Here is a 54282-nt window from a genome sequence, read left to right on the forward strand (position 1 = left end):
GCTGCCGCCCGGCGCGCGCCGACCCGTAACGTGGGCTGGTGCGGCAGTCCTCGCTATGTCCGCGATCGTGCTGGCCGTGCTCGGGATCCGCTGGCAGCTCATACCCGTCCTGACGGGCGGGGCCATCGCGGTGACGTTCGCCGCTCGTCCCCTGCTGAGGCGGCGTGCCGGGCGGCCCGCACGGCGGGCCCGGTGGTGGCCGGCCCTGGCGGGGTCGGCGGCATGCCTGGCGCTGATCCTCGCGGGCGCGGTGGCGGCGTGGGCGCTGCCCCGGCCCGTGTTCCCCGAGCCGGCGGGCGCCTACGCCGTCGGCACCACCGTCGTGCAGTGGACCGATCCCGATCGAGCGGAAACCGCCACGTCCCGGACCGATGACAAGCGGACGGTCGTCGTCCAGCTCTGGTATCCCGCACAGCCCGATCCTGCCGCCCGGCGGGCGTGGTACCTGGGACGTACGGCACAGGAGGCACGGCTCGTGGCCCGCGGCGAGGCCGACTACCTCGGCCTGCCGAGCTTCATCCTGGACGAGGCGGCACGCGCCCACACGCGCTCCGTGCCTGACAGCCCGGTGGCGACGGCAAGCGGCCGTTTCCCCGTGGTCCTGTTCTCGCCCGGGCTCGGAGGCGTGCGCACCCAGAGCACCGCCTGGGCTCAGGAACTGGCCAGCCGCGGCTACGTCGTGGCGGCCCTCGACCACCCGTACGACTCGGCCGTCGTCACCCTCACCGACGGCCGGACGATCCGTACCCGCGTCGCGTCCACCGGCGACCAGGCGGAGGACGACAGGCGCGCGGCCGGATGGACAGCGGTCAGGGCCGCCGACCTCAGCTTCGCGCTCACCCAGCTCGGCCGCCTGGACCGCGGCGAGATCCCGGGCCTCCTGACCGGGCGGCTCGACCTCGGCCGGGCCGCGGCGACCGGCCACTCCCTCGGGGGCGCCGCCGCCCTGCAGACCGCCCGCCAGGACCCCCGGTTCGCAGCCGTCATCGACATCGACGGCTTCCCGCGAGATCCCGCACCGCAACCGTTCGACCAGCCCGTGCTCGCGCTCACCCACGACGTCAAGCCGGGCGAGGAGCCGGACTACATTTCTCGCCTCACGCGGGTGCTCCAGCTCAGCACAGCGACGAGCTACCGGCTCACCGTCCCCGATTCCGCGCACCTCACCTTCACCGACGCTCCGCTCTTCCTGCCGCCGCTGCCCACGCTCGTCGGCTCCCTAGGCCGGACCGCCGGGCCCCGGATCACCGCGGCGGCAACCGTCGCCTTCCTCGACGCCGCACTTCGCGGCGAATCCAGCGACCTGGCCGCAGACCTGTCCAGGTACGGCCACCTGACTGTCCTGTAGGGGGTCGTGGCCGCTCGGTGTCGGGCTCGGGCCTTGCGTCCGGATGGCGGCTCCGAGCCGCCCGTGCCGGTATCGGGGCGAGCGGCCTCTTTCGTTTGCCAGCTCATGCGATGCGGCCCGCGACGAGTGGGTCCGCGACAGGATGAGCGGACGGCGTCAGAGGCCGAACATCGGACGACACGATGCCATCCCGTCGACCCTTACGGGGTGCCGGTCCTGCTGAGCACACTTCTGCCTGGTGAGCTGTAGACGATCGGACATGAGGGCCTCGTCACCGCGGGCGTCCACCGAGACGCCGTCGTGCTCGTAGCCGAGCTTGCGGGACACGCCCTGAGAGGCGTGGTTGTCCTGGAACACCTCGGTACGCGCAGCGCGTGCGTCGAGGTGGTCGAAGGCCAGGGTGAGCAGGCCGACCCGAGCCTCGGTTCCGTAGCCCTTGCCTTGGTGTTCGATGCCCAGCCACGAGGACGTGGTGACCTCCCGGACGACGAGGAAATCGCGTGCTCGAAGCGTGACCATGCCAAGCGGTTGGCCATGGTCGAAGACCCCGAGGCCGAGTTGCCACGCTGCCACGCTGCCACGCTCCATCCTGCGAGCCGGCTCCAGTGTCCTTGGAGCACAGACCGTGCGCGTTCTTCAGGACCGCCGTCGGTCCACGGGGTCAAGAACGGGCGCTCGTCTGCCCGGTGCACGTCTTCGGCTGCCAGATGTGCGAGTGCCGCCAGTTCTTCCTCCCGTGGCAGGCGGAGTTCAAGTCGTGGGGTGAAGATGGTCAGGCCGTATTGCGGCCACAGGTCAGAAAGCACGGGCCGGATCATGACGACTGAGTCGGTGCCAGGCAACTGAATTACGGCCGATACCAGGATGGTCATCGGCATGTCAGTGCCTTGCAGTTGAGCGCGCCCATGCTCCCTTTGAGCCGCAGTGCTGCGAGCTGCGGCCCACCAGGTCGGACGCAGTTGCCAGAAGCTCTGCGAGACACGCTCCGACGGGCTGCCTCAGTCGAGCGTCGCACAAGGTCGGGAGTTCGGCTCGGCAGCGACGGCGTCTCCTTGGGCGCGGGTGTGGACGGACAGGCCGGTGTCCTCGGGGAAGTGCTGGCGCAGCAGGCCGTGGGCGTTCTCGCCGGAGCCGCGCTGCCAGGGCCTGGCCGGGGAGACGGAGAACTCATGGTGTACAACCTGTACCACACGCGGCTGACCGAGCAGGCCGGGCTGCGGGGCGGGCGCGTCGTCTTCGGCCGGGACGGGACGATCGCCCTGGATGAGGCCGGGTTCGGGCCCGGGGTGGCGGTGAGCGGGCGGATCGGGCTCACGTCCGAGGGCGTGGCCGCGGCGGCGCTGACCGTCGCAGCCGGTGGCTCGCCGCAGCGGCTCGCCGCATCGGGTGGAGGTGGCGTGGGAGGCGTTCGGCGGGCGGAACGGCCCGCGTTGTCCGGCACGTTCGACGGAACACCTTTCAAGGACCTCGCGCCCGATGAGCTGGGAAGTTCTCTGGCGGAAGCACCCGCTTTGAACGTGTTCAGTCCGCCGCGCTACGCTCGATCCAGACCTTGGGGGTAGCCGGATGAAAATCGTGATACCCGGAGGAACCGGGCAGGTTGGCACCATCCTCGATCGCACCCTGACAGCCGCGGGCCATGACGTCGTCATCCTGACCAGGCGGCCCGCGCGTGAGGGCCACGTCCACTGGGACGCCGCGACCCTGGGCCCGTGGGTCAAGGAGATCGACGGCTGCGACGTCGTGATCAACCTCGCGGGCCGCAGCGTCAACTGCCGCTACACGCCGGCGAACCTGCGCGCCATGATGGACTCACGGGTTCGCTCCACCCGCGTGGTCGGCCAGGCCGTCGCGGCGGCTGCGTGCCCTCCCCGCGTCTGGCTGCAGATGAGCACGGCCACCGTCTACGCGCACCGTTTCGACGTCCCCCATGACGAGGCGACGGGCGTGATCGGCGGTGGCGAGCCCGGCGTGCCGGGTTACTGGGCCTGCAGCGTGGAGATCGCGCAGGCGTGGGAGCAGGCGCTGGAGGAGGCCGATACGCCGCACACGCGCAAGGTGAGCCTGCGGGCCGCCATGGTGATGAGCCCGGATCGGGGCGGCGTGTTCGAGGTGTTGCTGCGGCTGGTGCGCCTGGGGCTGGGCGGCGCGGTCGGTGGTGGTGCGCAGTACGTGTCGTGGATCCACGATCAGGACTTCGTCCGGGCGGTGGAGTTCCTCATCGGGCGGGAGGACCTCGACGGGCCGGTCAATCTCGCCGCGCCGGCTCCCTTGCCGCAGCGTGTGTTCATGCGGGCGCTGCGGCGCGCGCGGGGAGTTCCGGTCGGGTTGCCCGCCACGAGGTGGATGGCCGAGGTGGGGGCGTTCGTGCTGCGCTCGGACACGGAGCTGCTGCTGAAAAGCCGCAGGGTCGTGCCCGGCCGGCTGCTCGGCGCGGGTTTCACCTTCGGCCACCCGGAGTGGCCAGGGGCGGCCGCCGACCTTGTCCGGCGGTCAGGTCGTGAACAGGAGACGCGGGGCCTGTAGGGCGATGAGGACGCTCAGCGCCCAGCCGCCGTGGAAGATCAGCTGGCTCAGGTCGAGCACCAGCGGCTCGTCCGGCCGGCGGCGCGCCTGGGTGAGGCGGACCTGCAACGGGACCGCGTTGAGCGCGCCGGCCAGGCGCACCAGCGTGACGCCGGGCAAAGCTCACAAGTCAACGTGAGTGGAATCAGGATGCCTCCCCGTCCGGTGCGCTGCCCGTCGTGGGCTCCCGCACAGGAGAGGTGCTCGGCGCCGGGAGAGGGCTTGTGCCCGCGTCGGCTGAGCCATCGGCTCGGAGCCGGTGCCGGACCTGTGCCAGCCGTTCGGCGATGAGGGGAGCGCGGTCCCTGGCCTGCCGGGCACGCTCGGCGGCGGCCCGCGCGTGTTCAGCGGCAACGCCGGCCCGCAGGGCGGCCAGCCGGGCGATCTCTCGGGAGAGCGAAAGCAGCACCGAGGCCGGTTCTGCGGGCTCATCAGCGCTGACAGGGGGCGGATATGGGGCGGTCATGGGGACCACACTCCCGATGCGGGAGTTTCCTCTCGGAGCGATGGCTTGTCGCCACGGCGACATGTCCGGCGAATCGGACCGCCATCACCGGGAGCGTCCCTCTGGCAGTGACCGGGCGCTCACCTCGTTGAGCATCCAGTTCGCCGGAGGCACCGACATGGAACATGCCGTGCCGCCGGCCAGATCGACTAAACACGCAGTCAAAGCGTTGTCGTCTTCACGCTACGCGCTTTTCGGCGGGCGGACGACCCCGCAAGCGTGCTCTTCCGCTCGCCGCAAGGTGTTGATCTTCTGCGGGCATGCCGGCCGCACAAGGAGCGGCTCCCCGCAGTGCTGCGAGGAGCCGTAGGTGGCCTTGATCCGAAAGCGGGTCGCCTGCATGGCCGCTACGGCCGGGCTCGGCGAGGAGATCTCCGCCCGCATCACCGCTGAGCACGACCCCGCCGCACGACGCAGGCCTCGTCGAGATTCGCGCTTCCCGTGTGGGGCCGTCGTCGTGGCACGGCGTCCGCTGCCGAGGAGAGTCCGCTGATCAATGGGCCGCCGCATTCCCTTCGCCACGGGCGCGGCAGGTATCGGTCCCGGAGGGCCTGGGGCCTTCGGACACCTCGGGGTAAAGTCGAGGGCGTAGGCCGGTCGTGACCGGCTGTTCGACCATTTGGGACGGTTCCGGCCGGGAAACCGGACTCCGCCGGTCCGTCGGGTGATGCGCCGGAAAGGCGACGTGTCGCCGGGCCGCACAGAGAAGCCCTTCTCGAAGGGCGGCCCCGGATGCGACCGGGTGCCGCACGGGCGGCGCTAGAGCCCCGAGCACGGGGGCGGCAGCCTGGCTCGCGCCCCCCGTTGAGGAGGCCCCGCTATGGGTCCGACCGACGACCCCGTCCCGAGCTGCGAGCCGGCCCGGACCGGCATCGGCGCCGGCGCCGGGCTGGATGACGGCTTCCTGCAGGAACTCACGGCGGCGCTGCTGGCCACCAGCGGCATCGAGGCGGCCTTGAACGAGATGGCCAACGCCGCGGCGCGCATCACTCCCGGCGCGCCGATGGCCGGGGTGACGCTGCGGCTGGGCGGCCGGGTCCGCACGGTCGCCTCCTCCGAGGTGACCGCGTTGCTGGTCGATGAGCTCCAGTACGACAACGGCACCGACGGCGGCCCGTGCCTGGAGGCCATCGACACCGGCCTGGTGGTACAGGTGGACGATCTGGCCACCGAACACCGCTGGGGCGAGTACTCCGCCCTGCTGCTGGCCCACGGGCTGCGCAGCATCTACTCCCACCCGCTGCGGGCCGGTGAGCAGGTGATCGGGGCGCTGAACATGTACGCCCCCACCACGGCCGAGACCGCGTTCGGCCCGGCCGCCCGCCGGGCCATCGCCCGCGCGGCCGAGCACACCGGGCTGCTGCTGCACGCGGTGCTGCAGGCGGCCCGGCACGCGGAGATCACCGCCCAGCTGCGCGAGGCACTGGCCCAGCGTGCGCTCATCGATCAGGCCATCGGCATCCTCATGGGCCAGCGCCGCTGCACCGCCGATCAGGCGTTCGCCCTCCTGCGGCGCGCCGGCCAGAGCGGCAATCGCTCCCTGCGGGAGGTCGCCGCCGACATCATCGCCGCCTTCACCGGTGGGCGGTCGGAGCCGCCCCCTTTCACCGATCCACCCTGACCGGCCCAGGGCCGGGGTCGGGGGCGGGGTACGGGCCGGTCGCGCAGGCCGCCGGGAACGGGAAGGACACGCCAGGCACCGCTGCCATGAACGGGGCCGGGGATCGGCTGGAACGCTCGCGTGAGCGGGCGGTCCGCGCGCGGGCCCGGCTGGTCGGAGCGCGGGAGCGGCTGGACGAGGCCCTCGCCCGCGGGCAGCGCGCCGACCAGCGGCTGAGAGAGATCCAAGCCGAGCTGGCGCGCCGGTGGATCGACGCCCCTCCTCCGGCCGGCGATGGCGCGCGGGCGGAGGGCCGGCCCGGTCCATGACCACGGCAGACACTTCGCTGCTTTTCGCTCCCGGGCTGCTCCCTTAGGGTGAGATTCGCCCGGCGACGGCAGCGCGAGCGACGGCGCGTCCGTCGCGTCGCGCGTGACAGACGTCACCCGGTCTGGAGGTGTCGATTGCTGCACGAACACGAGATCCGGACAGCCGCGGCGCTGCTGGCCGCGCTGGCTCCCCCTGACGGCGACCACCCGTTGAGCCGTCAGGCTCTTCAGCTGGCCGACCACCTGCGCTCTGTCGCAGCGCATGCCGCCCACCTGCCCAGCCCTCCTGCGGATGCCTCCGTCCCGGACGGCGTGCTGACCGGCCCGGCCTGCACCGACCTGGCCCGGCGAGCAGCCGCGCGGGCGGCGCTGGCCGCGCAGATGCGCGAGCGCGCCGCCGAGAACGCCCGGCGCGCCGCGAGCGCCCTGGCCACCCTGCGCGCCCGGCAGACATCCCTGGTCGCGCGGGGCTGGCTGCCCGGCACCGACGGCGCCGTCCTGGATCGATCCGAGGCGGCCCGGTGGCGGTACGACGCCCGCCAGCACACCCTCATCAACCGTGCGGTAGGCATCCTCATGGCCCAGCACCGCTGCACCACCGCGCGCGCTCTGCAGACCCTGCATGCCAGGGCGCGCCGGCAGGGCTGTGACCTGGCCCAGGCCGCAGCGGAGCTGATCAGCTCGGTCAGCGGCGAGCCGCCCCCTTCCCCGGCAGGCGCGACCGACTCCCGGACGGCTCACACCGGCTCCGGCCCCTCGGCCACCCGCGGACCGCCGGGCCGGTCGGCCGGGTCGTCCAGGACGAGGTGGTCGGCGCGGGCCTGAGCTCGGCCGATCTGCTCCTCCAGCTCACACATCCGGTCGCGGAGTGCGCGCATGGCCCCGATCAGGGCGGCGGTCTCCCGCCGTGTCTCGTTGAGCCGTCGCCGGCGATCCCGGGCCTGGTCGCGCCAGTAGCGGGCGGACATCGCGAGCAAGTCGGGATGGCGCAGGAGCTGATCATCATCCATCGGGGCTCCCTGCGAGGGTGTGACTCGATGGTCTCACGGTCTCACCGCAGTGGTACTTCCGCTGGGCGGCGGCCGGATCCCGCCGCATCGCCGAGGCCGAAGCGCGCACTTCCCGAGGGCAGGAAGTGGTCGAGGACGTCATCGACACCGCCGTGGCGGGACAGGGCATGGCCGCAGACGGCGTGGCAGGAGCAGGCGGGCTGACCTCAGGGTGAAGGAGCCGCGTGATCGCGCGCGTGCGAGCGGAACACGCCGTAACCGGTCATGGCCACGTCGATCGAGAGCCCTGCCACGACGGCGGCGCCGGCGACGGCCGGACCGGGCATGGCGGTGCTCGCCAGCGCTGCGGCACAGACGAGCAGGGCGACGCCATGGGCCAGGCTCGCCGCCGTCAGCCAGCCGGTGGCGACGGCCGCCATGACGGCGCCGCGCAGGTAGCCGCGTACCAGCCACAACGCGGGAACGGGGGCCAGCAGCCACGACCAGGCCAGGGCGAACGACGTCAGCTCGGCCGGCACGGCCAGCAGGCCGTGCAGGTAGACGCCGGCCGGCCCGGTCGCCAGCACCAGCACGAACACGCAGGTGAACGCGACGCCCAGCCGGACCGTCACCCGCCGGGGCGCGGTGCCGCGCGGCTGCCTGCGCAGGGCGCCGGCGGCCACGGACTCCCAGTCGCTGGTGGGGGAGGCGAAGAGCATCGCCAGCTCGTACAGCGCGGGCCAGACCACCAGGGAGGCCGCCGAGCGGGCCGAGTGCGCGACGGCGATCGTGGTGACGAGCATCGGGGCCATGACGAGCAGCCGCGCCGCCGACACGTCGGCGTGGCGGCGGATCAGCTCACGGTACGGGCTCGGTGCGGGTGGCGGCTCGAAGGGCAGGCTTCGGGCGGCCACGGCCAGGTAGGCGGCCTCGGTGAAGGCGCCGGCCGACAGCGCCAGCCCGGCGACCAGCGCGCCGTGGGCGGGCCAGAGCGCCGTACCCGCCCAGGCCAGGGCGAGGGTGCCGAGGAGGCGCAGGACGGTGGCCGGGGCGATCGGCCGGGTCCGCCCGGTGACGATCAACCGCCCGTGCAGGTAGCGGCGCAGGGCCACACCGAGCGCGTTGGGGGTGAGGCCGAGCAGTCCGGCGCGGATGTGGCCGAGCAGGGCGGCGTCGGCGTCGAAGGCCAGCCGCACGAGTGTGACCAGCGGCGGCACGGTGGCCAGCGCGGCCAGCACCAGGGCGGCCGCCAGTCCGGTCAGCAGCGCGTGGCGGCGCAGCCGTCGCCAGGAATGGCGGCCGTGCGCGGTGACGGCGAGCGGCGTGACGGCCAGCCCGGGGGAGTTGACCACGACCAGGATCGCGACGCAGACGCCCATCGCCGCCAGCACCAGCGGGCCACCGGCCGAGCGGGCCGCGGCGGCGTAGACGACGGGGATCTCCAGCACCAGCATCGACGCGCCCAGCGCTGTCGGCCACCAGAGGGCCAGCAACCCGCGCTCGGCCGAGGCCATCGCATCACGTCCTCTCCCTCCATCGTGGACTCCCCGTGTTCGGGCTGGATAGGCGTGCGGGCCCTGGCCGCGGCGCTCCACGACGAGCCCGCCGGCGGGCCTTCCTGTCGGACCCGGCCGCTAGGCTCACCGGCGTGAGCACGGTCGAGGACACCGACGTGGAGCAGGCCCGGCTGCCGGCCGCCGCGCGAGGCGGTGCGCACGCCGCCTTCGACGCCCTGGTCGCGCCGCACCGGCGGGCGCTGCACCTGCACTGCTACCGGATGCTCGGCTCGCTGGACCAGGCCGAGGACGCGGTGCAGGAGACGCTGCTGCGGGCCTGGCGCGGGCTGGGCGGCTACGAGGGCCGGGCGCCGCTGCACCACTGGCTGCACAGGATCGCGACCATGGCCTGCCTGCGAGCCGTCGAGCGCCGTGATCGGCTGCCCGCCGTGCACGCCCACCTGCAGCCCTACCCTGACACGCTGCTCGATCCCGCGCTGGTGGCCGAGCGGCGCGAGGAGGTGGCGCTGGCCCATGACCCCGCAGGGGGTGGCGGGGATCGTCGGATTCCCTGACCGGGAGCTGTTCGGCTGGTTCGATCTGCCAGGGGAGGGCGGAGCGTGACGAGGTTACGCGACCTGCGCAATCTGGGGCCCAGGAGCGAGGAGTGGCTCGCGCTGGTCGACGTGCGCGAGCCCGGGCGACTCGCCGAGCTCGGCGCCGTCGAGGTCTTCCGGCGGCTGCGGGACGCGGCCGTCCCCGGGCTGTCGCTGAACGCGCTGTGGGCGATGGAAGGCGCCCTCACCGACACCGACTGGCGCAACCTTCCGCCGGGCCGCAAGGAGGAACTGCTGGCCGAGCTCGCAGAGGGCTAGCCGGCTCATCGCTTCATGTCTCATTCCGCGCGCCCGATGCGGTAATCCGCCGGACGGCGATGAGCGGGCGCGTCGAGCCGGATCTGTCGGGGTGAAGGGTCGCGCCGCGACCCCGCATCAGGGAGAGCCTCATGGATCCTCGCACCGTCGTCGAGCCCTACTACCGCGCCTGGCAGGAGCAGGCGGGCGACATGAGCCGGGTGCCGCTGGCCGACGACTTCACCTTCACCGGCCCCGTCGCCGGTTTCACCGACAGCGCCGGCTACCGCGCCATGGCCCGCCAGGCCGGCGCGGCGGTCCGCGGTTTCCGGGTCCGCCACCAGTTCACTGACGGTGACCTCGTCTGCTCCGTCATCGACTGGGAGATGGACCCGCTGCCCGGCAGCCTGACCGCCGCCGAGCTGCTGCGCGTCCGCGACGGCCGGATCGTCTCCGGTGAGCTGATCTACGACGCGGAGGACCTGCGCCGCGCGATGAGCGCGACTCAGCGGCCGGACGTCACGGCCCTGCTCGAACGCAGTCACACACACGTGGCCCACGTCCTGGGCCAGGTCGGCCCGCAGGGCTGGGCGGCGGTCGGCCCGTGCGCGAAATGGACCGTCCGCCAGACGGCCGACCACCTGGCCGGCGCCCTGCTGCTGCTCGCCCGCATCGCCGAGGGCGACCAGGTGGACCCGGCCGAGCTCGACGCCCAGCGCCAGGCCGACACCGACCACCTCGGCACCGACCCCGCCGCCGCCTTCCGCGCGATCGCCGCCCGTTCGGTGGCGGCCTTCGCCGAGCCCGGCACCCTGGAAAGGCCGTACGCGTTCATGGGTGCCACCGTGCCCGGCGCCGTGCTGGCCTCCATCAGCCTGCACGAGTCGCTGGTCCACGGCTGGGACATCGCCACCGGCGCCCATCTGCCCTACCCCGCCGACGACGACCTCGTCCAGGCGGTGTGGCAGTACGCCGAGACCGGCGTCGGTGACGACCAGCGCCGCGCCGGACACTTCGCCGACGCGATCCCCGTGCTTTCCACCGCCCCGCTGCTGGTCCGGCTGCCGGCGCACCTGGGACGGCACGTCCAGCGATGAACCGGCCGATCGCCGCCCGCACTCGCGGGCGGCGATCGCGCGGCCGTCAGTACCGCGGCCGTCAGCGTCTGCGGGGCGCCGGTGCAGGAGCTGCCGAGGCCGACATGGATCGGCGGGTCGCCATCGCCGAGGAAGGCGGGACGGCCTGCCTGGCCCGGCAGTGAGGCGCCCGTCAAGGACGCGTCTGTCGTCGAGACAGGGCCCCTGTTAGGGTGGGTGCGGAGCGCCGGGAAGTCTGGTCGGCAAGATCGTGCACATTGATTCGACCGGAAGGCCGTTCCATGACGACCCCCGCGCGGCGCCCCTGATGGGCGTGCTGCTGACCGCGTTCGCGTGCGTGCTCCTGCTGGCCGTCCTGCTGTCCGGCCTGGCCCACCGCACCATCCTGTCCACCGCCGCGCTGTTCCTGGTGGCCGGGTTCGTGCTGGGCGACGGCGTGCTCGGCGTCGTCTCGCTCAAGCCCGGTGACGACCTGGTGGCCACGCTGGCGGAGCTGGCGTTGTTCACCGTGCTGTTCACCGATGGCATGCGGGTCGGCTGGGCCGAGCTGCGCAGTGCCTGGCGGCTGCCCGGCCGGGCGCTCGGCTGGGGCCTGCCGCTGACCCTGGTCATCACCGCCCTCGGGGCGCACTACCTGCTCGGGCTGGGCTGGATCGAGGCGCTGCTGATCGGCGCCATCCTCGCGCCCACCGACCCGGTGTTCGCCGCCGCGCTGGTCGGCAACGAGAAGGTGCCGCCCCGGCTGCGGCAACTGCTCAACGTCGAATCCGGCGTCAACGACGGCCTGGCGCTGCCGTTCGTCATCCTCTTCCTCGCCGTCGCGGCCGGATCCGACGACCTGCACCTGGGCGAGCTGGGCCTGGAGCTGGGGCTCGGCATCGTCATCGGGGTCGCCATCCCGTGGGTGGCGATCAAGCTGGAGCAGACCCGCTGGTTCGCCGCCTCCACCCCGTACGAGCCGCTCAACGCGCTGGCCATCGGCCTGCTCGTGCTGGCCGTCGGCAAGGCCACGCACGGCAACCTGTTCCTGGCCGCGTTCTCCGCCGGCATCACGGTGGCCACCTTCGGGCCGCGGCAGCGCGAGTCGTTCGAGCACTTCGGCGAGCTGATCGCCGAGGTGTTCAAGCTCGCGGCGCTGCTGGTGTTCGGCGCGCTCATCACCCCGGCCCTGCTCGGCTCGGTCGGCTGGCAGGGGTGGCTGTTCGCGGTGCTCGCGCTGATCGTGGCCCGGCCCGTGGCGATCTGGCTGTCGTTCCTGCGCTCGGGGCTGAGCGTGCGCGAGCAGGCGGCGGTGGCCTGGTTCGGGCCGAAGGGGTTCGCCTCGGTGGTGTACGGGCTGCTGGTGCTGGGGTCCGGGATCGCCGCCGCCGTTCCGGTGTTCCAGATCGTCGCGGTGACCATCGTGCTGTCGATCCTGCTGCACTCCTCCACCGACATCGTGGTGGCCCGCTGGTTCGACGACGAGCGGGAGGTTCCGGCCTGGTACGGCACCGTCACCCGCAAGATCCGCCGCCGGGAACGCCCCTTGCAGTGACGAGCGGAGGCGCCATGGCGTCCACTTGCCCCTGCACCCCGTGGCGAGCCTGCCGGCGGGGCCGGTGGAGTATCGCCTGGAGGGAGACGGCGTCAGGACGGTCGTGGTGGTGCCGGAAGCCGAGCTGGCGGATCTCCGCGTTGCCGCGAGAATCGTTGAGCTCCTCGCGGCAAGGTGAGGGGTGGCGACCACAGCGGCGGTGGCCTCTTCGATCCGCCGGCCACGGGCCCGGCGGCAGCTGATGCAGTGGCGAGGCTGTCCAGGTCAGGCGAGGGTGGTCGGCTCCGGCAGGCGCGGTGGCCGCCATCGCCAGGTGGCGTTGCCGTCGGCCGTGATGCCCTTGCGCCACAGTGGTGCGGGCATGAGCCGGATCATGGTGACCAGGGCTCGGTGCGCCGCCGCGGAGGTGGTGCGGTGCCCGTCCGCGCGGGCGCCGCGAGCGGTGGCCTGGGTGCGGGGCCGGCGCTCGGCGTCGTAGCGGCCCAGCGCGGCCTCGATGCCGGGCCCGGCGTGGAGGGCGGCGGCCAGCACGACCGCGTCCTCGATGGACTGGCCGGCCCCCTGGCCGCGGTCGGGGCTCATCGCGTGGGCGGCGTCGCCCAGCAGCGCCACCCGGCCACGGACGTACGTGGGCAGCGGGTCCAGGTCCCGGATGTCGATGTGGATCACGGCCTGGGCCGGGGTGGCCGCGACCAGGTCGGGGATCGGGCGGTGCCAGGCCGCCACGCGGCCGGCCACCTCGGCCTTCTCCCGCTCGTAGCGCAGGTCCGGCCGGTCGGCGGGGGTGACGAAGGCCCAGTAGGCGCGGCCGCGGCTGACCGGGTGGATGAGGAAGTAGCTGCCCGGGCCCATGGTGACGCTGCCGTCCAGCCCGCCGGGCGGCGTCGGGTGGTCGCCGGGTGAGGTCGCGGAGCCGCCGGGAACCGCGCTGACGTCCGTGACGCCGAGCCAGGCGGTGCGGCCCAGGAAGCGCGGCGGTGGCGCGTCCGGCCACAAGGCGCGACGCACGGCGCTGCGGATGCCGTCCGCGCCGATCACCAGGTCCGCGCTCGCCTCGCCGCCGTCCCAGGTGACCGTCACGCCGCGGTCGTCCTGGCGCAGGCCGGTGACCTCCGTGCCGGTGCGGACCCAGCCGGTGGGCACCGCCTGCAGCAGCAGCCCGTGCAGGTCGGCGCGGTGGAAGGCGAGCATCGGCGTCGGGTCGCCCCGGCGGGCGCGCTGCAGGTAGCGGCCGTCGGGCAGGCGCAGGTTGCCGGCCGAGTAGGAGGGCACCCCCGTGGCGCGCGCCTGCTCGCCGACGCCGAGTTCGTCCAGGGCCCGCAACGCGTTGGGGGCCTGCGACATGCCGGCGCCGATCTCACCCAGCGCGGGGGCGCGTTCCAGTACGGTGGCCCGCCAGCCGATCCGCCGCAGGGCGACGGCCGTGGCCAGGCCGCCGATGCCGGCGCCGACCACGATCGCGTGCCCGGTCATGCGTCCTGCCCGGGAAGGGGCGTGGTCTGGAACATCTTGGCCATCCATTCGAAGGTGGTGTGCGCCTGGCGGATGCGCTCGGCGCGCTCGTCGTCCGGCCCGACCAGCTCCAGGCCGTCGCGGGTGATGTCGAGGAAGGAGGTGAGGCCGGCGATCTGCTTGCGGACCACGACCACCCAGGCGTCCTCGGCCATCCGGTAGTAGACGGTGCGCTCGCCCGGCCGGGTGCGCCAGGTCAGGAACCCCATGCCGGACAGCAGCCGCAGGTTCGAGGTCAGCGAAGCGCGGCTGGCGCCGATCGCCTCGCTGATCTGCCCGGCCGACTGCTCCGGCGGGTCGCACACCATCAGCCAGCCCAGCACCCGCCCGGCGATCGGCGGCACCCCGTCTCGGGCCAGGTACATGGCCACCCGCTCGACCCATTCCAGCAGCGGATCCTGCTCGCTCACACCCACTCCTGTTGCAGTTGTTTCAGTACAAGCTGAAATAACTGTATCGCGTTCAGGGGTGAGCCGGGAAGTCCGGTCGGCCCGCGTCGCCGGTCGGCGCGGAGAGGTGGAGGACTTCAGTCAAGGAATCCGGTGACCACCACCGCCACCCAGGCAGTGACCGTCACGCGGACACCGTCCGGTCCAGCGGCGCCTGCAGCGTCACGGTGCCGAGTGGCCTGGGAAGGCGTGGACCTCGCCGCAGAGGGCCCCGCGTCAGCCGAGGATCACCTTTTCCTCCGGCAGTTCGTAGCGGCGGGTGCGCTGTTTCAGCGCGAGCGCCGAGCCCAGGGTGAGCGGGCCGATGCGGCCGATGAACATCAGCACGCTGAGCAGCACGTGCCCGGCCAGCGAGGTGTGGGCGGTGATGCCGGTGGACAGGCCGTTGGTGGCGAAGGCGGAGATGGCCTCGAACAGCACCTGGTCGAGGCTGTGCGGAGTGATGATGAGCAACAGCCAGGTGGAGATCGTGACCAGCATGACGCCGAGCAGGCCGATGGACAGCGCCTGCCGCTGCGTCGCGGAGGGCAGCCGCCGATGGCCGATGTTGACCTGATGCTCGCCGCGCAGTTCGGACCAGATGATGAAGAGCAGGAAGCCGAACGTGGTGACCTTGATGCCGCCCGCGGTGCCGGCGCTGCCTCCGCCGATGAACATCAGGACGTCCGTGACGAGCCAGGAGGAGGGGTACATCTGGCCGATGTCGAGGGTGTTGAAGCCGCCGGAGCGCGGCATGACGGCGGTGAAGAAGGCGGCCAGCAACTTGCCGGAGTCGTCCAGGGGGCCCATCGTGGCGGGATTGCGCCACTCGGTCATCAGGAACGCGAGGGTGCCGGCGCCGAGAAGCAGCGTGCTCGCGCCGACGGTGATGCGGGTCAGTACGGACCAGCGCCGCGGGTGCCGCCAGGTGCGCAGCAGTTCGAAGACGACCGGGTAGCCGAGACCGCCGACGATGACGGCCAGGGCGATGGTCAGGCAGATCCACGGGTCGGTGACGAAGCGCATCAGGTTGTCCGGCCAGAGCGCGAAGCCGGCGTTGTTGAACGCCGACACCCCATGGAAGACGCCCAGGTAGACGGCCCGGCCCAGCGGCTCGCCGTACCCGGTGACGAACCGTACGGCGAGGACGGCGGCGATGGCCGCCTCGCAGATCAGGCTGAAGGTCACCACCTTGCGCAGCACGTGCCGCAGATCCGCCGCGACCACCGACTTGGTCTCCAGCTGGGCGGACAGCCTGGCGCGCAGGCCGACCCGGCCGGAGACGATGACCATGATCAGTGTGGCGAGCGTCATGATGCCCAGCCCGCCGGCCTGGATGAGCAGGACGATCACCACCTCACCGAACACCGACCAGTGCGTCTCGGTGTCGACCACGACCAGGCCGGTCACGCAGACGGCGGAGGTGGCGGTGAACAGAGCCGTGAGCCAGTGGGAGCTGTCCCCTGCGGTCGTGGCCAGCGGGGTGCCGAGCAGAAGTGTCCCGATGAGCACTGCCGAGCCGAACCCGGCCGCGATGACCACGGCCGGATGCCGGCCGCGACCCGGCACAGCCGGGTGGCGCCGCATCATGAGATCACCCGGCGCTGCGGGTCGCCGGACACGCTGACAACGCCGTCATCCATCATCGCGGAGCCTCCGTTCGGTCGCGCGGCCATAGACATCGCCGACCAGACTTCCCGGCACTCCGGGCCATACCGTAGCGCAGCGCGGGCGCGACCAGAACAAGCCGGCCGGCGCCGGGGCCATCCAAGGAGCATGTGCTTGCGCGGCAGCGTCCGGGGATCGAGCAGAGACGTGCGTGCAACGCAGATGCGACCCGCATAATCGCGGCCTACAGGGCCCGCTTCCCTTTCCGCTGACCATTTGGTTAGTATGCTGTCCATGCGATCAGCCGAGGATGATCTGACCGCCCGAGCCCGGATCAGGAACGCGGCGCTGGAGCTGTTCGGCGCCGAAGGAGTCGGCCGGGTGAGCCTCCGTGCGGTGGCCCAGCGGGCCGGCGTCTCGCACGCCCTGGTCCTGCATCACTTCGGCACCAAGGAGGGCCTGCGCCAGGCCTGCGACGACTATGTGATGTCCCTGGTGCGCGATGCTCCGGACGCCGATCTGGGCGACGCGGCCGGGCTGGCCGCCATGCTGGAGGCGGGCACGGCGGTACGCCGCTACCTGGGACGGGCGTTCCTGGACGGCACCCCGCAGGCGGCGGCGCTGTTCGACGAGCTCGTCGCCGCCACCGGTCAATGGCTGGAGCAGGGCGTGCGCGAGGGCTGGGTGCAGCCCAGCGACGACCCGCCGGCGCGGGCCGCGATGTACGTGACCTATCTGCTGGCACCGCTGGCGTTCGGCGAGCAGCTGGCGCGCTCGCTGGGCGTGACGGACGTGCACGACCTGCGGGCGTTGCTGCGCTTCTCCCGCGCCGGCGTCGAGATCTTCACCCGCGGCGTGTTCGCCGACGAGCGCGCCCTGAAGGCGTGGGACGCCATGCGTGACGAAGGCGGGCCACAGCGCGGCTCGCGGTGAACGCCGCGCCTGCTGCCCAGGAAAGGAACATCCGTCATGAGCATCACCGCCAAGATCCTGGCACGCAGGGCGAAACTGGCCCCGGCGGAGACCAAGGACGTGATGGTCGAGCAAGATCTGCCCATCCCCATGCCGGACGGCATCGTGCTGCTGGCCGACCACTACGCCCCCCAAGGGCTCGGTGACCGGCCGACCGTGCTGATCCGCTCGGTGTACACCGACAGGACCAAGGGCGCCATGGTCAGCCGCCTGGTCGCCGAACGCGGCTTCCATGTCGTGGTCGTCAGTGGCCGCGGAACCTGCGGATCCGGCGGGACCCTCACCCCGTTCGTCTCCGAGCGCGACGACGGCCTGGCCGTCCTGGAGTGGCTGCGCAAGCAGCCGTGGTTCACCGGCGAGCTGGGCACACTGGGACAGAGCTACAACGGCTACACGCAGTGGGCGATCGCCGTCGGCGCCGGGCCCGAGCTGCGGGCCATGAGCACCTCGCTGATCGGGTCCAACGCCTACAATCTGATCTACCCGGGCGGCGCGCTGGCTCTCGAGCTCTTCCTCGGCTGGATCAGCATGGTCGCCCAGCAGGAGAAGCCGCTGCCCGTCTACCTGTCCACCGTGGCGTCAGGCGGCAGGAGGCGGGCGCGGGCCGCCCGCCACCTCCCGCTCACCGAGGCCGACACCGTCGCCATCGGCGCCGTGGCCCCGCACTGGCGGGACTGGCTCGCGCATCCCGACGCCGGCGACCCGTGGTGGTCCGCCGGTGACCACAGCCGGGACCTCCCGGCGGTGTCCGCCCCGAACCACCTGGTCAGCGGCTGGGACGACGTCGCGCTGCCCGGCCTGGTCCGCGACTACCAGGCGCTGCGCAAGGCGGGGCGCGAGCCGTACCTCACCATCGGGCCGTGGCGGCACTGGGACGCGGCGCTGTCGACGACAGCGCTGCGGGAGAGCCTCGTCTGGCTCCGCGCCCACCTGTTGCAGGACCGGAACGGTCTGCGCGCGACGCCGGTGCGCATCTACGTCAGGGGTGCGGAGGAGTGGCGCGACCTACCGGCCTACCCGCCCGCCGAGGTGCGACCGCAGCGCTTCTACCTGGGCGCGAACGGCGCTCTGGGAGGCGATCCGCCTGCTGACTCCGCGCCCGACCGTTACCGCTTCGACCCCGCCGACCCGACCCCGGCGGTGGCCGGGATGTCCCGCATGATCGGCATCTCGCGCAGGACCGGGGAGAGCGTGCTGGCCGGGCGTGCCGACGTCCTGACCTACACCGGCGAGCCGTTGCCGGCCGATCTGGAGGTCATCGGCGTCCCCGCCGCCGAGCTGCATGTGACCTCCAGCCTCGCGCACACCGACTTCTACGTACGCGTCAGCGACGTGGCCCCCTCGGGCACGATCACGCAGGTCTCCGACGCGCTGCGCCGGTTCGCCGCCGACCGTCCGCTCGACGGGATGGCCGAGATCGAGCTGGCGCCCGCGGCCTTCCGTTTCAAGCGCGGCCACCGCATCCGGGTGCAGGTGGCGAGCGCGGCCTACCCCCGCTGGGACCGCAACCCCGGCACCGGCGAGCCACCCGCCACCGCGAGCGCGATGCGCGCAGCCGACCAGCAGATCCACCACGATCCCAGCCGTCCGTCGGCCGTCGTGCTGCCGGTCACCTGACGCGGGGCACCGCGCTGCTATCATCGCTCCGGCCGGGTCAGGCCGGTGGCGACGAGGTCGATGAGCCGGTCGAGGATCTGCGGGTACAGGTCGGGGCGGGCCAGCCGGTCGCGGTGCAGCGGCATCATGAGGACGGCCTGCAACACGCCGACGATCACCTCAGGGTCGTCGCCGGAGAGGTCGTCGCTGTGCTCGGCCAGGTAGGCCGCCAGGGCGGTGACCGGGTTGTCCGGGGCGGAGGTGACTCGGTCGAGGTCCAGTTTCCTGGCCACGGCCGCCATCTCCTCGGGGTGGGTCATCAGCCTGCCGTAGAGGGGGTTGCCGTCCAGCTCGGCCAGCGTGGCGTGCAGGAAGGCGCGCAGCCCGGCGCGGGTGCCGGGCTCCTTGCGCAGCGCTCCGTCGATGACTCTGCTCTTGACCTCGGCCATCTGGGCGAGCATCAGCTCCAGGTACAGCGCTTCCTTGGAGTCGAAGAAGACGTAGAAGGTGCTCTTGGCGATCCCGGTGCCCGCGACCAGGTCCTCCAGGGAGGTCTTGCGCAGGCCCTGGGTGGTGAACAGCCGCAGGCCGTTGTCCAGGAGCAGCCGCGTGATGCGCGCCTTTTCCGCGGCCGAGAAGGCGGGAGGCATGAGGTGCACCTTCCGTAAGTGGAAACATGTTGATCAGATGTTTTCACAGCGACCGGAGTCTGGCCTGGGTCTGGTCGCCGCCGTCGGCGTCCTTGGCCTGCTCCGTGCCTTCGCGGAGGGTTCTTCTCGTCGATGAGTGCCGCCTCCTGCGTCTGCATCCAGTCCAGCGCCGCCGCACCCACCGGCGCGGTCGCCCGATGCGGGGATGGGCGCGCTTGACTTCTGGGCGTGCACCCGCTGATCAGGGCAGGCAGCGAGACTGTTGGCACGGCGTCCGGGTCGTCTGTCATGAGCGCCAGGGGTACTGGTCGTGGTACGGGTCGCCGGTGTCGCGCAGCCAGGCGTCCAGGGCGGCCCGCTGGGCGGTCAGCACCGCGGTGGTCTCCGGGCCGGTGCCGCCGGCGAGGTTGTGCAGGCAGTGCGGGTCGGCGTCCAGGTCGTAGAGCTCTTCGGGGACGCGGTGCTGGTAGAAGGTGACCCGTTCGGCGACGGCGGGGTCGGTGGCGGCGGCGGTGACCATGGCGCGCCAGGTCAGGCCGGACATGTTCTCGGCCTGGTAGCCGGCCTGGCCGTCGGACCAGGCGTTCCAGACGTAGCTCCAGCGCGGGCCGTGGAGGCCGCGCATGTCGTAGCGGGCGCCGTTGGCGGATTCGTGGAAGACCGTGGCGATCTGGCCGCGGCCGGCCTGGAGGCCGCCGTCCAGCAGGGAGGTCAGGTCGCGTCCGTCGAGACCGTCCGGCGACTGCGCGCCGGCGGCCCGGCAGAGCATCGGGAACAGGTCCATGGTGGAGACGAAGTGCCGGTGGTCGGCGTGGCCGGGGCGGGTGACGCCGGGCCAGCGGATGATCAGCGGGGTGCGGGTGCTGTGCTCGTAGCAGTTGGCCTTGGCGTACGGCACCGCGATGCCGTTGTCGGACATGAAGATCACGATCGTGGACGAGGCCAGCCCGGCGGAGTCCAGGGCGGCCAGGACGGCGGCGAGCGTGTCGTCGGAGCGGCGGGCGCTGCTGAGGTATTCGGACATCTCCTTGCGGATGTCGGGCAGGTCGGGCAGATAGCCGGGCACGGTGGCCTCGTCCGGGGTGTAGACGCGGGACGGGGCGGCCATGGTGGCGCGTTGCTCGGGGGTGTAGCCGATCTGTTCGGCGGCGCTACCGTGGTAGGGGCGGTGCGGGTCTTCGGCGTTGGCCATCAGGAAGAACGGCCGCCCTTCCGTCTTGGCCCGCTCGAACAGCGTGGTGGCCGCCTCGGCGTAGCGGGCCGGGTTGCGTCCCATGCCGAGCTGGTCCGGGTCGGCGCGCAGGTCCCAGGTGAACCGGTCGACGGGCGTGAGGTGGCCGGCCTTGCCGAGGATGCCGGTCAGGTAGCCGCGCGGGCGCAGCAGGTCGTTCAGGACCGGGACGTCGTCGCGGATCGGCTCGAAGCCCTCGGCGCCGTTGCGGTGCGGGTAGCGGCCGGTCAGCATGGCCGAGCGGCTCGGCTGGCAGATGGCGACGGGGACGTGCGCCCGGTGGAAGCTCGCGCCCTGCCGGTGGAGCCGGTCGATGGCCGGGGTGAGATCGGCCCGGCCGCCGAAGCAGCCGGGGCTGTCGCCGCCCAGGTCGTCGACCGTGAACAGCAGGATGTTCGGTGTGGCCTGCGCGGAGTCGCCGTGGGCGGAGGCCGCGGGCACGGTGAGGGGAGATACGGCGGCGACCGCGGCCGCCCTGGACAACAGGGTGCGGCGGGAGATCGCTGACGCTCGGTTCACTCCATGATCCTTTTCATCGCGTACGGGGAGATCCAGGTGTATTCGGGCAGGCGTTTCCGCGGCGTTTCCGGACGGCACCCCGGACCGAGTGGTCCCGCACTCCGTCACCGCCCACGGCTCCAGCCCTGCCTGCCGCTACTCGGCGGCTGTGGTGATCAGTTCGCGGGTGTCGTCGATCAGCTCCTGAATGGGCGGATTGGTCCTGTCGGCGTAGTTGAACAGGAAGACGACGACCCAGCCGCTGTCGATATGCACGTCGAGCAGCGTGGAGGTGCCCAGCGAGCCGCCGCCGTGCCCGATGATCTGCTGTCCGTTCCGGTTGCTGGCCAGAGCCCGGCCGAACCGCTCCAGGTCCGGCGCCGTGGTGAAGGCGTCGCCCGCCGGCGTGCCGATGTACGGGCTGCCGTACTGCTCCGGATACTCCAGGGTGTCGACCCGCTGGCCCGCGGCCGAGGTCGTGTACGGGTGGGCGATGTCGTCGTCGGACAGCTGCTGCGGGCGGGTGTAGTAGTCCGTGCGCGACATGCCGGCGACGTCGAAGACGTGCTTGCGGACGTAGTCGTAGAAGGACTGGCCGGACACTTCCTGCACGATCGCGCCGAGAGTGCAGAAGCCCGAGTTGCTGTAGCCGGACTTGGTGCCGGGTGTGAAGAGCAGCGCCGACTTACGGATGATCCCCATGATGCCGTCCAGCATCGCGGCGCCGCTGGTCCACTTGCCCGCGTTCGCGCGGAAGTCCTCCGAGGTCTGGAAGTTGGCCAGGCCGAAGGTGTGGGTGAGCAGATGGTGCACGGTGACGGCGTCGGCGACGGCGGAGGGGAAGCCGCCCAGGTAGGCGCCGATCGGCTGGCCGAGGTCGAGCTTGTCCTGTTCGGTCGGTTGCATGATCGCGATGGCGGTGAAGAGCCGACGGGCGTCTGCAGTTCGCCATCGACGTCACGACGAGCAACCCGCGTCCAGCCCAAGCTGCGCCCGGCCATGTACAAGGCCGCCGAGGACGTGCTCTGTCCCGACCGCTGACATGCGCATCGGCCTCAGCCAGGTAGGCGGCAGCGAACCCATCCCAGGATCGTCGATCAGAGACTCGGCGGAGATGGGCCAGCGACCGCACACGGAGCGACGGCGGCCGTGGCGCAGCCCGGCCGTGTGCGTACGCGCATCCGACGACGGCGACATCGATGCCGCGCCTGTCTGCCGGGGCTAGCGGGGTCGTGGTCAGCCGCTGGTAGTCGGCCTCGAAGAGGGGGCCCAGGATGCGCGCGCCGATGTAGAGCATGGGCTCGCGCATCGACGGCATCCGGCGCCTGGACGCGGTCACCAAGTGGCCCGGCTCCCCACCGAACGCCAGCGGCGGACGCGTTTTCATCGGCAACGGCGGCGGGGCGAGAAGCTGGCCAAGCGTCCCTACATCGATCTGTTCCGCACCCCGAGCTTCCCATCCAGCCGGTCGGCAGCACTGCGCTCGCCGGCGGCAACACCAACTGGACCATCTACCGCGACCGCGACCTGATGGGCATCTTCCTGAGCAACTGCGAGCTGGACACCCAGGCGATCATCGACCAGGAAGGACGGGCGGTCTTCGGCACCGCCTGACCAGGGCGACGCCGACGCGCGGGCCCGCTGCCTTCGACCGGTTGTGGTGGCAGCGGGCCGATGCGTTGTTCGAACCGGCGTCCGGCCGGAACTCGGCCAGCAGGTCGTAGGAGGCGAACGGTGGCCCGTGCTGGCCGATGGTTTGCCCGGACAGTGTCCCCGGCCGCCTGGCGAAGCCGGTAGGACCGCTCCGCGATCAGTTCGGACGTGGGGCCGCCCAGGCAGGTCGAGCCAACGATCATGAGTTCTCGGCGGTGCCTACTGCCCAGAAGGTGCCCTTGTCGCTGTGGGTGAACAAGGTGGCTTTGATCCCGGCCTGGTGCGTGCTGGGATCAGTCGACGCACATCGCTTCGTGGGTGGACTGGAAGACCCAGGTGCCGCCACCCGGAGAGGTATAGATGCCGAAATTCTGATAGGTCCCAGGGGTGCAGTCGTGGCCGACCGCGAGGACGGCCTGCCGGGCCCGCCGTTCGGCCGCCGCCACCCCTTCCGCGTAGGTGTTGCCCGCGCCCACGACAGTGGCGCTGCGGGGAGTGTCATAGCCGTCGGCGTGCGCGGCCACGGGCGTGGTTGCCAGGCCGACCGCCAACGCTGAGGCGAGGCCGAATCGGCGGAGTAAAGTGACTTTTCGCATGGTTCTCCTTACAGGGGCGGGCATTTGGTTGATCGATGCTAATTCGGCGGCAGCGTCGACCGTATGTCACAAGATTTCGGCGGTCGTTGCCTCATGGTGGAGCGCATGGCTGAGGCCACTCCAATGAATTCTCATTCAATTGGAGCGAGAGTTGTTGTGTGCTGCGCCTCGCATGCCTCCACCGTCCGCCCTCCACTGCACTACGGGGTCGGCCGGCCAGAATGCCGGCCGCTCCGGTCATGCGACTGCGCTGCCGAGTCGCCCTCGAGCGCCGCCTCGAGATCTACAAGCATGCATACTTTGATCGCTGCCGGGACCACTGTCAACGGTTGTGGCGAGGCCCTTTCTGTTGCCAACTTTCGGGCTCCGGGGGCGGCAGGTTCAATTCCGGCCATATTGTGAACTCTGCGCTGGAGTCAGCGCTGAAAGCCATTGTCGCCGTGTCTCTGCTTGGCGATCTTGTGCGTGCCGTGCTGCACATTTTCGGTCGGAGACGCAGATTGTGAGACGGTCGGTTCGGCCAGCGCGCACCGGCATTGATGAAAGTTTCATCGGCGCATGGCCGCGCCGCCCCTGGCGATTTGTCTTCGCGAGAACACGGCTTCACGTCTCTGCGACCAGATAGCCCTTCGCTTCCGGGGAAGGATGCGAAGGCGTAAATGACTAACACCTCGGGATGGTCGGCATGCTGGCCATGTTCGCCGGCACCGCCGTACCGGCCCAGGCCAGGGGCGCCGGTGAGGATGACGTTGTCGAGTGCGCCGGCACGCCAGGCGGTCAGGACGGCGGACAGGCAGGTGAGCAGCTCGCCCAGCGATGCGTGGGCGGGGCCGCCAGGTCCCGGCACGCCCGTGCCATGGGCTCCGACCGTCAGTACCCCGCTGAATGTGATGTCGCTGACGGCCGACACCGGCCATGGCGAAACGGAAATGCGTCGGCTCGTCCATGGTGACCCCGGCACCGGCCCGGACGGTGGGTGGCGTGCGGACAAGCAGCTTCACCTCGGTCAGGTGCCGGGTGGCGTCGGCCAGCACCGCCCCGCCGGTGCGCTCGCGCGACCAGCTGCGGTACCGCTCGCGCCACAGCCGTGTCTGGCCCGGAGAACCCGATAGGCGGGGCCTGGCCGGCCGGGCCAGTGGCGGGGTCGTCGGGGATGGGCAGGGCCGGGACGTCCGAAGGCTCCGATACAGATCATTCACGCAGGCCCAGGACGGCGATCAGCACGGGTGCACGCGACGGACCGCATCGAGCAGGCGCCGCAGGTGCAGGGTGTCCGGGGCGACGGCGGTGACCAGGAGGGCAGAGCCGGCGAGCGGGGTCAGCACGGCCTGCCCGTTGGCGGGGTCGTCGCCGAACAGCCGGACGCCGGGCGGATCTTCGGCGTAGGCGGGGTCGACGATGAGGAGCTGGCCGGCGGCGCGGTGACCGGCCAGGACGGCGGGGCCGTCCCAGCCGGGCGCGTCCGGCCCGTACGCGCTCTGCTGGTCCAGCAGGAGATGTCCGTCGTGCCGGACGGTGAGGCGGGTGGTCAGCCGGCCCGGCGGTTCGCCGGCCCGGCCGAGGACCTGTTCTTCGCGCAGGACGAGACGGGCGCCGGCGGCGACGTCGACGGTGCAGCTCTGGCGCAGGTTGCTGCGGGCGGCGCTGATCAGCGGCTCGGGCAGCCAGTGCAGGCTCGCCTGCTCAGCCACGCTCAGGTGCACGTCGTAGGTGGCGTGCCCGGGAGTGGCGCCGCGCAGCGCGATGGTGGCGGCGGCCGTGGTGACGTGCAGGTGGGCGCCGGGTTCGACGGCGGCTTCGATGCGCAGCCGATCGCCGCCGAGCGGGGCGCTCATCACGCCCAGGACGCACACCCGCGCCTGATTCCCCTGCGGACGGTGGCGGCGCAGGTCGAAGGGGCCGGCACCGGCCAGGACGGGAAGCGCGGTCTCGTCTCCCACGCTGATCGCCCTGATCCGGGCGGCGGCATGCACGCCACAGGCGGTGCACCCCGCCGCAGCGGACTGAGGGGCGATGCTCACCCGGCGCTCGCGGTCCAGTCGGCCAGCCGCGCGCGGACCCAGTCCGACACGGGTGTGACGCCGCCTTCGGCCTTGAGCGTGGTGAAGGCGACGGGCAGGTCGCCGCGCTGGGCCTTGGCGTCGCGGGCCATGCCCTCCAGGTCTGCGCCGACGTACGGGGCGAGGTCGGTCTTGTTGATGACGAGCAGGTCGGAGGCGGTCACGCCGGGGCCGCCCTTGCGCGGGATGTCATCGCCGCCCGCGACGTCGATGACAAAGATCTGCGCGTCGACCAGACCTCTGGAGAAGGTCGCGGTGAGGTTGTCCCCGCCCGATTCGACGAGGATCAGGTCGAGCGGGCCGAGCTGTTCCTCCAGGTCCTCGACGGCTTCGAGGTTGGCGGAGATGTCGTCGCGGATGGCGGTGTGCGGGCAGGCGCCGGTCTCGACCGCCCTGATGCGCGCCGCGGGCAGGACGGCCTCGCGCAGCAGGAACTCGGCGTCCTCGCGGGTGTAGATGTCGTTGGTGACCACCGCGATGGACAGGTGGTCGCGCAGCGCGCGGCACAGGGCGGCGACGGTGGCGGTCTTGCCGGTGCCGACCGGCCCGCCCAAGCCGATGCGCAGCGCGCGCGGCCGGCCGTCAGGGCGTAGGCCAGGGCGGCCGGGGGAGGACCCGCCGGGACCGTAGGGCTGATCCTCAGGGAAGGCGTGGCTGTGGTGCAGGTGCATGACTGCTCCAGACGTCGGGAGGCGAACAGGCCGAGAAGCGAACGGGTCAGGAGGCGAACAGGCGCATCGGGCGGGCGGCGTGCTGTTCAGCGGTGATGTCGAGTAGCGGCGCGGAGGCGGCGGGCAACACCTGCACGCCCTCGGCCTGGACGCGCTGCGCGGCTTCGGCGGCCAGCTCAGTGAGGTGGTCGATGTCGGCGGCCAGGTGGGCCAGGACGGCGGTGGCGTCGAAGGGGTCGAGGCTGAGCAGACGGACGGTGGCGGTGGCCGGGCCGCTGACACTCTCGTACGCGGCTGCGTAGGCGGCGTCCAGCGGCGTCAGACCGGCCGAGCGGGCGGCCAGGCCGAGGACGACGCTCTGGTGCGCGCCGCGAGGCAGGGCCGTGGCCAGGGCGTCGAGTTCGGGCGAGGGCCAGGCGGCGCGGGCGGCACGCAGCAGTTGCCGGCCGAGCTTGCGCGCGACCTGTCGCAGGGCGGGTGAGGGGGTGCGGGCGTCGGCGGCCTCCTCCAGCAGGAGCGGGTCGTATCCGGCGGTGGCCGCGGCGGCCAGGCCCGCCGCGGCCAGGCCCGCCGTGTGCAGCCGGCCGCGGCAGAACTCCCGCAGGCTCGCCACGTCGCGCACGCGTCGCGCGGCGACGGCCGCCTCGGCCCCGCCGGAGTGGGCGTGCCCGCCGGCGGGAAAACGGCCGTCGGCCAGGACGAGCAGCGCGGCACGGTTCATCGGGCGCGGCACACCTTTCATGCGCGGGGCGGTCGTTCGCGGGGCGCGATCAGTGGACGATCATCAGGTGGTGGTCAGAAGAGGAAGTACAGCTGCGCCATCGGCAGCTCACTGGCTCCTTCACCGTGGCCGGCGATCTCCTCGATCTCCTTGCCGAGCTGCTCGACCTCGGCGTCGATCCCCGTGATCTCCTCGGTCGTGGCGGTCTCCGTCCTGCTCACGGTCTCGTCCTCCAGGCCGCCGATCATCACCTCGAAGGTGTTGGGGTCGACGCGGATGTCGGGGCGGGCGTCGTTCTCCCGCATGTCGGCCTTGAAGACCTTGCGGGTGCCGCGGATGGGCCTGAACGGCTTGCGCACGGCGACCCGGTCGGCCAGACCGGCCTCGATGGCGGCCGCGGTGACGAAGTTGACGGAGTTGGCGGCCGGGGCCCGGCCGGTCGCTCCCCACATCGGGCGGGGCAGGATCGGCTGCGGGGTGGTGATGGAGGCGTTGGCGTCGCCGACCTGCGCGTAGGCGATCTGCCCGCCCTTGATCACCCGGTGCGGCCTGACGCCGAAGAACTTCGGCTCCCACAGCACCAGGTCGGCGAGCCGGCCCACCTCGACCGAGCCGACCTCGTGGTCGATACCGTGCGCGAGGGCCGGGTTGATGGTGTACTTCGCGACGTAGCGGCGGGCGCGATGGTTGTCGTGCCCGTCCTGGCCCGCCTGGTCGCCGTCCAGCGCGCCGCGCCGCTCCTTCATCACATGCGCGGTCTGCCACGTCCGCGTGATCATCTCGCCGATGCGGCCCATCGCCTGGGCGTCCGACGACATGATCGAAATCGCGCCGATGTCGTGCAGGATGTCCTCGGCGGCCATCGTGGCGGGCCGGATCCGCGACTCGGCGAACGCAAGGTCTTCTGGCACCAGCGGGTTGAGGTGATGGGCGATCATCACCATGTCGATGTGCTCCTTGACCGTGTTGACGGTGAAAGGCCGGGTCGGGTTGGTGGAGGCGGGCAGCACGTTCGGCAGGCTCACCATTTTGAGCATGTCGGGGGCGTGGCCGCCGCCGGCGCCCTCGACGTGGAAGACGTGGATGGGGTGGTCGCCGATGGCCGCGATGGTGTCCTCGACGTTGCCGGCCTCGTTCAACGAGTCGGCATGCAGGGCGAGCTGCACGCCGGTCGCCTGGCACACCTGCAGGCAGCGGCGCAGCACGGCCGGGGTGGCACCCCAGTCCTCGTGGATCTTGAGACCGAGAATGCCCGCTTCCACCTGGTTGTACAGCGACTCGACCGACATCGTGTTGCCCTTGCCGAGCAGCCCGATGTTGACCGGGAAGCCGTCCAGCGCCTCGAACAGCCGGGCCACATGCCAGGAGCCCGGGGTGACGGTGGTGGCGGTGCTGCCCTCGGCGGGACCGGTGCCGCCGCCGATCAGCGTGGTCACCCCGGAGGCCAGCGCCTCATGGATCTGCTCGGGGCAGATGAAGTGCACGTGAGTGTCGACGCCGCCCGCGGTGAGGATCTTGCCGTTGCCCGAGATGACCTCCGTCTCCGGGCCGATCACGAAGTCCGTGGCCGTGGGGTGCCCGTCGTGCAGCCGATCCATGGTCTCGTCGTTGTAGGCCTTGCCGAGCGCGACGATGCGGCCGTCGCGGATGGCGACGTCGGCCTTGACGATCCCCCAGTGATCCAGGACGACCGCGCCGGTGATGACGGTGTCGGGCGGCTGAGGGGCGCCGAACCGCGCCGGGTCGCGTGGCGCGCACGACTGGCCCATCGACTCCCGCACGACCTTGCCGCCGCCGAAGATGACCTCGTTGCCGCTGTGGCCGGGACCGCCGCACCAGTCCTCGGTGATCTCGATGCGCAGGTTGGTGTCGGCCAGCCGGATGCGATCTCCCACGGTGGGCCCGAACCGGTCGGCGTAGTCGACCCGGCTCAGGGGCTGATGCCTATCCTGTCGGAGTGGCTCGGGCGGCGGCGCCGACGTCGATGTCGCCGGCTCGGGTGCCGGCGGCTCAAGGGTCGGTGAGTCAGTCACGGAGCTTGCCTCCGACCTGGCCGTTCAGGCCCTCGACGACGCGCCTGCCCTCGATGGGCACCAGCTCCACCTCCAGGGGGTTAGGGGGTTCGAAGCGCACTGAGCTGCCGGCGGGGATGTTGAGCCGTTTGCCGTAGGCGGCCTCGCGGCTGGGCTCGATGGTCAGGCGGGCATTGACCTCATAGAAGTGGAAGTGCGAGCCCACCTGGATGGGACGGTCATCGGTGTTGGTGACCGTCACGGTCGTGACCTCGCGACCGGCGTTGAAGGCCACCGGGGCGGCATCGCGCGGATGGTCGATCTTTCCGGGGTGAACCGGTGTCGCCTCCTTGCTCCCTTCCGGAATGGGAAGGATGCCCAGCTTCTGTATGGGGTGGCGAAGGGTGACCATCTTGGTGCCGTCGGGGAAGGTGGCCTCGATCTGGAGGTCGCTGATCATCTCGGCCACGCCGGGCATGACCTCGTTGTACGTGGGCAGCGGCAGGTCGTCCGGTTGATGCTTCAGCTCCATGAGGTCCGCGACGGATCTGCCGTCCCGGGCCCCTTCCAGCACGTAGGCGGTCAAGATCGCGACCGTCTCGGGGTAGTTGAGCTTCCGCCCTCGCCTTTTCCTCTTGTGGGCCACGTCCGCGGCCACATGGATCATCAGACGTTCCTGCTCATGCGGAGTCAGATGCACTCCGCCACCTCGCCTTCGCTCCGCCCCGGGCTCTCCCGGGGCCCACCACGGTGCGGACACCGACCGGCCTCAGCCATGCGGCGGCCGTCGCTGGCTCCAGGCGGGACCGCAGCTCCCGCCTATGCCCACAGAACGTAACTTGATGAATACGGAGAGTGTCCTAGCGTGACGGTGAGGAGTCCATCACCAGCGTCCTTGCCTGTCACAGATACCGCATCCGGCCGACGTGCGCGCGGGTCGGCACTCGCCTGGCTGGGGCCGGACCGGTGGCGTCATCTGTCACATCCACCCCCGGGTTTGCCGATCGTCGCCTTCGCTGGGCGACCGCCACCACCCGCCTGCTGCCCCGCCTGCTGGGCGGGCGCACCGCCGGGCCGCTGACATCTGCCTGGTCGCCGGCCGGGGGACGTCTGTCCTGCCCGTGCGCGGAGTACCTGTTCAAGACCGCCTCCGCCGAGCTGGACCCGCACGGGCGAGCGTGGACGCTGCACCAGCTCCGCCATGGCGCACTGACCCACCTGCCCGCCGTCGGCGGGCGCGGTGCCGCAGGAAGTGTGGAGGAAGCAGGCGGCTGATCATCAGGTGCGAGGTGTATCTGTGGGACGGGCGCAGGAGATCGCAGCGGTTGGTGGTTGTCGGCGAGGTCGGGGAGCTCGGTGGACAGCAGCTCGCCGGCGGCGCCGTCGAGGAGCCGGGCCATCTGTGTGGAGCGGGGGAGCATGGTCTGCTCGTAGGCGTGGACGGCTTCGTCGAGGGTGTCGTGGTGAGCGATGGCCAGGGCGAGGTCGCACGCGTCCAGCAGGGCGAGGTTGACGCCGACGCCGAGCGGGGGCATGAGGTGGGCGGCGTCGCCGAGCAGGGTCACTGTGGGGTTGTGCTCCCGGGTGTGCGGGGCGGGGCAGGGCGTAGATCGGGCGGTCGACGTAGGGGCCGTCGTTGTCGGTGATCAGCCGGCGCAGGCGGGGCGACCAGTCGCGGTAGCGCTCCAGGAGGAGGGCGCGGATGCCGTCGGTGTCTCCGATGGTGAGACCGCCGGCCGTGATCCAGTCGGCCGGGACGCGCTGGATGAGGCAGACGCGGATGTGGTGGCCGCCGTTGCGCTGGGCGAACAGGCCGCGCTCGCCGTCGGCCGCGGCGGCGCTGCCCTGGCCGACGAGCTCGGCGAACCTTGGACCAGGCGCCGTCGGCGCCGATGACGGGATCGGCTTCGATGGTGGCGCCGCCCGCGAAGTGCAGCAGCCGGGGGCCTTCGGCGGGGCCGCTGATGTCCTGCAGCGTGTGGCCCCAGCGCACGGTGCCGGGCTGGAGCGAGTCGAGCAGCAGGTCGCGTAGAAGGCTGCGGTCGATCTCCGGTTTGAACCGCTCGCCCTCTTCGGGGATGTGGTGGAAGAGCATCGTGCCGGCCCGGTCCAGCTGGCGCATCTCCTGGCCCTCGGGCCGGTTCCCGTGATAGCCGACCAGGGCGGAGCTGCCTCCGGTGCCGGTCAACCAGTAGATCGTGGCGTGCGTGGCGAGTGTCGTGGCCGGCGAGCCCCAGCTGCTCGCGATCGCCGAAACCGGGGAGCGTCAGCGGATGCGCCTGGTGGCCGCGGGCGGTGAGCAGCGGTGTGACCCTTTCCCAGGCCCACGCGCCGAGGAACGAACCGCCGACGAGAACGATGGTCGACACCCGGTCGGCTCCTTTCGATCGGTCTCCTATCGGCGCAAGGCTAGGGAGGATTGTGGACGTTTTCTGCCCTCATGAGGGTCGGCGCCGTGTCCCGTCCCGCGTCCTGGCGCTGCTGGAGATCCGCAAGAGCGCGGCCTGGTGCCCGCCGACGAGCTGGCTCGGCGCCTGGATGTGGACGCCCGTGGCGGTCGCCGTCGCGGTCGCGCTGGCCGGTGGCAAGGATCGGTCGGCAGGGGAGCCAGGCCCGGCCGACCGGGCGCTGGTCAAGCTCAACCGTGTCCTGCCCGCGCCGCTGCGCCGGCTCGCCACCATGGCCCTCTACCGGCACCTGGAGGCCAAGGCCGAGCTCACCCAGCTGATCGCCGACGCGGCGTTCGCCGAGATCGACTATCCCGAGCCGCCGCCGGGATGGCGTTCCCACCTACGGGTGGCCGCTCACCTGCAGTGGACGGCCTACCAGCGCCATCCGTGGCTGCCACGGCTCGTGTCGATCACCCGGCCGGCCGCGCTGCCCGGGCAGCTCGCGTACGGGGTCTGGACCCTGCGCGCGCTCGACGGCCTTGGCCTGGACCCGGTCACCCGCATGCACGTCTACGGCACGATCGTGAACTACGTCCGGGGACGGCGATCAACATCGAGGGGGAGGCGATCGCCGAGTTGGACACGGGGATGACCAGCAAGCAGTGGGGCAAGGCCAAGCTGTCCGTCGACGGGCCGCTGATCGCCCACTCGCGGAGCCGGGTGCCGAGCTCGATCTGGAATCGCTGTTCGCCTTCGGCCTCGAACGCCTGCTGGACGGCCTGACCATCGTGATCGCGCCGCCACGCACCTGACCGGCCGGCGCCTGGCACATGGGCACAGCGCCACCACCGGCTAACCGGAACCCTGTGGCACACGTGTTCATCGGGCGTCGAAGGCCGTCCTGGAGTCCAGGATGCCGGCAGCGTTGTCCTCGGCCCATCCGGCCAGGTCGCGGACGACCTTGAGCAAGCTGAGCCCGCGCGGGGTCAGCGCGTAGTCGACCCGCGGGGGAGTGGTGTCATGGACGGTACGCGTCACCAGGCCATCCCGCTCCAGGCCGCGCAGTGTGGTGCTGAGCATGCGCTGGGTGATGGGCGCGCTCATCCGGCGCAGCTCGTTGAACCGCCGGGTGGTGTCGCTCAGCTGGCAGATGACGACCACCGACCACTTGTCGCCGATCCGCTCCAGCACGTCGCGGATCAGGTCGCGGCCCTGCTCGCACAGCTCCGCAACGGTGCCGTCCGCCTGGGTGACCCGGTGCGCCATGGCAAGCAGTATACGAGCTATACCAGGTTCCGGCAGGGAACGGTTCTCCCGGTGATACCTAGGCAGGTCGAAGTGCCTTCTTGCCGCTTCCGCCGAGGCCATGCGACGGTACTGAAGTCGTACTAGGTATAAGAAGAGAACCACTGAGGAGCTGCGATTATGCGAGCGGTCGGGCTGTATGAGTTCGGCGGGCCGGAGGTGTTGCGGGTCGTGGACCTGCCGGAGCCGCATGCCGGGCCCGGCGAGGTGCGGGTGCGGGTGCGCGCGGCCGCGGTGAATCCGGCGGACACGTTGTTGCGCTCCGGCGTGCTCGCGCAGTCGTTCGCCGGGGTGCCGGCGCCGTACGTGCCCGGGATGGACATCGCCGGCGTGATCGACGAGATCGGCCCCGGCACGGAGACCACGCTGTCCGCGGGAGAGCCGGTGATGGCGATGGTGCATCCGATCGGCCCGGCGGCGGGCGGCTACGCCGAGTACGTGGCGCTGCCGGCCGGCTGGGTCGTCCGCGCGCCGGCGGGAGCCGATCACCCGGCGGCGGCGACGCTGCCCATGAACGGGCTTACCGCGCTGCTGACGCTCGACCGGCTGGCGCTCGCGCCCGGCTCGGTCCTCGCCGTGGCCGGGGCGGCCGGGACGCTCGGCGGCTACCTGGTCGAGCTGGGCGGGCAGGCGGGACTGCGCGTGGTCGCCGATGCCGCACCCGCCGACGAGGACCTGGTCCGCCGCTTGGGCGCGGCCGACGTCGTGGCGAGAGGATCCGGCGTCGCCGAACGTCTCCGGGCCCGGTATCCGGACGGTGTGGCCGCGGTCGCCGACACGGCGCTGGTCGGAGCAGATCTGCTCCGAGCCGTACGCGACGGTGGCCAGTACGCCCGCTTCCGCACCGCCGGCGAGCCCGGCGGCCAGGAGATCGACGGCGGCGGCCGGGTCACGGTGCTGACACCGTTCGTCCCCGACTACGCGGGGCGGACGGACAAGCTGGACCGGATCCGCCTGCTCGCCGAGTCCGGCGCGCTCACCCCGCGCGTCGCGGCGGCACTGCCCGCCGAGGAGGCGGCCGAGGCGCACCGGCGGCTCGAGGCCGGCGGTCTTCGCGGCCGGCTCGTGCTCACCTTCTGACCTCACCAACCCACACATCGAAGGAGCACTCATGTCCACACGTTTCGCGGAAAAGGTCATCCTCGTCACCGGTGCCACCTCGGGCATGGGCCGAGCCGCCGCCGAGCGGATCGCGGCCGAGGGCGGACACGTCATCCTGGCCGCGCGCGGCAAGGACGCGGGCGACGCGCTGGCCGCCGAGCTCCGTGCCGCCGGAGGCGAGGCGACCTTCGTCCCCGCCGACGTCACCGTGGAGGCCGAGGCGGCGGAGCTGGTCCGGCAGGCGGTGAGCCGGTACGGCCGGCTCGACGGAGCCTTCAACAACGTCGGCGCCGCCACCGCCGCCGGCGCGGTGACGGACGTGGACGGCGACGCCTGGCACGCCGACCTGGCCCTCAACCTCAGCAGCGTCTTCTTCGGCCTGAAGTACCAGATCCCCGCGCTGCGGGCGGCCGGCGGTGGCGCGATCGTCAACAACGCCTCCGTCCTCGGCGTCACCGGGCAGGCGGGCATGGCCTCTTACAGCGCCGCCAAGCACGGGGTGGTCGGGCTGACCCGGTCGGCGGCGCTCGACGAGGCCCTGTCAGGAATACGGATCAACGCCCTGGTCACCGGCGGCGTCGACACGCCGCTGCTGCGCGGGAACCTGGGCCCGTCGCCGGAGGAGTCCCTGCGTGCTGCCGGAGCGATGCACCCGATCGGACGGATCGCGCTGCCGGAGGAGATCGCGGCGTTCGTGGCGTTCCTGCTGAGCGACGAAGCCCGGTTCGTCACCGGCGCCGCGCTCGCCATCGACGGCGGCATGACCGCCGCCTGAGCTCGGAGTCTCAGAGGGATCTGTTTGTCGGATGACGCGGATCAATCGCCGATCGTCGCGGCTGGTCGCGGGTCGGTCGGGCTGCGTCGCGGAATCCAAGCGTCGTCGGTCACCCAATCACCTCGCGGTGCGGTTCATGCATCCGCCTCGCCGGTGGCCTGCGGTGGTGCCGGTGAGTGAGGCGATGCCCGTAGGAATTGGAGGGCCTCCTGCACTGACGGCTCCACCTGGAACACGGCCCGCAGACCGGTGATCGTCAAGATGCGCTCCACGCGGGCCGGGAGCCGCGTCAACACCAGGGCGCTGCGCTGTTCGCCGCTCTGGCGCAGCAGCAGCACCAGTACGCCGACGGCTGCGGAGTCGCAGAACGTCACCCCGCCGAGATCCACCACCAGCCCGGCCGCCGGTGTCGCCTCCCATGCTGCCTTCACCCGCTGGTGCAGCACAGCGGCGCAGGCGTGGTCGAGGTCTCCGGCCGCGCGTGCGACGATGAAGCCCTCGTGCGAGGCGATCGAGACAGTGCATCGTTCAGCAGGTTCGGCTGTCTCCTGCACGTTCATGGTGTCCATCATCCGGCATACCGCCGCCGGCATTCGAACATCTCGCAGGCGCGCCTTGCCGTTTCTCGCCAGGAATGGGTCAGGCCACGGCGGGGGATGTCGCTTTGAGGGGTGCGCCATCCCGCTGCCCTGGGAGCAAGAGTTCTGGCCACGGCCGTGGTCTGTGAATCGATTCTCTGATCCGGTTTCTGCCGGATAAGCGGTGAGCCGGTGGGTGCGAGTGTTGGGTGGGTGTGCCGCCGGGATGGGCCGGACGCTGGAGGCTTGGGTGACGGGGCGGAGCGTGCCCCGTCGACGCTGTCTCGGCCAGGACACAGAAGTCGGGCGGATGTCCCTTGGCCGGCGTCGCACGTGCTGCGGCCAGCCTGGCACCAGCACATGCTCGGTCTCCTGCGCGCGACCAGGCCCGGGAAACGGCGTTGATCAGGCGGCGATGTGCTCCGGACGGACGCCCAAGCCGATGAAGCGGCCCAGGAGGTGGCGCAGTGGCGGCAGTGCCCTGAACGCCGTGAAGATCGGTGGCACGTGCTGGGTCGTGTCGTCGCTCAGGCTTCTCGGATAGAGATCGCGCAGGAGCCCGACCTGGAAGGCTTGGGTGATCCTCGCGGCGCGTTCTCTGCGTGACTGCACCCGGGCCAGGTCGGCGTCGCGGGGCCGGCCGCCCCGGGCGAGCAGCGGGCCCAGCAGGTTGGCGGTGGCCACCGCGTCCTGCACCGCCAGGTTGATGCCCACGCCGCCCGCGGGTGACATGGCGTGGGCGGCATCACCGATGCACAGCAGCCCTGGCCGGTGCCAGCGGGGCAGCCGGTCCACCCGGACGCTCAGGTGGTGTAACGCCTCCCAGCCGTTGATCGCCTCCATGCGGTCGCGCAGGGCGGGGGCCAGGTGCGCCACCCGGCTCCGGAACGCCGGGAGCCCGGCGGCCTTCAACCGGTCGAAGGCGTCCGCCGGGATCGCATAGGCGATCTGCCAGTAGTCGCCACGATCGATGGAGATCAGCGCCCCCTTGCCGCCTTGAAAGAAGGGCACTTGGTCCTGGGGGCGGCGGGGTAGGTGGAACCACAGCACGTCCATGGGGGGCGAGGCGCTGACTGGGGTGAGGCCGGCGCGGGCCCGTACGGTGGAGTGGCGGCCGTCGGCGCCGAGCACCAGGTCGGCCCGCACCTTCACGGGGCCGTCGGCGGTGTCGGCCAGGACGCCGGTCACCCGCCCCCGCTCGGTGAGGAGCTCCGTGACGTGGGCGCGCCGCAGGAGCCGGAAGGAGGGGTAGGCCGTGGCCTTGCCGGCCAGGAAGTCCAGCACGTCCCATTGCGGCATGAACGCGATGTAGGGGCAGCGCACGTTCAACCGGCTGAAGTCGGCGAAGGTGACGTCCCTGCCGCCCATGTTGACCGTCACCTGGGCCATCTCGCTGTGCGGGAGGGTGAGGAAGTCCTCGATCCAGCCCAGCTCGGCGATCAGTTCGAGAGTGGAGGGGTGGACGGTGTCGCCGCGGAAGTCGCGCAGGAAGTCGGCGTGTTTCTCCAGCACGATCACATCCACGCCCTGGCGGGCGAGCAGGAGACCAGCCATCATGCCCGCGGGGCCGCCCCCGACGACACAGCACTGTGTGCGCATCTCATCCTTCTTCCGCGAAGAGCAGCCCGACCAGGGCCGCGATGTCGATGGGGGTGCCCAGCCGCCGGTTGACGGCGACGGTGGCGAACAGGGTTCTGGCGGCTGTGACGGTGTCGTGCGGGCGCAGCTCGCCGGCATCGATGCGCTCGAGCAGGAACTCGCCGATGAGCCGCTGCCCCTCACCGACCAGCGTCGCCAGCGGGGCACGGGCCTGGGTGGCGCTGAAGAACACCGTCATCAGTTCGGCGTTCTCGGCCATCAGCCGATCGAACGCCTCAAGCAACTCGGTCAGCACCACGACAGCCGGTCGGGTGCTGTGAGCCTGTGTCCGCAGCTGCCGCAGCCGGGGGAGGAAACCCCGCTCCGACAGCAGCGTCTCCACCATCGCCTCCTTGCTGTCGAAGTAGCGGTACAGCAGGCCCGGCGTCACATCGGCGGCCTGGGCCACATCCTTGACCGTGGCTCCGTCCACACCCTTGTCGGCGAACACGCGCAGGGCCGCGTCCAGCAGTCGTTCTCGGCGCCATGCCGCCTGTTCACTTCGCGTCCGGGACATTCCCCACCTCGTTGAGTAAATGTTTATTCAATGTATCACGCCGGTGATCCTTTCGTCGGTGCCCTCTTCGGGCGCGCCTCAGGTAAGGGCCGGCCGCGCTCCAGAGCGCAGGGACGTGGACGGGGAACCGGATCGCCATGGTCACCCGTGAGATACGACGGTCGCTCGGCGGCAGTGCCTGCCACCCGTCCGATCCGGCTGCTGCGCGGCCGGGAAAGCCGCCTCGGCCACGGACGAACGGCCGGTCCCGCCGGCCGGAGCCGGGCTGCGCGCACCGATCCCGCGCCGTCACCGACCGGGTGCGGCCGTCGAGATCATCGCCGCGGCGGCGACCTGCACCGAGATGTGGCCCGAACTGCCGCCGGAGACGCCGACCGCCACCCAGGTCGTGGACCTCGGGCCCGGCGACGCCGTACTTCCGCGAGCGCTTCGGCGCCTTCGACTTCGGCGGCTGCACCCCGATCCTGTGGAGCGGCTGGATCGGTGGTCGACCTGCACCGCCGCCACCCCCGGCCCCGGCCAGCTCACGCCGCTGGCCATGATGCCCGAACGGGGTGCTGCTCGTTCCGTCACCGTACTTCGTCGGGGTCGTCGCCGGGGTACTGATGATCGTGGCGGCGCGGAGGACGTCCAGGGGCCCTGTCTGGGAGCGGACGGGACTCAACGGCGCGCCGCAGCATCGCCCCCTCCGCGTTGATCAGAAGCGGAACATCTCGGTGAATCGGCCGAGTAGCGCGGGATCGCCCTCGATGCGCATGCTGCCGTCGCGGAGTAGCTCGTCCGGGGTCTTGCCGCCGCTCATCAGCTCGCGGACGGGGTAGCCGGCCAGCCGTTCGATGACGAGGTCGGGGGAGGGATGAGGGCCGATGCCGACCGCGAGCTCTCCATCGGTGATCTGCAGGCGGAGCGTGATGTCGCTCATGCGGACCTCGTAGCCGGCAGTGACTGCGCGGGCTGCTTCCGGCCGGAAAGCAGTGCGGAAGGACATGGCGATCGACTCGGCGGTGATGAGCTCGCCGGGGCGGGGCTCGGTGAGTGTCCGGGCGCCCCAGCGGCCCAGCGCGACCAACGCAGGTTCGAGGTCGCGGCCGTAGTCGGTCAGCTCGTAGACCACGGCGCGCTCGGGGTGCGGCAGCGCGCGCCGGGTGGCCAGGCCGGCCTCTTCCAACTGTTTGAGGCGGGCCGAGAGGATGTTGGTCGGGATGGACGGCAGGCCCTTGTGCAGGTCTGTGAAGCGCTGGGCGCCGATGAGCAGGTTGCGGATGATCAGCATGCTCCACCGCTCGCCGACCATCTCCATCGCGCGGGCCAGGCCGCAGAACTGTCCGTACTCGCGAGACGCCATGATGCAAATCATAACCGATGCTTCAATTGACAAAGTCAACTTGCAAAAGACAAGCTTGCTGGCCACGGGGCCGTGGAGCGGTCCGCACAGATCGTCTGCAAGGAGTAATCACGTGACCGCCGAACGCAAGATCGTGGCCGGGCTGTTCATTTCGCTGGACGGTGTGGTGGAAGCACCGGAGAAGTGGCACTTCCCCTACCTGAACGAGGAGATGAGCGCCGCGGTCGGCCAGATGCACGCCATGGCGGACATCCTGCTGCTGGGACGGGCCACCTACGAGGCCTTCGCCGCGGTCTGGCCGCACCAGAGCGGCGAGCTGGCCGATCAGCTGAACACCATCAACAAACTGGTCGTCTCGACCACCCTGGACAAAGCGGAGTGGAACAACTCGGCTCTGATCAAGAGTGACATCGTCAACGTGCTGGCCGGCCTCAAACGGCAAACCGGCAGGAACATCCAGCTTTCGGGCAGCATCAGCCTGACCCGCACGCTGCTGCACGCCGGCCTCATCGACGAGTTGCGCCTGCTGGTCCATCCCATCGCGCTGGGCAGTGGGCGGCGGCTCTTCGCCGCGGACACCGGCCCGGTGCCCCTCGAGCTCACCCGATCCGCCGTGTTCAGCACCGGCGTCGTCGACCTGACCTACCGGCCGGCCTGAACCACCCGAACGCGGAAGAGGCCCGGCAAGGCGCGCACTGCGACTGCTGGGTTCGCACCTTCCGGCCAGACCACCATGGGGTCCCATCCCCGCTGCAGAATGGAGAGACGCATGTCGTTCCAGGCCTACCTCGACAACATCGAGGACAAGACGGGGCTGACCCCACGCCAGTTCATCGCTCTGGCGAAGGAACGCGGCTTCGACGACCCGTCCGTGAAAGCCGGAGTGGTCGTCGACTGGCTGAAACAGGACTACGAGCTCGGACGCGGACACGCGATGGCGTTGGTGCACGTCATCAAGAAGGGGCCGAAGATCGACGCCGAACACGTCGGCAGCTCGGGCTCCCACCGCGACGCGTCCGACACGCTCTGGCTGGACGGCAAGCACAACCGGCCCTGACGAACCGGACGAGCTGCATGGACGGCGGGCGCCCGCCTTTCCGGGCGGCACCGTCCCCGCAGGCGGACCTGGAAGCGGCCGGGGTCGAGCTGGTCATGCCCGGCGTGCGGCCGGTGCTGACCGACCTGCGGGCGCTGGGCCTGGTGGACGGCACACTGACCGCGCTCGCCCCGGCCACCGCGATCGACGTGCTGGTGCGGCGGCGCATCGAGCAGACCCATCGCCGGCTCACCGAGCTGACCCTCGCGTGGGACGTGCTCACCGAGCTAGGAGCCTTGGCGGGCTCGGGTCTTCGGATGCGCGAACTCTCCGGGATCGGCGCTCAGCATCGTACGGAAGCGGCGGGTGACGGCCGCCCCCTCGGGGATGTGCTCCACCATCTGGACCGGCCGGCCGCTGCGATGCTCCTCCGTCACAGGACAAGGACACGGCTGGCGGGCTGTGATGCTCGTTCCCGACCTTCCGCCGCGCGACGGGCGGACGCTCTGCCGACTGCTCCACGAGGCCCGCCATGTTCTGCTCGACCTGGGCGCCCCGGCGGTTCCCGCCCCGGTCGCCGACCACGTGCACCGCCTGGGCGGGGCCACGTACGAAGGGGATCTGGACGGTGACGTGCCGGGGGGAGTGGCGTGAGGTCGGCGCGGCCCTGATCCGGCCCGACGACCACGTTCACTGGGCCGCGGATCGCTGGGGATCTGCGCGGCGGAAGAGCGTGAGCGCGGACGCTATGGGCTCACCATGGTGCACCTCTGGGTGAGCGGGCAGCGTCCCGGTTGCTCATGACGGAGGTGGCGCTCCGGTTACTGCCCGGGATGCCGGGGCCCGCGCCCGTCGCGGCTCTCGTGGGCGGCCCGGCTGGCTTCGATGTGGGGAACGTGCTCGATGGCCCAGCCGGCGAGGGCGAGCGCGGGCGGGATGAGGCTCTTGCCGGTGGGGGTGAGGGCGTACTCGACGCGCGGCGGGACTTCGGCGTGGACGGTACGGGAGACCAGGCCGTCGCGTTCGAGATGGCGCAGAGTCAGGGTGAGCATGCGCTGGGAGATGCCGGGGATCTGCTGGTGCAGATCGGTGAAGCGCACGGTGCCCTGGTCGAGGGTGGCGACGACGAGCAGGGTCCACTTGTTGCAGATGCGGTCGAGGATGGCGCGCAGGACGCGGCCGCCGTCTCCGCGGATCAGGCAGGTGTGCTCGTAGCCCGGCATGACAACCCCCTGTGTGTTACGCACACGTGTGTGCCTTTTGTAAGGCTTTCAATAGTGACGCATGATGAGGCTCCTTACGACCGGTAACCATTGGGCCCGGTCTCCCGTTCTTCCTGATCGTGAAGGTGTCCTCATGGAGTTGTCGTACTGGGTCGTGGCGGCGCTGCTGGCCGTGCTGTACCTCTTCGCCGGCGGCAAGAAGCTCGTTCAGAGCCGGGAGCGGCTGCAGCCGATGATGGGCTGGGTCGACACCGTCCCGATGCCGCTGGTGCGGTCGATCGGCGTGCTGGAGGTGCTCGGCGTGGCGGGGCTGATCCTGCCGCCGCTGACCGGGGTCGCGGTGTGGCTGGCGGTGGCCGCGGCGGCCGGTCTGGCGTTGATCCAGGTCGGGGCCATCGTGCTGCATGTGAGCCGGGGCGAGGTGTCGGTGGTGTGGCTCAACGTGGTCGCGCTGGCGGTCGCGGCGGCGGCGGTGTGGCTGGCCACCGTGTGGCTCTAGACGAGCCGGTCCGGCGCGGCGGCCCGGCCGGGCCTCGCGCGATCCACCGGCGCGGGAGCGACGGCCTGCCTGCTTGGGGAACGGCCGCCGGCGGATCGCGCGAAGCGGTCACACCAGCCGGGTGACCTTGCCGGTGTCGAGCGAGTAGTACCCGCCCACGATCTTGAGCTTACGGTCGGCGATGCGCGGGGCGAGCAGTTTGTCGGCCTTGAGCTCGGCCACGACGTTGGTGGTGTTGATGCGGATCATCCTGTCCACGTCCCCGCGGGCCTGCTTGTAGGCGGGCCGCAGGTCGGTCACGATGCGCTGCAGGTGGCCGGGGAGCTTCGTGCCCTCCTTGAGAGCGTGGGCGGCGGCGGTGACAGCGCCGCAGCGCTGGTGGCCGAGCACCACGATCAGGGGGGTGTCCAGCTCGGCGGGGCCGTACTCGATGGCGCCGGCGACGAGGGGGTCGATGGTCTGGGCGGCGCTGCGTACGGCCAGGATGTCACCGACCCCGAGATCGAAGACGATCTCCGGGGTGACGCGGGAGTCGATGCAGGAGACGACCACCGCGTACGGCTCCTGCTTCTCGGCGACCTCCGCGCGCCGGGTGGCGTCCTGGTGGGGGTGGGTGGAGGCGCCGGCGGCCCAGCGCCGGTTGCCCTCACGCAGCTTCGCCCACGCCTCGTCCGGGGTGGTGGGGCGGCGTGTGGCGGTGCGGGTGAGGCCGTACGCCGCCCCGCCGTCTAACAGCGCCCCTCCGGCGACCAGCCCGGCGGCGAGCAGTACTGTACGTCGGCCGATGATCTTCTTAGTCATAGGATCCAGTATGCAGTACACGGAATACCATGCCTCCAAGGCGTAGCTGACTGCGGACGACCGCTGCCGCGCGCTGACGCCCGGCCAGCACGGTGACAGCCCGCAGTTCCAGGACTCGAGACCAGCGCGACAACCGGCGCCCGCGCGGCTCGGCCGGAGGGCGGCCCGCCGGTTCCGACGCCGAGCGCTACAAGGCACGTCACGTCGTCGGCCGGGGGATCAACCGGCTGAAGACTTCCGCGCCGTGGCCACCCGCTACGACGAGCGTGCCTGCATCTTCCTCGGCGCTCCGTCCGGCCGGCGACGCGTTCGTCGGACAAATTCGCTACCCGGCGGCCGCAGCGCCGTGATAGACAACCGACGTGCAGAACATCTTGGAGTTTCCCAAGGTCCTGCTGATCGAAGACCGCTCGGCCGCGTTCCGCGCCGCGATCGCGTCCGCCCCCGACCTTGACGTCCAGGTCCCGACCTGCCCGGACTGGACGCTGCGCGAACTGGCGCAGCACCTCGGCGACGGGCGCCGCCGCCAGGCCGCCATCGTCGCGGCGGGCCCGGACGCTGAGCCCCCGGCGAAGACGGGCCCGAAGGACGCCCCGACCGCGCCCCGCGACCGCGAAGCCCTGGACGCCTGGCTCGCCGAGTCAACCGAGCTCATGCTCGCCGCGATGCGCGAGGCCGGCCCGGACCGCGGCTGCTGGACCTGGTGGGGCCGCTCGCAGGCCCCGGAGACCAGCGGAGCCGTGGCCCGGCACCAGATCCAGGAGATCGCCGTCCACACCTACGACGCCCAGCTCACCCAGGGGGTCGCACAGCCGCTGCCGACGGACGTCGCGGTCGAGGGCGTCGACGAGTTCCTGACGACCGTCGCGGCGACGACCGTCCCCTGGCCGTTCAAGCCGGCGACCATCGACCTGCACGCGACCGAGGGCCGCTCCTGGCGCCTGACCCTCGACGCCGACGGCGTCCGCTGCGACGACCTCGCCGCCGACGCGGAGCCGGGCGACCTGGCGATGCGAGGCGCAGCGAGCGAACTGGTCCTCTACTTCTACGAGCGCGTCCCGCTCGGCCGCCTGGAGACCACCGGCGACACCGAGCCGATGGAGCAGCTCGCAGACTGGGACCCGAACGCGTGAAAGGCGCACTTGCGACGCATCCGTCGGTTGCCCGCGCTCCTGCGGGCGCCACTGAGCCCTGGGGATCGGCGCAGGGCCTCGCGGCGGATGCGGATGATCCGGTCGCGCGCCCCATCCCGGTGGCCGGGGCGTCCAGCAGGTAGAGCACCGCGGTCAGCGGTGGACCCCAGATCCGGGTGGCCGGTGATCCGCGGCGCGGCTCGGCCGGGAATCCGTGACGCGGCCGAGGGCGTCCACCAAGGTTCTGAGGCGGCTTTCACCTGCGGCTCCGCCGGGCGGCTGAGGCGAGCGGGAAGAACAAGACTGTTGTCCGCTGATTTTCTCGTGCACGGTTGTCGGCGTCCCCACCCCATGCCGACAGGAGTTCCAGCATGTCCGAAGCCGTGCCGCTGCACCTGGCGGGCAACAACGCACCGGTCGCCGAGGAGGTGACCCTGAAGCCGTCCAAGGTCGTCGGCGAGATCCCGGCCGAGCTGAGCGGGCAGTTCTTCCGCAACGGGCCCAACCCGCGTACCGGCTGGTCGCCGCACTCCTTCGCGGGCGACGGAATGATCCACACCATCGCGCTGGAGGGCGGCAGGGCTCGCTGGTACCGCAACCGGTACGTACGCACGCCGCTGTACGAGCACCCCGGCCAGTCCCGCCTCGCCCTCGCCTTCGACCAGGAGACCGGCCGGATCGACTACCGGGTCACCACGGCCAACACCCACCTGATCGCGCACGCGGGCCGGCTGTTCGCCCTGGAAGAGGGCGGCTTCCCGTACGAGGTGACGCCGGACCTCGCCACGATCGGGGCGTACACCTTCGACGGGGCCCTGCGGACCCCGATGACCGCGCATCCGAAGACCTGCCCGATCACCGGTGAGCTGCTGTTCTTCGGCTACCGGCTGCGCCCGCCGTACCTGACCTGCTACCGCGCCTCGCCCGCCGGCGAAGTGGTGCAGAGGAGGGTCGTGGACGTGCCGCGGGCGACGATGATGCACGACTTCGCCATCACCCGCCACCACGTGATCTTCATGGACCTGCCGGTCGTCTTCGACCCCGCCCAGGCGGCGGCGGGCGGGCCGCCGTGGCGCTGGGACGACGCGCACCGCGCCCGGTTCGGCGTGCTGGCGCGTATGGCCGGCGACGACGCGCCCGTCCGCTGGTTCGACATCGCCCCGTGCTACGTGTGGCACACCATGAACGCCTTCGAGGACCCGCGGGGCGACACGATCACCGTCACCGGCACCCGTGTCCGCACGCTGTGGCGCGGCGGCGCCGGAGACCTGGAGGGCGGGCTCCCGGTCGTGTACCGCTGGACGCTGGACCTGAGGTCCGGCGCGGTCGCCGAGGAGGCACTCGACGACACGCCCAGCGAATACCCCCGGGTGGCCGACTCGGTGCTCGGGCTGCCCCACCGTTACGGCTACACGACGAGCTTCTCCCTGGACGCCGAGCCGGAGCGGTCGGAGATCTACGCCTACGACCTCATCGGCGGCGGGCGGGCGGTGCACCGCCTCCCCGCGGGCCACACCTGCGGCGAGGCCGTCTTCGTGCCCCGGGCCGGGGGCGGCGAGAACGAGGGCTTCCTGATGACGTTCGCGCACGATCGCGCCGCCGGCACGAGTTACCTGGCCGTCCTGGACGCCGCCGACCTGGCCGCGCCCCCGCTCGCCGAGGTGCACGTACCGGTGCGTGTCCCCGCGGGCTTCCACGGCAACTGGATCCCGGCCTGAGTATCGAGGGCGCACCTTCATCGGGCCAGGCAAGGCTCAGCCTGGCCTGACCGGCGCGGTCTACCTGCACAACAGGTGACCTCACCGGTTTCCGGCGGCGTGTCCTCGAAGGTCGGCGCCCATCCGGCGGGGCCGGTCGCCTGGTTTCGGCCACCACGTCGCCGTGCCGGACGATCAGCTCTCCGCCACGCACCCGCCGGCCGGCCCGCGGATCGGCCAGGCAGCGCAGCAGGGAAGCCGCGGCGGTGGCCGGCCGGGATGGCGTCGTCCAGCACGAACAGCGGGATCACGGCGCAGGCGGCCACCAGGGCCGGGTGGTCGTGCACGCGCAGGTCCCCGTTGAACAGGACCACTGTGTCCGTAAGTTCCTCATACCGGACTCCTTCGCGACACCACAGGCCGTGGTTGCGGCTGTGGGGGTCTTCATACCTCGCGTGCCCGCGACGCGAGGCCGTACGCCGGCCGAAGACATGGCAGGCGTGCCGCGGGGAAGGGTCGTCGGCATGTCATTGTGCCTGGTCACCGGCGCGACCGGTTACATCGGCGGGCGGTTGGTGCCCGAGTTGCTCGCCGCCGGCCACGAGGTGCGGTGCATGGTGCGCTCGGCCGGGAGGCTGCGTGACCTGCCGTGGGCGGCGCGTACGCAGGTGGCCGAGGCCGACGCCACGGACGCCGGGGCGACGCGCCGGGCATTGGACGGGGTCGAGGTCGCGTACTACCTGATCCACGCGATGGGCGCGAGCGGCCGGTTCGCCGAGCGGGACCGCCTGGCGGCGCGCACGTTCGCGGCGGCGGCGGCCGAGGCGGGCGTGCGGCGGATCGTCTACCTGGGCGGCCTGACCGCTGATGAGCGGCTCTCGCCGCACCTGAGGTCGCGGGCGGAGGTGGGGGAGATCTTCCTGGAGGGGGCCGTGCCCGCGGTGGTGCTGCGCGCCGCGGTGATCATCGGTTCCGGGTCGGCCTCGTTCGAGATGCTGCGCCACCTGACCGAGCGGTTGCCGGTGATGACGACGCCGCGCTGGGTGCGCAGCCGTACCCAGCCGATCGCGGTGCGGGACGTGCTGCGCTACCTCCTCGCGTGGGCGGAGGTGTCGGGGACGGTCAACCGGGGTTTCGACCTCGGCGGGCCCGACGTGCTGACCTACGCCGACATGATGCACGCTTACGCGGCCGTGGCCGGCCTGCCGCCCCGGCTGATCATTCCGGTGCCGCTGCTCAGCCCCCGGCTCTCCAGCCTGTGGGTGGGGCTGGTCACGCCGGTCCCGGCGAGCATCGCGCGTCCGCTGGTGGAGTCGCTGCGCAACGAGGCCGTGTGCGGCGAGCACGACATCGCCCGCTACGTGCCCGATCCCGAGGGCGGGCTGACCGGCTTCCGGCGGGCGGTGGCGCTGGCGCTGATGAAGATCAAGGAGGCGGACGTGGCCACCCGCTGGTCCTCGGCGTCCACGCCGGGCGCGCCGAGCGATCCGCTGCCCACCGATCCCGGCTGGGCGGGCGGCAGCCTGTACGTCGACGAGCGCAGCCTGGCCGTACCGGCGAGCGCGGAGGCGCTGTGGCAGGTGATCGAGGGCATCGGCGGCGACAACGGCTGGTACTCCCTGCCGGTCGCCTGGAAGCTGCGGGGGCTGGCCGACCGGCTCGTCGGCGGCGTGGGCCTGCGGCGCGGCCGGCGGGACCCCGACCGGCTGCGGGTGGGCGACTCGATCGACTTCTGGCGGGTGGAGGACGTGGTCCCCGGCGAGCTGCTGCGGCTGCGCGCCGAGATGCGGCTGCCCGGTCTGGCCTGGCTGGAGCTGGGCGTCGCGCGCGACGGCGACCGGACGACCTACACGCAGCGGGCGATCTTCCATCCGCGCGGCCTGCTCGGTCACCTGTACTGGCGGGGCATCTCGCCGTTCCACGGTCTGATCTTCGGGCGGATGCCGGTCAACGTGGCGGCGGCGGCCCGGCGGCGAGAGCAGATCTTGTCCTGATTCTCGGCCGGCCGTGAGGGACGCTTGGCACGTCACGGGGCACATGCGTCCGTGACCGGGGCGGCTGCGAAAGACAAGGTGTGCAACAGACGCGGAGCGGACAGGACAGACGCGCGGCCCTGCGGCCTGCCCGCGTGCTGGGCGTGGTGTTCCTGGTGGCCATGATCGGCTGCCAGGTGGCGTCGGGGCTCGACGCGCGGCCGGAGCGGTTCACGACGGTGATCGTGGCCCTGCTGGCGGCGTGCGCGGTGGCGTTCGCCGCGGCCGTGTGGGGCGCGGGCGGAGCGGTGGCCGCGTTCGGCGCGGCGGTGCTGATCGGGTACACGGCCGAGCTGGTCGGGGTGTCGACCGGGTTCCCGTTCGGCGAGTACCGCTACAGCGGCGTGCTGTGGCCGCAGGTGGGCGGCGTTCCGGTGGTGGTGGCGCTGGCCTGGGGCGGGATGGGGCTGGCGGCGTACGCGGTGGCGGCCGCCATCGCACCGGCCGGTTGGGCACGGACGTGCGTGGGCGCGGGCGCGCTGACGGCGTGGGATCTGTTCCTCGACCCGCAGATGGTCCGCCTCGGGCTGTGGACGTGGGCGCAGGACGGCTTCTACCGCGGCATCCCGCTGAGCAACTTCGCCGGCTGGCTGCTGGTGTCGGCCCTGGTCATGCTGGCCGTCGGAGGCATCTGCGGCGCGGCGAGGGCAGGGCGGGGGCTGCTGGTGCTGTACACGGTCATGGCGGTGATGGAGACGGTCGCCTTCGCGGCGGTGTTCGACCCGCCCGACGCGCTGGTGGCGGTGGCCGGAGGGATCACGATGGGCGCGTTCGCCGCGCCGGCCTGGAGGCGGTCATGGCAGAGGTGACGGTGGTCGGCGGCGGCGTGGGCGGCATGGTGTGCGCGCTGCTGCTCGCCAGGCAGGGGCACGACGTGCGGCTGTACGAGCAGTCGCCGCGGCTCGGCGGCAAGCTGGCCGAGCATCGCCGGGACGGGTTCACCTTCTCCCTGGGGCCGTCGCTGCTCACCATGCCCGAGCTGTTCCGCGAGCTCGGCCTGGGACGCGAACTGATCGAGCCGGAGCTGCTGTGCCGCTACCGGTTCGCCGACGGCAGCGTGCTGGACGCCCGGCGCGATCCGCACCGGATGGCCGCCGCGGTGGATCTGCTCGCCCCCGGCGAGGGACGGGCCTGGCGCGCCTTCCACCGCTGGGCCCAGGGCTGCCTGGAGGCGGCGAGCCGGACGGTGTTCGCCGGGCCGCTGATCCGGCCGCCGCACGAAGCCCGGCTGCCGGACCTGCTGGCCGTGGCCCCCGCACACACCCTGGACGGGCTGGCCCGCCGCTACTTCACGGACACCCGGCTGCGGCAGTACGTCGGCCGCTATGCCACCTACGCCGGGTCGAGCCCCTACCGGGCACCCGCCGCGCTCGGCTGCGTCCCGGCGCTGGAGCACGGGCAGGGCGTCTGGTACGTGCCCGGCGGCCTGGCCCGGCTCGCTGACGACCTGGCGCTGCTGCTGAAGGCCGCGAACGTCCAGGTGCTGCTGTCCGAGCCGGTCGCCGCCGTCGAGGCCGACGGCTCCCGGGTGACGGGGGTGCGGCTGGCCGGTGGCGAACGCGTGCGGGCCGACGTGGTGGTGGCCAACACCGACGCCGCCGCCCTGTACGGCCGCCTGCTGCCCGACCGCCGCCGGCTGCGCCGCATCGCCAGGCTCGGCCGTTCGTCGTCGGCGCTGCTGATCCTGGCCGGGGTCGAGGGGCGCACACCCGGGCTGCCGCATCACTCGGTGCTGTTCTCGTCCGACTACGAACGGGAGTTCGGCGACATCTTCGACCGCGGGAGCCCGCCGCTCGACCCCACCGTCTACCTCGGCTGCTCGGCGGTCGACGACCCCTCCCAGGCTCCGGAGGGGGCGGAGAACTGGACGATGCTCGTCAACGTGCCCGCTCGCGATCCGGGGCGCTGGCCGATCGGGGTGGCGGCGTACCGGGACCTGGTGCTGGAGCGGCTGGCCGAGCGCGGCCACGACCTGGCGGGCCGGTTGCGCTTCGCCGACGTCTTCACGCCCGCCGACCTGCGCGACCGGTACGGCGCCTGGGGCGGAGCCATCTACGGCAGCGCCTACCGGGGGCGGCTGTCGTCCTTCCGGCGCCCGGGCAACCGCGGCCCGCGCAAGGGGCTGTACCTGGTCGGCGGGTCGGCGCAGCCAGGGGGCGGGCTGCCCATGGTGACGCTGGGCGCGCGCATCGTGGCCGGGCTGGTCGCCCAGGACCTGCGAGGGAACGGGCGATGAGGCTGCTCACGGGCGCGCAAGTCGTCGCGGCCGCTGTCGTGGCCGCCAGGCTGGCGCGCGGACGGCGGCGGCTGCCGCCGCTGCGGCCCACTCCGCACGCCGGCGTGACGATCTCCGTGGTGATCCCGGCTCGCGACGAGGCGGCCAGGATCCGGCCGTGCCTGCGCGCCGCGCTGGCGTCCCCCGCCGTCACCGAGGTGATCGTGGTCGACGACGGCTCCCGCGACGGGACGGCCGAGGTGGCCGCTTCGCTGGGGGCCACGGTCGTCACCGCCGAGCCGCTGCCCGGCGGCTGGGTGGGCAAGCAGTGGGCGCTGCGTCAGGGGGTGGCCGCGGCCGGCGGCGAGGTGGTGGTCACGCTGGACGCCGACACCCGCCCCGCGCCGGGGCTGTTCGGGGCGCTCGCGGGCGCCCTGGAGCGCTACGACCTGGTGAGCGCGGGCCCCCGGTTCGTCTGTGACGGCGTGCTGGAGCAGGCCCTGCACGCCTCCATGCTGGCGACGCTGGTCTACCGGTTCGGGCCGGTCGGCCCCGCGAGCCCGCCGCCGCCGCACCGCGTCGTCGCCAACGGTCAGTGCCTGGCCTTCCGCCGTGCCGAGCTGGCCGGTGTGGACGGGTTCGCGCTGGTCCGGGATCGCATGACCGACGACGTGGCGCTGGCCCGGGCCCTGGCCGGGCGGGGGTGGCAGGTCGGTTTTCTGGACGCGGGCGCTCTGCTGGAGGTCGACATGCACGACTCGGTGGGCGAGCTGTGGCGGGAGTGGGGGCGTTCGCTGCCGCTGAGCGACGTGACGGGACGCGGATGGCAGGCGGCCGACCTGGCCGTCATCTGGCTCACCGGGGCGCTGCCCGTGCTGCGGCTGGCGGCCGGCCGGCCCACCGGGCTGGACGTGGCGCTGCTGGTGGCGCGGTCGCTGCTCACGGGTGCGCTGCGCGGCAGCTACCGCGGGGCGGGCGCGGGGGTGCTGTTGTCGCCGCTGCTCGACCCGGCGTCGGCGTTCCGGCTGACCCAGGCCACGCTGCGGCCGGTACGGACCTGGCGCGGCCGCACCTACCCGGCCACCGACGGCACCCGTCCGGACCCGGGCGGGGAAGCGGGGGACGTCAGCTGCGGCGCGCGGCCAGTGCCGCCTGGCCGAAACGCAACCCGATGAGGCACATCAGCCCCCCGGTCGCCGCCACCAGCTCCACGGGCGCGAACAGCAGCTGCAGCACCGGCACGCCGAACACCGCCAGGCGCGCCCCCACCGCGAACGACCGCACCGCCAGCGCCGCCACCACCAGGGCGGTGATCGCCAGCACGAACGCCGGCGGGCAGATGACCGCGATCCCGCCCGCGAACGTCAGGATGGACCGGCCGCCACGGAAACCGGCGAAGACCGGCCACGCGTGCCCCGCCATCGCCGCCGCCACCGCCAGATACACCGGCGCCACGCTCGCCCCCGTCACCACGCCCAGGGCGGTGGTGTGGGCGCCGCTGACGAGCAGCCCCAGCAGCGCCGCCAGCGCGCCCTTCGCCGTGTCGCCGGCGAACACCGGCACGGCCGCCCGCCGGCCGAGCTGTTCCCTGACGTTCCAGTACCCCGGGTTGCGGTCGCCGACCTTGCGCGGATCGACACCGTACGCGCGCGCCACCAGCACCGCGACCGGCACCGAGCCGAGCAGGTAACCGGAGATGACCGCCACCAGCACGTCAACCATCGCCTCGTTCCACCTCATCCGATACGGCAGCATCCGCGAGATGCGGCACATGGCTTTCGACCGCCCGCCGCTGCGGCGCACCGGCGGGCTGCTGTTCTGGCGGCTGCTCGGCACCGGCCGGGGCCGGACCATGTCGCTGGGCGCCGACCTGCGCCGGTGGGCCCTGTTCGCGCTCTGGCGCGACGAGAGCGACCTGGAGGAGTTCCTGCGCGTCTCGCCGATCGCCGCCCGCTGGCGGACGGAGGCGGACGAGAGCTGGCAGGTGCGGCTGACCCCGCTCGCCTCGCGCGGCGCCTGGGCGGGAGGCGACCCGTTCGACGGGCATACGGTACGGCACGGCGGCGGAGCACGGCCCACGGCGGGCGAGGCGGGGCCGGTGGCGGTGCTGACCAGGGCGTCGATCCGGGCTCGCCGCCTGGTCGCGTTCTACCGGTCGGTGCCACCGGTTGAGGAGCTGCTGCGGCGGCAGGACGGCTGTCTGGCGTCGATCGGCATGGGGGAGTGGCCGCTGGCCCGGCAGGCGACCTTCTCGCTGTGGCGGGACAGCGCAGCGGTGAACGCCTTCGCCTACCGGGGACAGGCACACCGGCGCGTCATCGACCAGGTCCGCTCCCGCGGCTGGTACGCCGAGGAGCTGTTCGCCCGCTTCGCCCCGTACGCCAGCGAGGGCACCTGGGACGGCACCGACCCGCTGCGCTGACACTGAGCCCATCACGGCCCCATCACGGCTCCATCACGACCCCATCACGGCGCCGTCGCCGCGCCCTTGAGCCCGGCCCCGATGCCGGCCGCCGGGTCCTGCCCCGCCAGCGCGTGGGCCACCACGCACGCCCGGGCGATGGTGGCCGCGCGGGAGGAGCCGTGCGCGACGACGACGGTGCCACGCAGCCCGAGCAGGGTGGCACCGCCATGGGTCTGCGGGTCGTAGCGGCGGGCCACCTCGGCGAGCCGGTCCGGCGAGGCGATGCCGGCCTGGGCGACCATGGTCAGCGCCGTACGGACACAGCCCTCGACGTTCTTCAGCACCACGTTCCCGGTGAACCCGTCGGTGACGATCACGTCCACCACCCCGCTCAGCACGTCATGGCCCTCGACGTTGCCGTGGAAGCGCACCGGCGAGGCGGCGATCAACTTCGCGGACTGGCAGGCCAGCCGGTTGCCCTTGCCCGGCTCGGAGCCGATGGACAACAACCCCACCGCCGGGTCGGGACGGCCCAGCACGGCTCGCGCGTACCCCACGCCGAGCAGGGCGAACTGGGCGACCATGGCCGGGCTCGGATCGGCTGTCGCGCCCGCGTCCACCAGCACGCTCGCGCCGCCCGTCAGCGCGGGCAGGGCCACGGCCAGGGCGGGCCGCAGCACCCCGGCGGCACGGCCGATGCCCCGTACCGCGCAGGAGACCACCGCGCCGGTGGACCCGGCCGACACGAACGCCCCGCCCGCGCCCCGGCCGACCAGCTCGCAGCCCACCGCCAGGCTGGAGGCCGCCAGCGCCGCGGCGCCGGCGCCGCGCTCGGTCATCGGCACCGCGTCGTCGGCGTGCACCACGGCGATCTCGCCGGTGGCGCTGTGCCGGCGCAACTCGGCGAGCACGCGGGCCTCGTCGCCGACCAGGGTGATGGGCACGTGGTGGGTACGCCACGCCGCCACCGCTCCGGCGACGGTCTCTGCGGGCCCGTGGTCGCCGCCCATCGCGTCCAGCACCACCGGCGGCACGCTCGTCATGGCGGTCACGGGAGCTCCACGCGTACCCGGCGTTCGGCCCGGCCCGCCTCGGCGGAGGCCAGCAGATGGCGGGCGAACACGGCCGCCTTGCGCCGGCGCGGCACCCGCACCCTTGCGGTGAGCACCTCGAACCCGCGGCGTTCGATCTCCTCCAGGATGCCGCCGTACAGCTCGAACGCGGCGCGCACGCACGGCTGCGACGAGGCGACGAGCAGGCCGAAGCCGCCGGCGGCGGCGCGGTAGTGGTCGCGGGCGCGGCCGGCCTCGAAGGCGAGCAGGTCCCGTACGCGGGCCGCCGTGCGCCGGGCGCCCAGGTCCTCCGGCTTGACGCCGAACTTGTCCAGGTCCTCCAGCGGCAGGTAGACGCGGCCCCTGGCGTAGTCCTCGCCGACGTCGCGCAGGAAGTTGGTGAGCTGGAAGGCCAGGCCGAGCTGGCGGGCGGGTTCGCGGGCCGCCCGCTCGCGGCCGGGCGCCGCCTCCAGCACCGGCAGCATCATCGTGCCGATGGCGGCGGCCGAGCCCGCCATGTAGCCGAGCAGGTCGTCGTAGGTCGCGTACCGGGTCACGGACAGGTCGGCCCGCATGGAGACGAGGAAGGCGCCGATGTCGTCGTGGCCGATGCCGAAGGACCGCACGGTGTGCAGGAACGCCGGCAGCACCGGGCTGTCCACGTCCGCGCCGGCGAGCCCGGCCTCGACCCGGCCTGACAGCGCGTCGAGGGCGCGGGACCGGTCGGCGGTCATCGTGAAGGAGTCGACGATCTCGTCGGCGTAGCGGGCGAAACCGTACAGGGCGTGCACGTGCCGCCGCTTCCACTGCGGCAGCAGCCGGGTGGCCAGGTAGTAGGAGCGGCCGTGGCGGGCGTGCAGCCGCCGGCAGCGCTCGTAGCTGGCGGTGAGCGTCAACGGGTCTCCTCGAGTATGCGTTCGGCGGCCAGCCGGCCGGAGATCAGCACGGGCGGCACCCCCACCCCGGGCGCGGTGTACATGCCGGCGAAGTGCAGCCCGGGCACCCGCCGGGCGACGGCTGACGGGCGCAGCCACGCCGTCTGGGTGAAGCGGTGATCGAGTGCGAACGGGGTGCCCGCGCTGTGCCCGCGCGCCGCCCAGGCGGGCGGGTCCACCACCAGCCGGGGCGCGGCTGCCAGGTCGCCGTAGCCGAGCCCGGCCATCCGGCCGAGCAGCCGCGACTCCAGCTCGGGCCGCAGCCGCCGCCAGTCGGCGCGTTCGAGGTTCGGCGCGGGCTCCAGGACGCTGAGCGTGGCGTGCCCCGCCGGCGCGGTCTCGCCGTCCGGCTCGGGGCAGGTGACGAGCAGGCTCGGGTCCGGTTGCGGCCTGCCCGCCGCCAGCGCGCCGAACGTGTCCTCCCAGGTACGGCCGAAGTGCAGCGTGTGGTGCGCCTGACCGGTGGGCGGGCGGTCCAGGCCGGCGTGCAGCACCAGGCAGGAGGGGGAGTGCCGGGGCCGGCGCAGCCGCCAGTCGTCCGCCGGGCCGGGCAGCAGCCGCCTGGCCGCCAGCCGGTCGCACGCGACGACCACCTGCCGGGCCGGCAGTCGCTCGCCGTCGGCCAGCAGGACGCCGGTGACGCCGTCGCCGTCCGTCACGATCTCGCGGGCGCGCACGCCGTAGCGGATCCCGGCGCCGAGCTTGTCCAGCAGGGCCGCCATCGCCGACGGGATGGCGTGCATGCCGCCGCGTTCGGGGAAGTACACGCCGCCGACGGTGTCCATGTGCGCGATGACGGCGTAGATGCCCAGCGCCTGCTGGGGCGAGAGGCCCACGTACAGGGCCTGGAACGTGTGCGCCTTGATCAGCCGGGGGTCCCTCAGGTGACGGGCGGCCAGCCGGTCCAGCCGGCGGAAGCCGCCCAGCGCGGCCAGCCGCAGCAGCGCGGCCGGCCGGGCCAGGCCGCGCAGCCGCGTCATGTCCGCGTCGATGAACGCCGGCCACTCCAGCCGGAACATCTCCGCCAGCAGCCGCCGGTACCGCTCGTAGCGCGCCGCCTCCGCGGGCCCGCACACGGTC

Annotated in this window: 57 protein-coding genes and 3 pseudogenes (1 of these 60 running past the window's edge); 29 read left to right on the forward strand and 31 right to left on the reverse strand. The window is 72.2% G+C overall.

From position 1 onward, the window contains the following. Window positions 1-55 precede the first annotated feature (55 nt). A complete protein-coding gene (locus tag LCN96_RS26440; RefSeq protein WP_225275582.1) occupies window positions 56-1348 on the forward strand; it encodes an alpha/beta hydrolase family protein in 1293 nt (430 codons plus the stop codon). 156 nt (window positions 1349-1504) lie between these two features. Here LCN96_RS26440 and LCN96_RS26445 read toward each other — a convergent pair whose 3' ends face one another. Further along, complete coding sequence (locus tag LCN96_RS26445; RefSeq protein WP_225275583.1) at window positions 1505-1921, reverse strand: GNAT family N-acetyltransferase; 417 nt, start codon at window positions 1919-1921, stop codon at window positions 1505-1507. 425 nt (window positions 1922-2346) lie between these two features. Further along, a pseudogene (locus LCN96_RS26450) lies at window positions 2347-2523 on the reverse strand (IS30 family transposase); the annotation flags it as partial. Here LCN96_RS26450 and LCN96_RS26455 point away from each other — a divergent pair. Further along, window positions 2518-2910, forward strand: a complete 393-nt coding sequence (locus LCN96_RS26455) for a hypothetical protein (RefSeq protein WP_225275584.1) — start codon at window positions 2518-2520, stop codon at window positions 2908-2910. The pseudogene LCN96_RS26450 and the gene LCN96_RS26455 overlap by 6 nt on opposite strands. Before the next feature lie 4 nt (window positions 2911-2914). Next, window positions 2915-3874, forward strand: a complete 960-nt coding sequence (locus LCN96_RS26460; RefSeq protein ID WP_225275585.1) for a TIGR01777 family oxidoreductase — start codon at window positions 2915-2917, stop codon at window positions 3872-3874. Here LCN96_RS26460 and LCN96_RS26465 read toward each other — a convergent pair. Then, complete coding sequence (locus LCN96_RS26465; RefSeq protein ID WP_225275586.1) at window positions 3842-4033, reverse strand: hypothetical protein; 192 nt, start codon at window positions 4031-4033, stop codon at window positions 3842-3844. The two genes, LCN96_RS26460 and LCN96_RS26465, sit on opposite strands and share 33 nt — an antisense overlap. Window positions 4034-5238: 1205 nt before the next feature. Between LCN96_RS26465 and LCN96_RS26470 the strand changes: the two genes are divergently transcribed. The 3 genes from LCN96_RS26470 (at window position 5239) to LCN96_RS26480 (ending at window position 7172) form a co-directional block, all read left to right on the forward strand. Then, window positions 5239-6039, forward strand: a complete 801-nt coding sequence (locus LCN96_RS26470; RefSeq protein ID WP_225275587.1) for a GAF and ANTAR domain-containing protein — start codon at window positions 5239-5241, stop codon at window positions 6037-6039. 86 nt (window positions 6040-6125) lie between these two features. Next, window positions 6126-6347 (forward strand): hypothetical protein, encoded by a 222-nt coding sequence (locus tag LCN96_RS26475; RefSeq protein ID WP_225275588.1) that lies wholly within the window; start codon window positions 6126-6128, stop codon window positions 6345-6347. A gap of 135 nt (window positions 6348-6482) precedes the next feature. Beyond that, on the forward strand, window positions 6483-7172 hold the full coding sequence (locus LCN96_RS26480) for an ANTAR domain-containing protein (RefSeq protein WP_225275589.1): 690 nt from the start codon (window positions 6483-6485) through the stop codon (window positions 7170-7172). On the opposite strand, the gene LCN96_RS26485 is transcribed toward LCN96_RS26480, so the two are convergent. Together LCN96_RS26485 and LCN96_RS26490 are read right to left on the reverse strand one after the other, a co-directional pair. Further along, window positions 7085-7357, reverse strand: a complete 273-nt coding sequence (locus tag LCN96_RS26485) for a hypothetical protein (protein WP_225275590.1) — start codon at window positions 7355-7357, stop codon at window positions 7085-7087. The genes LCN96_RS26480 and LCN96_RS26485 overlap by 88 nt on opposite strands. 206 nt (window positions 7358-7563) lie before the next feature. Beyond that, window positions 7564-8850 carry a hypothetical protein gene (locus tag LCN96_RS26490; RefSeq protein ID WP_225275591.1) on the reverse strand — a complete coding sequence of 429 codons (1287 nt, stop codon included), beginning with the start codon at window positions 8848-8850 and terminating at the stop codon, window positions 7564-7566. Between the two features lie 134 nt (window positions 8851-8984). Here LCN96_RS26490 and LCN96_RS26495 point away from each other — a divergent pair, with 134 nt between their 5' ends. The 4 genes from LCN96_RS26495 (at window position 8985) to LCN96_RS26510 (ending at window position 12317) form a co-directional block, all read left to right on the forward strand. Then, complete coding sequence (locus LCN96_RS26495; protein WP_225275592.1) at window positions 8985-9407, forward strand: sigma factor; 423 nt, start codon at window positions 8985-8987, stop codon at window positions 9405-9407. Between the two features lie 45 nt (window positions 9408-9452). Next, window positions 9453-9707, forward strand: a complete 255-nt coding sequence (locus LCN96_RS26500; protein ID WP_225275593.1) for a TfoX/Sxy family protein — start codon at window positions 9453-9455, stop codon at window positions 9705-9707. A 131-nt stretch (window positions 9708-9838) separates the two neighbouring features. Then, a complete protein-coding gene (locus LCN96_RS26505) occupies window positions 9839-10783 on the forward strand; it encodes a TIGR03086 family metal-binding protein (protein WP_225275594.1) in 945 nt (314 codons plus the stop codon). A 307-nt stretch (window positions 10784-11090) separates the two neighbouring features. Beyond that, window positions 11091-12317 carry a cation:proton antiporter gene (locus tag LCN96_RS26510; protein ID WP_225275595.1) on the forward strand — a complete coding sequence of 409 codons (1227 nt, stop codon included), beginning with the start codon at window positions 11091-11093 and terminating at the stop codon, window positions 12315-12317. 264 nt (window positions 12318-12581) lie between these two features. Here the strand turns inward: LCN96_RS26510 and LCN96_RS26515 are convergent, their stop codons facing one another. The 3 genes from LCN96_RS26515 to LCN96_RS26525 all read right to left on the reverse strand — a co-directional run bounded on the left by LCN96_RS26515 (window position 12582) and on the right by LCN96_RS26525 (window position 15847). Next, window positions 12582-13790, reverse strand: a complete 1209-nt coding sequence (locus LCN96_RS26515; RefSeq protein ID WP_225275596.1) for an FAD-dependent monooxygenase — start codon at window positions 13788-13790, stop codon at window positions 12582-12584. Then, window positions 13787-14239 (reverse strand): GbsR/MarR family transcriptional regulator, encoded by a 453-nt coding sequence (locus LCN96_RS26520; protein ID WP_225275597.1) that lies wholly within the window; start codon window positions 14237-14239, stop codon window positions 13787-13789. Before LCN96_RS26520 ends, LCN96_RS26515 begins: the two co-directional genes overlap by 4 nt. 255 nt (window positions 14240-14494) lie before the next feature. Continuing rightward, entirely contained in the window at window positions 14495-15847 is a 1353-nt protein-coding gene (locus tag LCN96_RS26525) for a TrkH family potassium uptake protein (protein WP_225275598.1), read from the reverse strand. 312 nt (window positions 15848-16159) lie between these two features. Here LCN96_RS26525 and LCN96_RS56660 point away from each other — a divergent pair, with 312 nt between their 5' ends. Both LCN96_RS56660 and LCN96_RS26540 read left to right on the forward strand, forming a co-directional pair. Then, window positions 16160-16798, forward strand: a complete 639-nt coding sequence (locus LCN96_RS56660; protein WP_263657519.1) for a TetR/AcrR family transcriptional regulator — start codon at window positions 16160-16162, stop codon at window positions 16796-16798. Window positions 16799-16834: 36 nt separating this feature from the next. Continuing rightward, complete coding sequence (locus LCN96_RS26540; RefSeq protein WP_225275599.1) at window positions 16835-18454, forward strand: CocE/NonD family hydrolase; 1620 nt, start codon at window positions 16835-16837, stop codon at window positions 18452-18454. Between the two features lie 20 nt (window positions 18455-18474). On the opposite strand, the gene LCN96_RS26545 is transcribed toward LCN96_RS26540, so the two are convergent. The 10 genes and pseudogenes from LCN96_RS26545 to LCN96_RS26590 all read right to left on the reverse strand — a co-directional run bounded on the left by LCN96_RS26545 (window position 18475) and on the right by LCN96_RS26590 (window position 30090). Next, entirely contained in the window at window positions 18475-19083 is a 609-nt protein-coding gene (locus tag LCN96_RS26545) for a TetR/AcrR family transcriptional regulator (protein ID WP_225275600.1), read from the reverse strand. 286 nt (window positions 19084-19369) lie between these two features. Beyond that, complete coding sequence (locus tag LCN96_RS26550; protein WP_225275601.1) at window positions 19370-20833, reverse strand: sulfatase family protein; 1464 nt, start codon at window positions 20831-20833, stop codon at window positions 19370-19372. 135 nt (window positions 20834-20968) lie between these two features. Continuing rightward, window positions 20969-21730, reverse strand: a pseudogene (locus tag LCN96_RS26555) (serine hydrolase domain-containing protein); the annotation flags it as partial. A gap of 1028 nt (window positions 21731-22758) precedes the next feature. After that, entirely contained in the window at window positions 22759-23061 is a 303-nt protein-coding gene (locus tag LCN96_RS26560) for a hypothetical protein (protein ID WP_225275602.1), read from the reverse strand. Window positions 23062-24278: 1217 nt separating this feature from the next. Beyond that, a complete protein-coding gene (locus tag LCN96_RS26565; protein WP_225275603.1) occupies window positions 24279-25034 on the reverse strand; it encodes an urease accessory protein UreD in 756 nt (251 codons plus the stop codon). A 44-nt stretch (window positions 25035-25078) separates the two neighbouring features. Then, window positions 25079-25792, reverse strand: coding sequence for an urease accessory protein UreG (gene ureG, locus LCN96_RS26570; protein ID WP_225275604.1), 714 nt, complete (start codon window positions 25790-25792; stop codon window positions 25079-25081). A gap of 46 nt (window positions 25793-25838) precedes the next feature. Continuing rightward, window positions 25839-26513 (reverse strand): urease accessory protein UreF, encoded by a 675-nt coding sequence (locus LCN96_RS26575; protein ID WP_225275605.1) that lies wholly within the window; start codon window positions 26511-26513, stop codon window positions 25839-25841. 74 nt (window positions 26514-26587) lie between these two features. Further along, the gene (locus tag LCN96_RS26580) at window positions 26588-28447 is read right to left on the reverse strand and encodes an urease subunit alpha (RefSeq protein ID WP_225276065.1); all 1860 of its coding nucleotides are present in this window, start codon (window positions 28445-28447) and stop codon (window positions 26588-26590) included. Window positions 28448-28538: 91 nt separating this feature from the next. Next, the gene (locus LCN96_RS26585; protein ID WP_225275606.1) at window positions 28539-29225 is read right to left on the reverse strand and encodes an urease subunit gamma; all 687 of its coding nucleotides are present in this window, start codon (window positions 29223-29225) and stop codon (window positions 28539-28541) included. A 202-nt stretch (window positions 29226-29427) separates the two neighbouring features. Next, complete coding sequence (locus LCN96_RS26590; protein ID WP_225275607.1) at window positions 29428-30090, reverse strand: FAD-dependent oxidoreductase; 663 nt, start codon at window positions 30088-30090, stop codon at window positions 29428-29430. Between the two features lie 155 nt (window positions 30091-30245). On the opposite strand from LCN96_RS26590, the gene LCN96_RS26595 reads away from it, so the two are divergent. The 3 genes from LCN96_RS26595 to LCN96_RS56665 all read left to right on the forward strand — a co-directional run bounded on the left by LCN96_RS26595 (window position 30246) and on the right by LCN96_RS56665 (window position 31698). Beyond that, window positions 30246-30557, forward strand: a complete 312-nt coding sequence (locus LCN96_RS26595; RefSeq protein WP_225275608.1) for a hypothetical protein — start codon at window positions 30246-30248, stop codon at window positions 30555-30557. 389 nt (window positions 30558-30946) lie between these two features. Next, entirely contained in the window at window positions 30947-31567 is a 621-nt protein-coding gene (locus tag LCN96_RS26600) for a TetR/AcrR family transcriptional regulator C-terminal domain-containing protein (RefSeq protein WP_225275609.1), read from the forward strand. Continuing rightward, window positions 31564-31698: a hypothetical protein gene (locus LCN96_RS56665; RefSeq protein ID WP_263657520.1), complete on the forward strand. Its 135-nt coding sequence runs from the start codon at window positions 31564-31566 to the stop codon at window positions 31696-31698. The genes LCN96_RS26600 and LCN96_RS56665 overlap by 4 nt, the downstream gene beginning before the upstream one ends. A gap of 96 nt (window positions 31699-31794) precedes the next feature. On the opposite strand, the gene LCN96_RS26605 is transcribed toward LCN96_RS56665, so the two are convergent. Continuing rightward, on the reverse strand, window positions 31795-32181 hold the full coding sequence (locus LCN96_RS26605) for a winged helix-turn-helix transcriptional regulator (RefSeq protein ID WP_225275610.1): 387 nt from the start codon (window positions 32179-32181) through the stop codon (window positions 31795-31797). Between the two features lie 159 nt (window positions 32182-32340). Between LCN96_RS26605 and LCN96_RS26610 the strand changes: the two genes are divergently transcribed. Then, complete coding sequence (locus tag LCN96_RS26610) at window positions 32341-33300, forward strand: NADP-dependent oxidoreductase (RefSeq protein ID WP_225275611.1); 960 nt, start codon at window positions 32341-32343, stop codon at window positions 33298-33300. Window positions 33301-33331: 31 nt separating this feature from the next. Beyond that, window positions 33332-34096 (forward strand): SDR family NAD(P)-dependent oxidoreductase, encoded by a 765-nt coding sequence (locus tag LCN96_RS26615; protein ID WP_225275612.1) that lies wholly within the window; start codon window positions 33332-33334, stop codon window positions 34094-34096. A 134-nt stretch (window positions 34097-34230) separates the two neighbouring features. Here the strand turns inward: LCN96_RS26615 and LCN96_RS26620 are convergent, their stop codons facing one another. The 4 genes from LCN96_RS26620 to LCN96_RS26635 all read right to left on the reverse strand — a co-directional run bounded on the left by LCN96_RS26620 (window position 34231) and on the right by LCN96_RS26635 (window position 38174). Further along, window positions 34231-34656 (reverse strand): STAS domain-containing protein, encoded by a 426-nt coding sequence (locus LCN96_RS26620; RefSeq protein ID WP_225275613.1) that lies wholly within the window; start codon window positions 34654-34656, stop codon window positions 34231-34233. A 423-nt stretch (window positions 34657-35079) separates the two neighbouring features. After that, window positions 35080-36273, reverse strand: a complete 1194-nt coding sequence (locus LCN96_RS26625; protein ID WP_225275614.1) for an FAD-dependent oxidoreductase — start codon at window positions 36271-36273, stop codon at window positions 35080-35082. Window position 36274: 1 nt separating this feature from the next. After that, window positions 36275-36829, reverse strand: coding sequence for a TetR/AcrR family transcriptional regulator (locus tag LCN96_RS26630; protein WP_225275615.1), 555 nt, complete (start codon window positions 36827-36829; stop codon window positions 36275-36277). Window positions 36830-37526: 697 nt separating this feature from the next. After that, window positions 37527-38174: a winged helix-turn-helix transcriptional regulator gene (locus tag LCN96_RS26635; protein WP_225275616.1), complete on the reverse strand. Its 648-nt coding sequence runs from the start codon at window positions 38172-38174 to the stop codon at window positions 37527-37529. A gap of 112 nt (window positions 38175-38286) precedes the next feature. Between LCN96_RS26635 and LCN96_RS26640 the strand changes: the two genes are divergently transcribed. Continuing rightward, entirely contained in the window at window positions 38287-38832 is a 546-nt protein-coding gene (locus LCN96_RS26640; RefSeq protein WP_225275617.1) for a dihydrofolate reductase family protein, read from the forward strand. Window positions 38833-38943: 111 nt separating this feature from the next. Further along, window positions 38944-39231, forward strand: a complete 288-nt coding sequence (locus LCN96_RS26645) for a DUF4287 domain-containing protein (protein ID WP_225275618.1) — start codon at window positions 38944-38946, stop codon at window positions 39229-39231. Window positions 39232-39497: 266 nt separating this feature from the next. Here LCN96_RS26645 and LCN96_RS26650 read toward each other — a convergent pair whose 3' ends face one another. After that, complete coding sequence (locus tag LCN96_RS26650) at window positions 39498-39647, reverse strand: hypothetical protein (protein ID WP_225275619.1); 150 nt, start codon at window positions 39645-39647, stop codon at window positions 39498-39500. A 25-nt stretch (window positions 39648-39672) separates the two neighbouring features. On the opposite strand from LCN96_RS26650, the gene LCN96_RS26655 reads away from it, so the two are divergent. Then, window positions 39673-39864 (forward strand): hypothetical protein, encoded by a 192-nt coding sequence (locus tag LCN96_RS26655; RefSeq protein WP_225275620.1) that lies wholly within the window; start codon window positions 39673-39675, stop codon window positions 39862-39864. 167 nt (window positions 39865-40031) lie between these two features. On the opposite strand, the gene LCN96_RS26660 is transcribed toward LCN96_RS26655, so the two are convergent. Next, window positions 40032-40433, reverse strand: coding sequence for a winged helix-turn-helix transcriptional regulator (locus tag LCN96_RS26660; RefSeq protein ID WP_225275621.1), 402 nt, complete (start codon window positions 40431-40433; stop codon window positions 40032-40034). A 133-nt stretch (window positions 40434-40566) separates the two neighbouring features. Between LCN96_RS26660 and LCN96_RS26665 the strand changes: the two genes are divergently transcribed. Beyond that, a complete protein-coding gene (locus LCN96_RS26665) occupies window positions 40567-40932 on the forward strand; it encodes a DoxX family protein (protein WP_225275622.1) in 366 nt (121 codons plus the stop codon). 108 nt (window positions 40933-41040) lie between these two features. Here the strand turns inward: LCN96_RS26665 and LCN96_RS26670 are convergent, their stop codons facing one another. Beyond that, window positions 41041-41733, reverse strand: a complete 693-nt coding sequence (locus LCN96_RS26670) for a carbonic anhydrase (RefSeq protein ID WP_225275623.1) — start codon at window positions 41731-41733, stop codon at window positions 41041-41043. A 116-nt stretch (window positions 41734-41849) separates the two neighbouring features. On the opposite strand from LCN96_RS26670, the pseudogene LCN96_RS26675 reads away from it, so the two are divergent. From LCN96_RS26675 to LCN96_RS26685, 3 genes and pseudogenes are all read left to right on the forward strand, one after another. After that, window positions 41850-42019: pseudogene (locus tag LCN96_RS26675) on the forward strand (IS5/IS1182 family transposase); the annotation flags it as partial. Between the two features lie 76 nt (window positions 42020-42095). Then, window positions 42096-42866 carry a maleylpyruvate isomerase family mycothiol-dependent enzyme gene (locus LCN96_RS26680; RefSeq protein WP_225275624.1) on the forward strand — a complete coding sequence of 257 codons (771 nt, stop codon included), beginning with the start codon at window positions 42096-42098 and terminating at the stop codon, window positions 42864-42866. A 371-nt stretch (window positions 42867-43237) separates the two neighbouring features. Then, on the forward strand, window positions 43238-44584 hold the full coding sequence (locus LCN96_RS26685) for a carotenoid oxygenase family protein (RefSeq protein ID WP_225275625.1): 1347 nt from the start codon (window positions 43238-43240) through the stop codon (window positions 44582-44584). A 17-nt stretch (window positions 44585-44601) separates the two neighbouring features. Here LCN96_RS26685 and LCN96_RS26690 read toward each other — a convergent pair whose 3' ends face one another. After that, window positions 44602-44937 (reverse strand): deoxyribodipyrimidine photo-lyase, encoded by a 336-nt coding sequence (locus tag LCN96_RS26690; protein ID WP_225275626.1) that lies wholly within the window; start codon window positions 44935-44937, stop codon window positions 44602-44604. A 150-nt stretch (window positions 44938-45087) separates the two neighbouring features. On the opposite strand from LCN96_RS26690, the gene LCN96_RS26695 reads away from it, so the two are divergent. The 4 genes from LCN96_RS26695 to LCN96_RS26710 all read left to right on the forward strand — a co-directional run bounded on the left by LCN96_RS26695 (window position 45088) and on the right by LCN96_RS26710 (window position 49986). Next, a complete protein-coding gene (locus LCN96_RS26695; protein WP_225275627.1) occupies window positions 45088-46557 on the forward strand; it encodes an SDR family oxidoreductase in 1470 nt (489 codons plus the stop codon). A gap of 80 nt (window positions 46558-46637) precedes the next feature. Further along, entirely contained in the window at window positions 46638-47405 is a 768-nt protein-coding gene (locus tag LCN96_RS26700; RefSeq protein ID WP_225275628.1) for a carotenoid biosynthesis protein, read from the forward strand. Further along, window positions 47393-48832, forward strand: coding sequence for a phytoene desaturase family protein (locus LCN96_RS26705; RefSeq protein ID WP_225275629.1), 1440 nt, complete (start codon window positions 47393-47395; stop codon window positions 48830-48832). The genes LCN96_RS26700 and LCN96_RS26705 overlap by 13 nt, the downstream gene beginning before the upstream one ends. After that, the gene (locus LCN96_RS26710) at window positions 48829-49986 is read left to right on the forward strand and encodes a glycosyltransferase (protein ID WP_225275630.1); all 1158 of its coding nucleotides are present in this window, start codon (window positions 48829-48831) and stop codon (window positions 49984-49986) included. The genes LCN96_RS26705 and LCN96_RS26710 overlap by 4 nt, the downstream gene beginning before the upstream one ends. Here the strand turns inward: LCN96_RS26710 and LCN96_RS26715 are convergent. Then, on the reverse strand, window positions 49937-50533 hold the full coding sequence (locus LCN96_RS26715; protein ID WP_225275631.1) for a glycerol-3-phosphate acyltransferase: 597 nt from the start codon (window positions 50531-50533) through the stop codon (window positions 49937-49939). The genes LCN96_RS26710 and LCN96_RS26715 overlap by 50 nt on opposite strands. 40 nt (window positions 50534-50573) lie before the next feature. On the opposite strand from LCN96_RS26715, the gene LCN96_RS26720 reads away from it, so the two are divergent. Continuing rightward, window positions 50574-51233: a spheroidene monooxygenase gene (locus LCN96_RS26720; protein WP_225275632.1), complete on the forward strand. Its 660-nt coding sequence runs from the start codon at window positions 50574-50576 to the stop codon at window positions 51231-51233. A gap of 44 nt (window positions 51234-51277) precedes the next feature. Here the strand turns inward: LCN96_RS26720 and plsX are convergent, their stop codons facing one another. The 3 genes in view from plsX to LCN96_RS26735 are tightly spaced (at most 5 nt apart) and all read right to left on the reverse strand, a layout consistent with a single transcriptional unit that may run on beyond the window. Beyond that, on the reverse strand, window positions 51278-52258 hold the full coding sequence (gene plsX, locus LCN96_RS26725; protein WP_225276066.1) for a phosphate acyltransferase PlsX: 981 nt from the start codon (window positions 52256-52258) through the stop codon (window positions 51278-51280). 5 nt (window positions 52259-52263) lie between these two features. Beyond that, complete coding sequence (locus tag LCN96_RS26730; protein ID WP_225275633.1) at window positions 52264-53163, reverse strand: phytoene/squalene synthase family protein; 900 nt, start codon at window positions 53161-53163, stop codon at window positions 52264-52266. Continuing rightward, window positions 53160-54282: the 3' portion of a phytoene desaturase family protein gene (locus tag LCN96_RS26735; protein WP_225275634.1), read on the reverse strand. 332 nt of this gene lie beyond the right edge of the window; 1123 of the gene's 1455 nt are visible here — the last part of the coding sequence; its start codon lies off the right edge, out of view; the stop codon is at window positions 53160-53162. The genes LCN96_RS26730 and LCN96_RS26735 overlap by 4 nt, the downstream gene beginning before the upstream one ends.

Source organism: Nonomuraea gerenzanensis, from assembly GCF_020215645.1.
In the GTDB taxonomy this organism is placed as follows: Bacteria; Actinomycetota; Actinomycetes; order Streptosporangiales; family Streptosporangiaceae; genus Nonomuraea; species Nonomuraea gerenzanensis.

What these genes read in the sequence shown, in the direction of transcription:
- LCN96_RS26440 (WP_225275582.1), top strand. Translation starts at nt 56, where the DNA reads ATGTCCGCGATCGTGCTGGCCGTGCTCGGGATCCGCTGGCAGCTCATA.
- LCN96_RS26455 (WP_225275584.1), top strand. Translation starts at nt 2,518, where the DNA reads ATGGTGTACAACCTGTACCACACGCGGCTGACCGAGCAGGCCGGGCTG.
- LCN96_RS26460 (WP_225275585.1), top strand. Translation starts at nt 2,915, where the DNA reads ATGAAAATCGTGATACCCGGAGGAACCGGGCAGGTTGGCACCATCCTC.
- LCN96_RS26470 (WP_225275587.1), top strand. Translation starts at nt 5,239, where the DNA reads ATGGGTCCGACCGACGACCCCGTCCCGAGCTGCGAGCCGGCCCGGACC.
- LCN96_RS26475 (WP_225275588.1), top strand. Translation starts at nt 6,126, where the DNA reads ATGAACGGGGCCGGGGATCGGCTGGAACGCTCGCGTGAGCGGGCGGTC.
- LCN96_RS26485 (WP_225275590.1), bottom strand. Translation starts at nt 7,357, where the DNA reads ATGGATGATGATCAGCTCCTGCGCCATCCCGACTTGCTCGCGATGTCC.
- LCN96_RS26490 (WP_225275591.1), bottom strand. Translation starts at nt 8,850, where the DNA reads ATGGCCTCGGCCGAGCGCGGGTTGCTGGCCCTCTGGTGGCCGACAGCG.
- LCN96_RS26505 (WP_225275594.1), top strand. Translation starts at nt 9,839, where the DNA reads ATGGATCCTCGCACCGTCGTCGAGCCCTACTACCGCGCCTGGCAGGAG.
- LCN96_RS26510 (WP_225275595.1), top strand. Translation starts at nt 11,091, where the DNA reads ATGGGCGTGCTGCTGACCGCGTTCGCGTGCGTGCTCCTGCTGGCCGTC.
- LCN96_RS26515 (WP_225275596.1), bottom strand. Translation starts at nt 13,790, where the DNA reads ATGACCGGGCACGCGATCGTGGTCGGCGCCGGCATCGGCGGCCTGGCC.
- LCN96_RS26525 (WP_225275598.1), bottom strand. Translation starts at nt 15,847, where the DNA reads ATGATGCGGCGCCACCCGGCTGTGCCGGGTCGCGGCCGGCATCCGGCC.
- LCN96_RS56660 (WP_263657519.1), top strand. Translation starts at nt 16,160, where the DNA reads ATGCGATCAGCCGAGGATGATCTGACCGCCCGAGCCCGGATCAGGAAC.
- LCN96_RS26540 (WP_225275599.1), top strand. Translation starts at nt 16,835, where the DNA reads ATGAGCATCACCGCCAAGATCCTGGCACGCAGGGCGAAACTGGCCCCG.
- LCN96_RS26545 (WP_225275600.1), bottom strand. Translation starts at nt 19,083, where the DNA reads ATGCCTCCCGCCTTCTCGGCCGCGGAAAAGGCGCGCATCACGCGGCTG.
- LCN96_RS26560 (WP_225275602.1), bottom strand. Translation starts at nt 23,061, where the DNA reads ATGCGAAAAGTCACTTTACTCCGCCGATTCGGCCTCGCCTCAGCGTTG.
- ureG (WP_225275604.1), bottom strand. Translation starts at nt 25,792, where the DNA reads ATGCACCTGCACCACAGCCACGCCTTCCCTGAGGATCAGCCCTACGGT.
- LCN96_RS26575 (WP_225275605.1), bottom strand. Translation starts at nt 26,513, where the DNA reads ATGAACCGTGCCGCGCTGCTCGTCCTGGCCGACGGCCGTTTTCCCGCC.
- LCN96_RS26595 (WP_225275608.1), top strand. Translation starts at nt 30,246, where the DNA reads ATGGTGAGACCGCCGGCCGTGATCCAGTCGGCCGGGACGCGCTGGATG.
- LCN96_RS56665 (WP_263657520.1), top strand. Translation starts at nt 31,564, where the DNA reads ATGACCAGCAAGCAGTGGGGCAAGGCCAAGCTGTCCGTCGACGGGCCG.
- LCN96_RS26605 (WP_225275610.1), bottom strand. Translation starts at nt 32,181, where the DNA reads ATGGCGCACCGGGTCACCCAGGCGGACGGCACCGTTGCGGAGCTGTGC.
- LCN96_RS26610 (WP_225275611.1), top strand. Translation starts at nt 32,341, where the DNA reads ATGCGAGCGGTCGGGCTGTATGAGTTCGGCGGGCCGGAGGTGTTGCGG.
- LCN96_RS26615 (WP_225275612.1), top strand. Translation starts at nt 33,332, where the DNA reads ATGTCCACACGTTTCGCGGAAAAGGTCATCCTCGTCACCGGTGCCACC.
- LCN96_RS26620 (WP_225275613.1), bottom strand. Translation starts at nt 34,656, where the DNA reads ATGAACGTGCAGGAGACAGCCGAACCTGCTGAACGATGCACTGTCTCG.
- LCN96_RS26625 (WP_225275614.1), bottom strand. Translation starts at nt 36,273, where the DNA reads ATGCGCACACAGTGCTGTGTCGTCGGGGGCGGCCCCGCGGGCATGATG.
- LCN96_RS26630 (WP_225275615.1), bottom strand. Translation starts at nt 36,829, where the DNA reads ATGTCCCGGACGCGAAGTGAACAGGCGGCATGGCGCCGAGAACGACTG.
- LCN96_RS26635 (WP_225275616.1), bottom strand. Translation starts at nt 38,174, where the DNA reads ATGGCGTCTCGCGAGTACGGACAGTTCTGCGGCCTGGCCCGCGCGATG.
- LCN96_RS26645 (WP_225275618.1), top strand. Translation starts at nt 38,944, where the DNA reads ATGTCGTTCCAGGCCTACCTCGACAACATCGAGGACAAGACGGGGCTG.
- LCN96_RS26660 (WP_225275621.1), bottom strand. Translation starts at nt 40,433, where the DNA reads ATGCCGGGCTACGAGCACACCTGCCTGATCCGCGGAGACGGCGGCCGC.
- LCN96_RS26665 (WP_225275622.1), top strand. Translation starts at nt 40,567, where the DNA reads ATGGAGTTGTCGTACTGGGTCGTGGCGGCGCTGCTGGCCGTGCTGTAC.
- LCN96_RS26670 (WP_225275623.1), bottom strand. Translation starts at nt 41,733, where the DNA reads ATGACTAAGAAGATCATCGGCCGACGTACAGTACTGCTCGCCGCCGGG.
- LCN96_RS26685 (WP_225275625.1), top strand. Translation starts at nt 43,238, where the DNA reads ATGTCCGAAGCCGTGCCGCTGCACCTGGCGGGCAACAACGCACCGGTC.
- LCN96_RS26695 (WP_225275627.1), top strand. Translation starts at nt 45,088, where the DNA reads ATGTCATTGTGCCTGGTCACCGGCGCGACCGGTTACATCGGCGGGCGG.
- LCN96_RS26705 (WP_225275629.1), top strand. Translation starts at nt 47,393, where the DNA reads ATGGCAGAGGTGACGGTGGTCGGCGGCGGCGTGGGCGGCATGGTGTGC.
- LCN96_RS26710 (WP_225275630.1), top strand. Translation starts at nt 48,829, where the DNA reads ATGAGGCTGCTCACGGGCGCGCAAGTCGTCGCGGCCGCTGTCGTGGCC.
- LCN96_RS26715 (WP_225275631.1), bottom strand. Translation starts at nt 50,533, where the DNA reads ATGGTTGACGTGCTGGTGGCGGTCATCTCCGGTTACCTGCTCGGCTCG.
- LCN96_RS26720 (WP_225275632.1), top strand. Translation starts at nt 50,574, where the DNA reads ATGCGGCACATGGCTTTCGACCGCCCGCCGCTGCGGCGCACCGGCGGG.
- plsX (WP_225276066.1), bottom strand. Translation starts at nt 52,258, where the DNA reads ATGACGAGCGTGCCGCCGGTGGTGCTGGACGCGATGGGCGGCGACCAC.